This is a genomic window from Rhodococcus sp. NPDC080181 (assembly GCF_040702225.1).
Classification (GTDB): domain Bacteria; phylum Actinomycetota; class Actinomycetes; order Mycobacteriales; family Mycobacteriaceae; genus Rhodococcoides; species Rhodococcoides fascians.
On record NZ_JBFBKN010000003.1, the window covers coordinates 1 to 57,671 of the forward strand.

Annotated in this window: 50 protein-coding genes, 3 tRNA genes and 1 riboswitch (1 of these 54 running past the window's edge); of the genes, 27 read left to right on the forward strand and 26 right to left on the reverse strand. The window is 64.6% G+C overall.

Going from position 1 to position 57,671, the window contains the following annotated elements; genetic code table 11:
- The first annotated feature begins 192 nt into the window (after positions 1-192).
- Entirely contained in the window at positions 193-687 is a 495-nt protein-coding gene (locus AB0O58_RS04020) for a hypothetical protein (protein WP_205913316.1), read from the forward strand.
- Between the two features lie 115 nt (positions 688-802).
- Here the strand turns inward: AB0O58_RS04020 and AB0O58_RS04025 are convergent, their stop codons facing one another.
- A complete protein-coding gene (locus AB0O58_RS04025; protein WP_032367591.1) occupies positions 803-1,246 on the reverse strand; it encodes a MarR family transcriptional regulator in 444 nt (147 codons plus the stop codon).
- 60 nt (positions 1,247-1,306) lie between these two features.
- Between AB0O58_RS04025 and AB0O58_RS04030 the strand changes: the two genes are divergently transcribed.
- Entirely contained in the window at positions 1,307-1,825 is a 519-nt protein-coding gene (locus AB0O58_RS04030; RefSeq protein WP_197077467.1) for a phenolic acid decarboxylase, read from the forward strand.
- A gap of 1 nt (position 1,826) precedes the next feature.
- Positions 1,827-2,282 (forward strand): DUF3237 domain-containing protein, encoded by a 456-nt coding sequence (locus AB0O58_RS04035; RefSeq protein ID WP_032373378.1) that lies wholly within the window; start codon positions 1,827-1,829, stop codon positions 2,280-2,282.
- Between the two features lie 94 nt (positions 2,283-2,376).
- On the opposite strand, the gene AB0O58_RS04040 is transcribed toward AB0O58_RS04035, so the two are convergent.
- Positions 2,377-2,808, reverse strand: coding sequence for a PPOX class F420-dependent oxidoreductase (locus AB0O58_RS04040; protein ID WP_206498826.1), 432 nt, complete (start codon positions 2,806-2,808; stop codon positions 2,377-2,379).
- Complete coding sequence (locus AB0O58_RS04045) at positions 2,805-3,284, reverse strand: tetratricopeptide repeat protein (protein WP_155289502.1); 480 nt, start codon at positions 3,282-3,284, stop codon at positions 2,805-2,807. Before AB0O58_RS04045 ends, AB0O58_RS04040 begins: the two co-directional genes overlap by 4 nt.
- 356 nt (positions 3,285-3,640) lie before the next feature.
- Between AB0O58_RS04045 and AB0O58_RS04050 the strand changes: the two genes are divergently transcribed.
- The gene (locus AB0O58_RS04050) at positions 3,641-4,111 is read left to right on the forward strand and encodes a nuclear transport factor 2 family protein (RefSeq protein ID WP_027494954.1); all 471 of its coding nucleotides are present in this window, start codon (positions 3,641-3,643) and stop codon (positions 4,109-4,111) included.
- Between the two features lie 80 nt (positions 4,112-4,191).
- On the opposite strand, the gene AB0O58_RS04055 is transcribed toward AB0O58_RS04050, so the two are convergent.
- The 4 genes from AB0O58_RS04055 to AB0O58_RS04070 form a co-directional block, all read right to left on the reverse strand.
- Positions 4,192-4,980 carry an ABC transporter ATP-binding protein gene (locus AB0O58_RS04055; protein WP_032371428.1) on the reverse strand — a complete coding sequence of 263 codons (789 nt, stop codon included), beginning with the start codon at positions 4,978-4,980 and terminating at the stop codon, positions 4,192-4,194.
- Positions 4,977-6,002: an iron chelate uptake ABC transporter family permease subunit gene (locus AB0O58_RS04060; protein ID WP_032385423.1), complete on the reverse strand. Its 1,026-nt coding sequence runs from the start codon at positions 6,000-6,002 to the stop codon at positions 4,977-4,979. Before AB0O58_RS04060 ends, AB0O58_RS04055 begins: the two co-directional genes overlap by 4 nt.
- Positions 5,999-7,027 (reverse strand): ABC transporter substrate-binding protein, encoded by a 1,029-nt coding sequence (locus AB0O58_RS04065; RefSeq protein ID WP_206498975.1) that lies wholly within the window; start codon positions 7,025-7,027, stop codon positions 5,999-6,001. Before AB0O58_RS04065 ends, AB0O58_RS04060 begins: the two co-directional genes overlap by 4 nt.
- 65 nt (positions 7,028-7,092) lie before the next feature.
- Positions 7,093-7,157: riboswitch (cobalamin riboswitch) on the reverse strand.
- A gap of 45 nt (positions 7,158-7,202) precedes the next feature.
- Entirely contained in the window at positions 7,203-8,402 is a 1,200-nt protein-coding gene (locus tag AB0O58_RS04070) for an MFS transporter (protein ID WP_219519337.1), read from the reverse strand.
- A gap of 46 nt (positions 8,403-8,448) precedes the next feature.
- On the opposite strand from AB0O58_RS04070, the gene AB0O58_RS04075 reads away from it, so the two are divergent.
- From AB0O58_RS04075 to AB0O58_RS04090, 4 genes are all read left to right on the forward strand, one after another.
- Positions 8,449-9,495 (forward strand): LacI family DNA-binding transcriptional regulator, encoded by a 1,047-nt coding sequence (locus AB0O58_RS04075; protein ID WP_032373383.1) that lies wholly within the window; start codon positions 8,449-8,451, stop codon positions 9,493-9,495.
- 83 nt (positions 9,496-9,578) lie between these two features.
- On the forward strand, positions 9,579-10,934 hold the full coding sequence (locus tag AB0O58_RS04080; RefSeq protein WP_052062921.1) for a bifunctional diguanylate cyclase/phosphodiesterase: 1,356 nt from the start codon (positions 9,579-9,581) through the stop codon (positions 10,932-10,934).
- A 10-nt stretch (positions 10,935-10,944) separates the two neighbouring features.
- Positions 10,945-11,364, forward strand: coding sequence for a TIGR03668 family PPOX class F420-dependent oxidoreductase (locus tag AB0O58_RS04085; RefSeq protein ID WP_032373384.1), 420 nt, complete (start codon positions 10,945-10,947; stop codon positions 11,362-11,364).
- Positions 11,365-11,575: 211 nt separating this feature from the next.
- Positions 11,576-12,130, forward strand: coding sequence for a GNAT family protein (locus AB0O58_RS04090; protein ID WP_032381898.1), 555 nt, complete (start codon positions 11,576-11,578; stop codon positions 12,128-12,130).
- Here AB0O58_RS04090 and AB0O58_RS04095 read toward each other — a convergent pair.
- Positions 12,112-13,083, reverse strand: a complete 972-nt coding sequence (locus AB0O58_RS04095; RefSeq protein ID WP_032367600.1) for a hypothetical protein — start codon at positions 13,081-13,083, stop codon at positions 12,112-12,114. The genes AB0O58_RS04090 and AB0O58_RS04095 overlap by 19 nt on opposite strands.
- Positions 13,084-13,466: 383 nt before the next feature.
- On the opposite strand from AB0O58_RS04095, the gene lysX reads away from it, so the two are divergent.
- The 5 genes from lysX to AB0O58_RS04120 all read left to right on the forward strand — a co-directional run bounded on the left by lysX (position 13,467) and on the right by AB0O58_RS04120 (position 19,944).
- Positions 13,467-16,700 (forward strand): bifunctional lysylphosphatidylglycerol synthetase/lysine--tRNA ligase LysX, encoded by a 3,234-nt coding sequence (gene lysX / locus AB0O58_RS04100; protein WP_366237994.1) that lies wholly within the window; start codon positions 13,467-13,469, stop codon positions 16,698-16,700.
- Positions 16,701-16,809: 109 nt separating this feature from the next.
- Positions 16,810-17,706 (forward strand): alpha/beta hydrolase, encoded by an 897-nt coding sequence (locus AB0O58_RS04105; protein WP_174557189.1) that lies wholly within the window; start codon positions 16,810-16,812, stop codon positions 17,704-17,706.
- Between the two features lie 100 nt (positions 17,707-17,806).
- Positions 17,807-18,811 (forward strand): beta-ketoacyl-ACP synthase III, encoded by a 1,005-nt coding sequence (locus AB0O58_RS04110; protein WP_135045147.1) that lies wholly within the window; start codon positions 17,807-17,809, stop codon positions 18,809-18,811.
- Between the two features lie 210 nt (positions 18,812-19,021).
- Positions 19,022-19,423 (forward strand): PPOX class F420-dependent oxidoreductase, encoded by a 402-nt coding sequence (locus tag AB0O58_RS04115; RefSeq protein WP_032367602.1) that lies wholly within the window; start codon positions 19,022-19,024, stop codon positions 19,421-19,423.
- A 50-nt stretch (positions 19,424-19,473) separates the two neighbouring features.
- Complete coding sequence (locus tag AB0O58_RS04120; RefSeq protein ID WP_287453547.1) at positions 19,474-19,944, forward strand: DUF4190 domain-containing protein; 471 nt, start codon at positions 19,474-19,476, stop codon at positions 19,942-19,944.
- Here the strand turns inward: AB0O58_RS04120 and AB0O58_RS04125 are convergent.
- Entirely contained in the window at positions 19,930-21,162 is a 1,233-nt protein-coding gene (locus AB0O58_RS04125; RefSeq protein ID WP_283541667.1) for an MFS transporter, read from the reverse strand. The two genes, AB0O58_RS04120 and AB0O58_RS04125, sit on opposite strands and share 15 nt — an antisense overlap.
- An 82-nt stretch (positions 21,163-21,244) precedes the next feature.
- Between AB0O58_RS04125 and AB0O58_RS04130 the strand changes: the two genes are divergently transcribed.
- The 3 genes from AB0O58_RS04130 (at position 21,245) to AB0O58_RS04140 (ending at position 24,368) form a co-directional block, all read left to right on the forward strand.
- Entirely contained in the window at positions 21,245-22,156 is a 912-nt protein-coding gene (locus AB0O58_RS04130; RefSeq protein WP_283541666.1) for a LysR family transcriptional regulator, read from the forward strand.
- A gap of 4 nt (positions 22,157-22,160) precedes the next feature.
- Positions 22,161-22,775: a histidine phosphatase family protein gene (locus AB0O58_RS04135; protein ID WP_287453544.1), complete on the forward strand. Its 615-nt coding sequence runs from the start codon at positions 22,161-22,163 to the stop codon at positions 22,773-22,775.
- Positions 22,776-22,871: 96 nt separating this feature from the next.
- Entirely contained in the window at positions 22,872-24,368 is a 1,497-nt protein-coding gene (locus AB0O58_RS04140) for a phage infection protein (protein ID WP_363796919.1), read from the forward strand.
- On the opposite strand, the gene AB0O58_RS04145 is transcribed toward AB0O58_RS04140, so the two are convergent.
- A complete protein-coding gene (locus tag AB0O58_RS04145; RefSeq protein WP_032367959.1) occupies positions 24,303-24,596 on the reverse strand; it encodes a putative quinol monooxygenase in 294 nt (97 codons plus the stop codon). The genes AB0O58_RS04140 and AB0O58_RS04145 overlap by 66 nt on opposite strands.
- 102 nt (positions 24,597-24,698) lie before the next feature.
- Between AB0O58_RS04145 and AB0O58_RS04150 the strand changes: the two genes are divergently transcribed.
- On the forward strand, positions 24,699-26,225 hold the full coding sequence (locus AB0O58_RS04150; RefSeq protein WP_032400898.1) for an MFS transporter: 1,527 nt from the start codon (positions 24,699-24,701) through the stop codon (positions 26,223-26,225).
- Here AB0O58_RS04150 and AB0O58_RS04155 read toward each other — a convergent pair whose 3' ends face one another.
- The 4 genes from AB0O58_RS04155 to AB0O58_RS04170 form a co-directional block, all read right to left on the reverse strand.
- The gene (locus AB0O58_RS04155) at positions 26,226-27,128 is read right to left on the reverse strand and encodes a cutinase family protein (protein WP_032400897.1); all 903 of its coding nucleotides are present in this window, start codon (positions 27,126-27,128) and stop codon (positions 26,226-26,228) included. It abuts the gene before it with no gap.
- Positions 27,129-27,378: 250 nt separating this feature from the next.
- Positions 27,379-28,830, reverse strand: coding sequence for a glutamate synthase subunit beta (locus AB0O58_RS04160; protein WP_032367609.1), 1,452 nt, complete (start codon positions 28,828-28,830; stop codon positions 27,379-27,381).
- Positions 28,823-33,412: a glutamate synthase large subunit gene (gene gltB / locus AB0O58_RS04165; protein ID WP_283542630.1), complete on the reverse strand. Its 4,590-nt coding sequence runs from the start codon at positions 33,410-33,412 to the stop codon at positions 28,823-28,825. Before gltB ends, AB0O58_RS04160 begins: the two co-directional genes overlap by 8 nt.
- A gap of 424 nt (positions 33,413-33,836) precedes the next feature.
- A tRNA-Leu gene (locus AB0O58_RS04170) sits at positions 33,837-33,922 on the reverse strand.
- Between the two features lie 207 nt (positions 33,923-34,129).
- Here AB0O58_RS04170 and AB0O58_RS04175 point away from each other — a divergent pair.
- From AB0O58_RS04175 to pknB, 7 genes are all read left to right on the forward strand, one after another.
- Complete coding sequence (locus AB0O58_RS04175; protein ID WP_032400896.1) at positions 34,130-35,599, forward strand: DUF3662 and FHA domain-containing protein; 1,470 nt, start codon at positions 34,130-34,132, stop codon at positions 35,597-35,599.
- A 180-nt stretch (positions 35,600-35,779) separates the two neighbouring features.
- Positions 35,780-36,244: an FHA domain-containing protein gene (locus tag AB0O58_RS04180; RefSeq protein ID WP_027494977.1), complete on the forward strand. Its 465-nt coding sequence runs from the start codon at positions 35,780-35,782 to the stop codon at positions 36,242-36,244.
- Positions 36,241-37,683 (forward strand): PP2C family serine/threonine-protein phosphatase, encoded by a 1,443-nt coding sequence (locus tag AB0O58_RS04185; protein WP_045841527.1) that lies wholly within the window; start codon positions 36,241-36,243, stop codon positions 37,681-37,683. The genes AB0O58_RS04180 and AB0O58_RS04185 overlap by 4 nt, the downstream gene beginning before the upstream one ends.
- Positions 37,680-39,137 (forward strand): FtsW/RodA/SpoVE family cell cycle protein, encoded by a 1,458-nt coding sequence (locus tag AB0O58_RS04190; protein ID WP_027494979.1) that lies wholly within the window; start codon positions 37,680-37,682, stop codon positions 39,135-39,137. The genes AB0O58_RS04185 and AB0O58_RS04190 overlap by 4 nt, the downstream gene beginning before the upstream one ends.
- The gene (locus tag AB0O58_RS04195; RefSeq protein ID WP_366237933.1) at positions 39,134-40,618 is read left to right on the forward strand and encodes a penicillin-binding protein 2; all 1,485 of its coding nucleotides are present in this window, start codon (positions 39,134-39,136) and stop codon (positions 40,616-40,618) included. Before AB0O58_RS04190 ends, AB0O58_RS04195 begins: the two co-directional genes overlap by 4 nt.
- A 6-nt stretch (positions 40,619-40,624) precedes the next feature.
- Positions 40,625-42,001, forward strand: a complete 1,377-nt coding sequence (locus tag AB0O58_RS04200) for a serine/threonine-protein kinase (RefSeq protein ID WP_032373396.1) — start codon at positions 40,625-40,627, stop codon at positions 41,999-42,001.
- The gene (pknB, locus tag AB0O58_RS04205; protein WP_366237934.1) at positions 41,998-43,932 is read left to right on the forward strand and encodes a Stk1 family PASTA domain-containing Ser/Thr kinase; all 1,935 of its coding nucleotides are present in this window, start codon (positions 41,998-42,000) and stop codon (positions 43,930-43,932) included. Before AB0O58_RS04200 ends, pknB begins: the two co-directional genes overlap by 4 nt.
- Positions 43,933-43,942: 10 nt before the next feature.
- Here pknB and AB0O58_RS04210 read toward each other — a convergent pair whose 3' ends face one another.
- Complete coding sequence (locus tag AB0O58_RS04210; RefSeq protein ID WP_032389450.1) at positions 43,943-44,584, reverse strand: aminodeoxychorismate/anthranilate synthase component II; 642 nt, start codon at positions 44,582-44,584, stop codon at positions 43,943-43,945.
- 13 nt (positions 44,585-44,597) lie between these two features.
- On the reverse strand, positions 44,598-45,344 hold the full coding sequence (locus AB0O58_RS04215; RefSeq protein ID WP_032367617.1) for a DUF881 domain-containing protein: 747 nt from the start codon (positions 45,342-45,344) through the stop codon (positions 44,598-44,600).
- Between the two features lie 203 nt (positions 45,345-45,547).
- Here AB0O58_RS04215 and crgA point away from each other — a divergent pair, with 203 nt between their 5' ends.
- Positions 45,548-45,811 (forward strand): cell division protein CrgA, encoded by a 264-nt coding sequence (gene crgA, locus AB0O58_RS04220; protein WP_027494985.1) that lies wholly within the window; start codon positions 45,548-45,550, stop codon positions 45,809-45,811.
- A 36-nt stretch (positions 45,812-45,847) separates the two neighbouring features.
- Positions 45,848-46,333 carry a PH domain-containing protein gene (locus tag AB0O58_RS04225; RefSeq protein WP_045841529.1) on the forward strand — a complete coding sequence of 162 codons (486 nt, stop codon included), beginning with the start codon at positions 45,848-45,850 and terminating at the stop codon, positions 46,331-46,333.
- A gap of 216 nt (positions 46,334-46,549) precedes the next feature.
- Here the strand turns inward: AB0O58_RS04225 and AB0O58_RS04230 are convergent, their stop codons facing one another.
- Positions 46,550-47,467: a rhomboid family intramembrane serine protease gene (locus tag AB0O58_RS04230; RefSeq protein ID WP_366237935.1), complete on the reverse strand. Its 918-nt coding sequence runs from the start codon at positions 47,465-47,467 to the stop codon at positions 46,550-46,552.
- A 24-nt stretch (positions 47,468-47,491) separates the two neighbouring features.
- Positions 47,492-48,028 carry a peptidylprolyl isomerase gene (locus tag AB0O58_RS04235; protein WP_094621787.1) on the reverse strand — a complete coding sequence of 179 codons (537 nt, stop codon included), beginning with the start codon at positions 48,026-48,028 and terminating at the stop codon, positions 47,492-47,494.
- Between the two features lie 82 nt (positions 48,029-48,110).
- Between AB0O58_RS04235 and AB0O58_RS04240 the strand changes: the two genes are divergently transcribed.
- A complete protein-coding gene (locus AB0O58_RS04240; protein WP_366237936.1) occupies positions 48,111-48,500 on the forward strand; it encodes a hypothetical protein in 390 nt (129 codons plus the stop codon).
- Here AB0O58_RS04240 and AB0O58_RS04245 read toward each other — a convergent pair.
- The 8 genes from AB0O58_RS04245 to gyrB form a co-directional block, all read right to left on the reverse strand.
- Positions 48,489-50,120 (reverse strand): alpha/beta hydrolase, encoded by a 1,632-nt coding sequence (locus AB0O58_RS04245; protein ID WP_366237937.1) that lies wholly within the window; start codon positions 50,118-50,120, stop codon positions 48,489-48,491. The two genes, AB0O58_RS04240 and AB0O58_RS04245, sit on opposite strands and share 12 nt — an antisense overlap.
- Before the next feature lie 122 nt (positions 50,121-50,242).
- Complete coding sequence (locus AB0O58_RS04250; protein WP_228139313.1) at positions 50,243-51,238, reverse strand: GGDEF domain-containing protein; 996 nt, start codon at positions 51,236-51,238, stop codon at positions 50,243-50,245.
- A 196-nt stretch (positions 51,239-51,434) separates the two neighbouring features.
- Positions 51,435-52,385 carry an acyl-ACP desaturase gene (locus AB0O58_RS04255; RefSeq protein WP_032367964.1) on the reverse strand — a complete coding sequence of 317 codons (951 nt, stop codon included), beginning with the start codon at positions 52,383-52,385 and terminating at the stop codon, positions 51,435-51,437.
- Positions 52,386-52,777: 392 nt separating this feature from the next.
- Positions 52,778-52,850, reverse strand: a tRNA-Ala gene (locus tag AB0O58_RS04260).
- Between the two features lie 190 nt (positions 52,851-53,040).
- A tRNA-Ile gene (locus AB0O58_RS04265) sits at positions 53,041-53,114 on the reverse strand.
- A 109-nt stretch (positions 53,115-53,223) separates the two neighbouring features.
- Complete coding sequence (locus AB0O58_RS04270) at positions 53,224-54,684, reverse strand: DUF3566 domain-containing protein (RefSeq protein ID WP_366237938.1); 1,461 nt, start codon at positions 54,682-54,684, stop codon at positions 53,224-53,226.
- The gene (gyrA, locus tag AB0O58_RS04275; protein ID WP_027494992.1) at positions 54,685-57,228 is read right to left on the reverse strand and encodes a DNA gyrase subunit A; all 2,544 of its coding nucleotides are present in this window, start codon (positions 57,226-57,228) and stop codon (positions 54,685-54,687) included.
- Between the two features lie 65 nt (positions 57,229-57,293).
- On the reverse strand, positions 57,294-57,671 hold the 3' end of the coding sequence (gene gyrB / locus AB0O58_RS04280) for a DNA topoisomerase (ATP-hydrolyzing) subunit B (RefSeq protein ID WP_027494993.1). The gene runs 1,665 nt beyond the window's last position; only the last 378 of its 2,043 coding nucleotides appear in the window; its start codon lies off the right edge, out of view — the gene reads right to left on this strand; its stop codon occupies positions 57,294-57,296.

A 57,671-nucleotide genomic window follows, 5' to 3' on the forward strand; every position in this document is an offset into this window, starting at 1 on the left:
GCTCAACGCGTTCGCGATCACCTTCGAAGGACGCATCACCCCGAACGGAAACTAACCGACGCCAAGGTCGGATCCACCGTTAATCTGACACTCCCCTCAATGTGACATTCGGTGGCCTTTTCGGGGGTCAATGGCACATCCAGTGGACTGTGGGGGCGGGTGTCGGTGCCAACCCATGACTAATCTGGCGTGATGTCCAGTAGTCGCCGGAACGAGTTGCGGCGACGGTATCTGTCGCTCGGCCTGGGTGAGCTGTCCGCCGCAGCGGTGTTTGCTTCGATTGCGCTCACCATGGCAGAACCACGGCTCGACGGTCGAGAGGAGTCTCTCGCCATGTGGTCCGCTCTCATCCCGTTGCTCGCCGTCCTCGTGCAGGCGGGGATCTACTGGTTGATGGCGCGATCCTGGGTCGAACTCAACCCGATGCCACCGGTCATTCGCGCGTTCTATCGCGTATGTCGAGTCGCAAACGTCCCACTGTTGGCGGGTGGGCTCATCGGTGTCGTCGTATGGTTCCCGTCGAGCGCCGGAATTGGCGTCGCACTGCTCGTCGTGTGGCTGTTCGCCGTTGTCGAATTCGTCAACTACTTCGTGGTTCGACTGTCGTATCCCGCACACCGCTGGTGGTCGACAGTCGGTCAGATGCGCACTCCTCGGCTTGTCCTCGACATCAACACGCGTCGCTGATCGAAACAGGGAGCACTAGTACGACATCCCGGTACTCAATGTGACATTCGGTGGCCTTTTCGGGGGTCAATGGCACATCGAGTGGACTGCGTGGGTGCGGGCGCACCGCCGAGAATCAGGAGCTACGGCGGGAGAGGATGCTGGTGATTTCCGCCAAGGCCGGCAGAGCTGCGGCGATGGCCTCGCGGTTGTGTCGACTCAGTTCGTCCAGTGCGTCCGCGAGTACTCGGGAGCTCGCCGCGTCGTATTCGGCGAGGAGCTTCACAGCTTTCGGCGATGCGGTGAGTGTCGCCCCTCGAAGGTCACCGGCGGTTATCGATCTTTCCACCAGGCCGGCGTCGACCATCGCTCTGATCAGGTTGCTCACGGTGGATCGGGCCAGGTTGAGGCGGGCGGCAAGGCGTCCCGGACTCATGGACGGTTCTGCTGCGAGGGCTCGCATCACCTCGATGTGCGAGTCGGCGATGTCGGGCAACTGCGCGACATCCCGCGTCGCCCGGAGCAGTGATCGCCGCAGGGGCCCCAGCTGTCGGCCCAGTTCGGTTGCGGTGGAGTCCATGCGTCGATGATCGCACAGATAGTTTTGCCGCAAACATAGTTTTGTGACAAAATGAAGACCATGACCACAGTCGAGAACCCCATCCCCAGTCAAGATCTGAGCGGCATCGTCGGGCATCGCTTCATCTACACGTACGCCAACAGCTGGCAGTACGAGATGTATGTCAAGAACGCGACCACGATCGACTACCGAATTCACACCGGCATGGTCGGCGGACGCTGGGTCAAGGACCAGGAAGTCGATCTCGTCCAGCTCGACGACGACGTCTACAAGATCTCGTGGAACGAGCCCACCGGAACCTCGGTCGTCGTCAACGTCATCCCAGGCAAGCGTCGTCTGCACGGAACCATCTTCTTCCCGCAGTGGATCGAGTTGGACGGAACCAAAACGGTCCTCTACCAGAACGATCACCTCGACGAAATGCGTGCGTACCGCGACGCCGGACCGACCTACCCCATCTATGTCGTCCCCGAGTTCGCCACGATCACGCTCTTCGAGAACGTCGGAGCCGACGACGAGACCATCGTGTCCGTCGCACCGGGCGATCTTCCCGACGGCTTCGCGGACCGAACGAACTGACGTGCGCCCCGATCTGACGTTCGTCGCGCACCTGTCCGTCACGGTCGGGGAGCCCATCGATCTCGGCCAGGTCAGCGACGGACATCGACGCCTCGTGCCGATCCTCGGTGGCACCGTCGACGGGCCGGTGATACGAGGACGCGTCCTGGCCGGCGGCGCCGACCACCAGGTCCTCAGATCGGCCACTGTCACCGAACTCGACGCCCGATATGCACTCGAGACCGACGCAGGCGAACGAATCTCGGTCCACAACGTCGGGATGCGCACCGGCAGCGAACAGGACATCGACGCACTGACTCGCGGCGAGCAGGTTCCCGCCGACCGAATCTACTTCCGCACCTTTCCCCGACTGTCGACGTCCGCCGACTCCCTCAGCTGGATGAACGGGACACTCTTCGTGGCCACGGGTGAACGTTTACCGAATTCCGTCGAACTGGACGTCTACCAACTCACATGACGGAGGCAGATATGCACCGACCCCAGTGCACTCAATGGCACATTCAGTGGCCTTTTCGGGGGTCAATGGCACATCGAGTGGACTGCCTAGGCGATCAGGTGAGGCTTTCGCCATAGACGTGGTCGACGGCGATGGTCACCAACACTCGGCGATCCGCGGCCATTGCGGCGCGGTATTCGGTCCAGTCGGGGTGCTCTCCGGCGGCGGCGCGGTAGTAGTCGACCAGCGCATCGATTTCGGGGCTGTTCGGGTTCGCGCCCGGTCCGGTGAGGGTGACGGATCCTTCTGCTGTTGCCCAGGCCTTGCCGTCGGCGCTGGTCACTTCGAGTGCAGCGCGCGGGTCTCGGCGTAGGTTGGCCGTTTTCGCTCGTCCTTCGGTGACCGAAATCTTGATTGTTCGCTCGGTGCGATCGTAGAACGGCGTCACCGGCGACAGTTGCGGCAGGCCGCTCGCTTTTATCGTGGCGAGTACGCCGAGTCGGCTGCGCTCGAGGAGGTCGTGTGGATCGAATGCTCCGCTGGTCATGGCTTCACCTCGGGGTCGTCGAACGAACTGGCACGATCATGGTGGGCAACACGGTCGTCGGTGCCGCTGTTCCTCGGCCTGTCGGTAGGGAGGTCGTCGGCATAAGTTCCGATTGCGCGACGGTATGTGCCGAGCGCAGGCTTCGCTGCCTGCAGTGCCGCCTTCAGCGCGCCAGCACCATCGCCCAGATCCCACAGGATCAGGGCAATGAATGCATCTCGCGCAGAGGAGAATTCGTCGGAAAACTCGAAGTCTTCCAACACACGCGACGCGTCCTCGAGTCGCCCGACATTACGCAGCGAACTGGCGAGCTGAATTCTGGCCTTGCTCTCGTGCACGGAATCGAGCCCACTCGACAGCGCCGCCTCGTACAACGGAATCGCAGCCGATTCTTCGCCCAGAAAATCCTCGAGCGACGCACGTTCGAACAGGGCCCGTGCTCGGGAAAGCCTTGTCGCCGAAAGCAACTCATTCATCTCCGACCGCATCAAAGCAGGCTCGCCGTCATCTGCGTGGCACCAGAACGCAGCTATGGAGTCCATCTGGGCCCCCCGGGATTCGGCCGGACAGCTACCGACGAACGACATGCGCTCACGTTCGTCCCCTCACCAGTCCATCCTTGCAGAGCATGCCTACGCTTGGAACCTTCACTCTGTGATGTTCTCTGAACCGAAGCGAAGTACACGATCGGTGTGAGTCGTCATCGACGGTATCGGCCGGGCTGCGAACTCGAAAAGATGGTGAACAGCACCACCACCGACCTGGGTGAAGCCGGGTCTCGAAACGTCCCACTCGATTGACACGTCGGTGAACGGTAAGCAAACGTATAGCCATGCAACTGAGATTTCTGGCCGGCATCTCGACGGCTTTCGCATGCAAGCTTCTGCTGATGCGAGTGCTGACCCTCAAGTTGCAGCGAGACATCGAGGCGCTCAACAACGGAAACTATCGCCCTCTGCTCTCGTCGTTCCACCGAGACGCGGTGCTCAAATTCGCCGACGGTGACAGCCGATGGTCGGGCACCCACCGCGGACGACCGGCAATCGAAAAGTTCTTCCAGGACTTCGTCGCCGCCGGCATCCGCGGGCAGGTCACGGAAATCTACAGCGGCGGAGCCCCCTGGCGCATGACCCTCCTCGTCCGCTTCGACGACCAAGCACACGCAGCCGACGGCACCGAGTTGTACAGCAACCGAACGGTGCTCCTGGTCCGCACCAGCTGGGGCAAAATCGTCTCGCAAGAGGACTTCTTCGAGGACACCACACGCATCGACGCATTCGAGCGGAAATTGCGCCAACTCTAGATTCGGTCTCCCCTCCCCCGGTTTTGCCCCTTCCCCCGGGTACTCAATGTGACATCTAGTGGCCTTTTCGGGGGTCAATGTCACATCGAGTGGACTCCGGGGGCGGTCGGGCGGGGGCGGCGATAGGTCACCTGGGGGTAGTCGTCGGTATGCGAGACGCTGGCGTGCACGTTGTACACCTCGCGCACCAGGTGTTCGGTGATCACTTCGTGTGGGGTTCCCGATGCCACGATGCTGCCGTTGTTCAGGACGATGATGCGGTTGCAGAACATGGCGGCGAGGTTGAGGTCGTGGAGGGCGATGTAACTGCTCAGGGGTAGTCCTGCGACGAGGGTGAGGATGTCGAGTTGGTGTTGGATGTCGAGGTGGTTGGTCGGCTCGTCGAGCAGTAGTTCGGTGGGTTGTTGAGCGAGGGCCCGTGCGATCTGGGCGCGTTGGCGCTCTCCGCCGGAGAGGGTGTGCCAGCGTCGGGTGGCTTTCGACGCCATGGCGGTGTCGGTGAGTGCCTGTTCGATCGCGGCGTCGTCGGCGGCTGTGTCTCCGCCGAGGATGCCGTGGTGGGGGATGCGGCCCAGGCGTACGACGTCGCGGACGGTGATGTCGACGTCGGTGTCGGAGTGTTGGTCGACCATTGCTACGCGGCGGGCGATGCTGCGACGACGTTGGGTGCGCAGGTTCTTTCCGTCGAGCAGCACGTCGCCGCTGTCGGGTGCCACGATGCCGGCGAGGATTCGCAGTAGCGACGATTTGCCGGAACCGTTGGGGCCGATGAGCCCGATGGTCTCGCCCGGTTCCGGCGCGAAGCTGATGCCGTCGAGAATCGGGTTCCCGCCGCGGGTCCACCGGATATTGTTGACGTGCAACGTCATCGGGACCTCCTGAGTCGAAACAGAATGAGCGCGAATGCCGGCACGCCGATGAGTGCGGTCACCACTCCGACGGGTATTTCCTGCGGCGCGAACAGCGTTCGGGCGATCGTGTCGACCCACACCATGAAGATCGCGCCGATGACCACCGTCGTCGGCAGCAGTCGTCGATGTCGTGCGCCGACGAGAAAACGGGCGGCGTGCGGCAGAACGAGACCCACGAACCCGATGGCTCCGGCGGCGCTGACGAGCGAGGCCGTGATCAGTGCGGTGATGACCAACAACAGGATTCGCACCCACTTGACCGGAACACCGAGGGACGCGGCCGCGTCGTGCCCGAATGTGAAGGCGTCGAGGGCCGAGGTGTTGAACAGACACACCACCATTCCGAGCAGCGCAACCGATCCGCACAGCACCACGTCCGTCCAGTCGGCACCGCTCAGCGATCCGAGAAGCCAGAACAGCACACCGCGTGTCTGTTCGGCGTCGGCCGAGGAAATGACGATGAACGACGTCAAGGCCGAGAACAGCTGCGTCCCCGCGACCCCGGCCAGCACCACGCGGTCGTTTCCGCCGCCTGCGCCTGCGGCCAGCAGCATTACCAGGACGAACGAGAGCAGCGCACCGGCGAATGCCCCTGTGGACAAGGACAAAGCGCCACCGCCGACGCCGAGAACCGCGACGAGGACCGCTCCGGTGGATGCACCGGACGAAATGCCCAGGACGAAGGGATCGGCGAGGGGGTTACGCAGCAGTGATTGCATGATCGCTCCGCACAGCGCGAGACCCGCGCCGCACACGGCGGCCAGCAAGGTCCGGGGCAGGCGCAGCTCCCAGACGATTCCGTCCTGGATGCGACTGACTCCCGAACTCCCGATACCCATGTGCGTCGATATCACTCGATACACGTCGGGCACCGACACGTTCGCGGGTCCGATGGTGACGGCGACGCCGATCGAGAGCACCAACAACGCCGATCCTGCGAGCAGTAGTGGGACGAGCACCCCGCGATCGGTGCGGCTCATCGCGACGCCATTCCCCAATCCTGCAGGGCGGCCGCAACTTTCTCGACACCGTCGATCGTCCGAATGGACGGGTTCAGATCGGCACCGTTGACGACGATGTACCGCCTGTTCTCGACGGCGGGCATTCGGTTCGTGACCGAATTCGACTCCAGGAAGCCGATTTTGCTGTCCAGGGCGTCCCCGGCGATACTGCGTCGGCTCAGATCTGCGAGCACCAGTGCAGTCGGGTTGCGATCGAGCACACTCTCCCAATTGACCTGTGGCCATTCGTCGGTGGTGTCGGCATAGATGTTCTCGGCACCGACGGAGTCGGTGATGATGCCCGACGATCCGCAGCAACCGGCCATGTACGGCGTATCGGTGTCGGCGAACCAGTAGGCCAACGACACACCTGACGCGTCGACCGAACCGGAGGCCTTCTCGAACCGATCCTGCAGTTCGGCGACCAGGCGCTCGCCACGGTCTCGCACGTCGAAGACCGCCGCGAGATCACGAATCTCCCGATAGACGGTGTCGATCACCAGCGGCTCCGTGCGAGCACCGTCGGAATTGACGCTCTCGTCGGTCTTGCCCTGACAGTCGGTGGGCGAGAGATAGTTCGGGACGCCGAGTCGCTCGAACCTGCTCCGATCCGCGACTCCCCCGGGTCCGAGGGTGCCGCCGAAGGACGCGGTCACGAAGTCGGGCTCGGTATCCAACACGACCTCGAGCGATGGCTTGTTGTCTGCGAGCCTCGGCACCCTGGCGTTCTCGGATTCGAGGTTCGAGCGGACCGGGTCGGTCCAGGTGGCGGTGCCTACCATTCGGTCTGCGAGGCCGAGCGAGAGCAGTATTTCCGTCGAGCTCTGGTTCAACGACACCGCGCGTTGCGGTGGTGCGTCGACGACGACGTCGCGTCCGCAGTTCTCGATGGTCAGGGGATAGTTCCCGGAGGTGTCGGTGGACGCGTCGGGGGTCGACGCGGTCGAACAACCGGAGACCAGAAGGATGGAGACAGCGCCTAGTGCGGCGAGAGAGGTACGCATCGAAGAGCTTCCTGCTTGGGGCTCGTGTCGCGGAGCCGCGGGTGGGGTTCGATCACGACGTCCGAGCATTCGGACTTCGAGCTCTCACCCGTCACCGTTGCGCGCCAGCTCCGGAATTGCACCGGATTCCCTCGTTCGTCGCGTGCTGACCCTATCGCGCGAGTGGGCCGAGAGGTCAGTGCGCCGGCGTCGAGACCGGTCCCGACGAATACGAGCTCGGAAAGGCTCTGCGCGCGACCACTACGACGGTGAGTGCCACAGCCACCAGGATCGTCGCCGCAGCGGTCACCGCCCCGATCCCCCTGGCGTCGACGACGACGCCTCCCACCAGGGCCCCGGTGGCAATGGCCAGTTGGAAGGCGACGACGTAGATCGCCGACGCCTTGTCGGCGTCGGCAGGGGCGGCCCGAACCACGGCGGACTGGATGCAGACCGGCAGTGTGGTGAATGCCAGACCCCACAACGCGATCGCCCCGACAGCAAGGACGGCCAGGCTGCCCGGTGCTGCGCTGAGGGTGCCCCACAGGATCGCCGTCGCGGCCGCGACGGCACCCAGAGCTGCGATGGTGGAGGGCCGCGGCCAACGGTCGTACGTTCTGCCGATCACCCAGATACCGACGACCCCGAACAAACCGTAGAGCATCAACATCAGCGTCAGAGTGGTTCCGGCCGAACCGATTGCGCGATCGACGATGAGCGAGAAGTACGTGTACGCGGCGAAATGGCCGAGGACGGCCAGGAACGTCACTCCACACAGGATCGCCAGGGTGCCGTCGAGCACGCGCGGTGATTTCTTGTTGCCCGCAGCTGCTCGGGTGACCGGTAGTGCGGGGAGGACGAAGTAGAGCGCCACCGCGATAGCGGCGGCGACGACACCGAGAATCGTTGCAGCAGTGCGCCACCCGAACCACTGACCCATGGCCGCGGTGATCGGATTACCGGCGACCAACGCCAACGAGGTGCCGGCGTACACCGTGGCGATCGCTTTTCCTTGCTTACCGGGAAGTGCGAGTGACGCCGCGACGGGTGCGACCACGGCCCAGAAGACTCCGTGGGTGGCCGCGCACAGCATCCTCGACAGCACCAGCATCGGGTACCCGACGGACACCGCGGAGAGGAGTTGGGAAAAGGCCAGTGCTGCAACGGTGATGACGACGACCCGTCGCCGCGGCCAGTCGCGTACGAACCTGATCAACGGCATGGTCATGACGGCGACGCCGTATGCGTAGAAGGTCAGCAGCAGACCGACAGCGGATTCGCCGACGCCGAGATCGCCCGAGATCTCCGGAAGCAGACCCACGGGCAACGTTTCGGCCGTGACATAGATGAAGGCGGCTGCACCGAGGACCAGCAGCTTGGGGAGGGGCGACGACATGCTGTGTATCGTTACACAGATGGTCGACGCACGCTAAGGTGACCCCGTGAACAATCGGGTGACGATGGCCGACGTCGCGGCGTCTGCGGGAGTCTCCACCATGAGCGTCTCGTACACCTACAACCAGCCCGACCGCGTCTCGCCTGCCACCCGAGACCGCGTCCACGCAGCGGCGGCGGCCCTCGGATACGCAGGTCCCAACCGTGCGGCACGCTCGCTCCGCAGCGGAAAGCACAACAGCATCGGCGTCGTACTCGATGAAAAACTCACCTACGCCTTCGAGGATCCCCAGGCCCGACGGTTCCTCTCGGGCATCGCCGACGCGTGTCTCGACGCCGACACTGCACTGGTGATGCTGCCGAATTTGCACCGCGACAGCGATATTGCGAGGATTCGCGACGCGCAGGTCGACGGCTACGTCGTCTGGACCACCGGCGTCGACGACCCCGTCCTCGACGTCCTCGTCGGCACCGGTCGACCCACCTGCGTCCAGGGCGGACCCGAGCATCCGGGATTGAACTCCATCGGAATCGACGATCGCGCCGCCGCCGACGCGATCGGCACCATTGCTCTGCGCAATCGCCGTCGGCCCGCGATCGTCGCGCTGCGACCCGATTCGCGACGCGAATCGACGGTCGTGCACGGTGCCGACGCGTCGGACATCTCGATGCCGGTAACCCGCGCACGACTCGAGGGCTACCGCGATGCGTGCATGCGTCGAGGCATCGAGTGGTCGACGGTACCGACGCTGTTCACCACCCACAATTCGCGTGCAGAGGGCACACGGTCAGCGCGACTGTTGTTGCGCGACAACGCCGTCGACGTGATTTTCGCGATGAGCGACGAACTCGCCTTCGGCGCACTCGACGCGGCGACGGCTGCCGGTATCGACATTCCCGGCCACGTCGCACTGACCGGATGGGACGACTCCCCGGCAGCGGCAGCGGCCCACTTGACCACCGTCGCTCAATCGTTGTTCGACCAGGGCAGATCGGCGGCCCGGTGGGTGCTCGGCCTCAGCGACACCGTCGACGCAGCGGTGTGGAACATCGAGAAGCGAGGGTCGACGGGCGGGCTGCGTAACGCCCTCTAAAAAGGGCACGTTCCCCGTTTATAGGCGATAAGCAAACTCTTCGGCTAGTATCGCCGGTGGCCGTCCGGCTACGAGGGGGCACTGTGAGTCGAGAACACGACACGCCGCTCCGCCATGCCGACCCCAACCCGACGCTCGACGCCCTCACCGGGCTTCCGAACCGGGACAAGATTCTGGCCACCATCACCGCCGCGCTGGTCGACCTCGGCACCGAACAGCACTTCAGCGTCCTCCTCGTCGACATCGACGGCTTCCGTGAATACAACGACGCGCTCGGACCGGCCCAGGGCGACGAGCTGCTGTGCATGGTCGCCGACCGGCTCACCGCATCGACCCGACCCGGCGACACCATCGGTCGACTCACCGGAGACGAATTCGTCATCGTCGCCTACGGCAGCCATGCCCTGGCAGCCCGAGCCATGGCCGCGGGATTCGCCAGCATCTTCGAGCCCCCCTTCGAGCTCGGCGGCCGTCAACTCACTCTCACCGCCAGCGTCGGTGTCGCGTCCACCACCGGCAGCACCGATCGCGCCACCCAGCTTGTGCACAACGCCACCGCCGCGATGCACGCCGCCAAGGCCACCGGACGCAACCGCCATCACATCTTCACCGACGAGCTGCACCACACCAACCGCATGCGACTCGAACTCCTCGAACGATTGCGCGGTGTCGCCATGACCGAGCGCGAGCTCACCATGGTCTACCAACCCATCGTCGAACTCGCGACCGGAGCAGTCGTCGGAGCCGAAGCCCTCGTCCGCTGGAACCACCCCGAACTCGGACTCCTCATGCCCGACGCCTTCATCCCCCTCGCCGAAGACAACGACCTGATCGTCCCACTGAGCATGTGGATTCTCACCGACGTCGCGGCAACCATCGCCGACTGGCAATCCCGCGCGATCATGCTCCAAGTCGGAGTCAACGTCAGCCCCGCACACTTCGCCGCAGGAACCCTGGCCACCGACGTCATCGACATCGTCGACACCCACGGCATCGAACGCGGTCGACTCGCACTCGAACTCGCCGAATCGCAGACGCTGCACGACCTCGACGCCGTGCACTACCAACTCCGCGACGTCCAACGCCACGGCGTCCTCATCGCGATCGACGACTTCGGCTCCGGCTTCTCCTCCCTCGAACGACTCGCCACCCTCCCCGTCGACATCCTGAAGATCGACAGATCCCTCACCCAACACCTCGACAGCACCAACCTCCACCGACGCCGCGCCATGACCACCCTCTGCACCGCCCTCGTCGACGTCACCACCACCCTCGGCAAAGACACCGTCATCGAAGGCATCGAGACCACCGAACAACTCCGAATCTGCACCGACATGGGCGTAACCTTCGGCCAAGGACACCTACTCGGACGACCCATGCCCGTCGCCGACCTCGAGCAATACATCACCCGACACAGCAGCCACAGCGAATCCGCATGAGGAACCGAACGTGAAGATAGACAACGAAATTCAACGCTTCACCGACGCGCCCCGCGCCCAACTCTCCACCATCAACCCGAACGGCACCCCACACCTGGTCCCCATCGTCTACGCCGTCGCACCCACCGGCGACCGCATCTACACAGCCATCGACTGGAAACCCAAAACCACCCAGAAATTGCAGCGACTCGACAACATCCGCGCCGACCCCGCCGTCAGCCTCATCGTCGACCACTACTCCGACGACTGGTCCCAACTCTGGTGGATCCGCGCCGACGGCAACGCTCGCATCGTCGACGCGGGCAGCGCCGAAGGCACAGTCGGTACCGACACCCTCGTCGCGAAATACAGCCAATACAAGAACAACCGACCCGAGGGGCCGGTCATCGTCATCGACAAACTGTCCTGGAGATCGTGGTCAGCTTCCTGATCGTTTTCCTCCTCTCCACAGCATCGCCCACCCCCCGCCTGACCACTCCCGGCTGACACCACTACCGTCTGACACCACTACTGTCTGACCACTCAATGTGACATCCGGTGGCCCTTTCGACCGTCAATGGCACATCGAGTGGACTGCACATGGGTCGGAGGGCACCGAAAAACCATTGGAATCGGCAGTAGCAGGGAGTCAGACTGTCTCAATGGTCAGCAAACCTCCCGTTCGGATTGTCACCGACCGTCTCGTGGTTCGACGCGAGACGGCAGACGATGCTGTTGTCATTGCCGAGGCGATCGACCGAAATCGGGTCCGCCTGCTGCCGTGGCTCGGTTGGGCCACCGAGGACGCTGCCGACAGGTCGGCGCAGATCGTCCGCATCGCGGAAAGCCGGAAGTTGTGGGACGCCGACGAAATGTACGACTACGGCATTTTCGGTCGATCCACCAGCGCATTCCTGGGGAAGATTGCATTGCACCGACGAGTCGGACCGGGTGGGATCGAAATAGGCTACTGGCTCGACAGTGCAGCCGAGGGTGACGGCATCATCTCGGAAGCCACCGCGACCCTCACGCAAGAGGCATTGAAACTCGCCGACGTCGATCGCGTCGAAATTCATTGTGATGCAGCCAATTCGAGGAGTCGAGCCGTTCCGCGTCGGCTGGGTTTCGTCCTCGACAGGATCGAGCCGCGAGCCTTGGCCGCTGCGGCCGAAACCGGAGACCACATGATTTGGGTGTATCAGCCCGATCGGCGGTAGGACGGGTCGACGGTGACGTGGGGGCGCGGACGCGCGAGCGCCTGTCGGTACCGAGACCGCAGGTCGGAGAGAACACGTTCCGGATCGTCGCGAATATCGCTCGGCAGGTGAGTCACGACAATGATGCCCGCGTTCTGAGCGCGCTCCCGTCGTTCCACGGTGGCGCGGTGCGCCGCGGGTGACAGGTGATATTCGAGCGAGTCGATCTCCCAGTCGAGGGCCACATCGTCGAGCCAATTGTCGGCCACCAGCAGCAACCTGCCCGACTCGTCGCGTACCGCGACATTGTGAGTCATCGGGGGAAGACCGCTGCGCGCGTACAACTTCTGCGCGTGTGCTTCGGCAACGGAGTGCGCGCCGGCGGCCAGTTCGCGAAGTACTCGACGAGGCATCGCGGTTCCACGCGTGGTGCCGGCGTCCAGTTCCTTCATGATCGCCTCGATCGTTGCGGCACCCCGCTGAACGACACTGGCAACGAGCGCCATGCACTGCTCGGCGTTCTTCATGCGACGAATCGCGTCGCACAAACACCGAACAACCGGCGCGACGGGAAGACCCGACTTACTTTCCGCCGTTGGCATCCGCCACGTACGTTCCACCGCGGCGAAGCTCACGGACCTGCGGTGCTGCGCCTCGGGAATGAGCACGAACGTCTCCTCGAACGAGCCGGATGTACCGAGACCATGCAACGCCAGCCCGGCCCGACCACTGATGACGCCATCACGACCGCAGTAGATGGACGCGGCAACCGCCCGCTCCAAGGGCGTCAGCGAACGGTTCTTCAAGAACACCAGGCCAGGTAGCGCCCGTGACCAGATACCGTCCGGCAGCGTGCGCCGAACAATCGTCTTCGACGCGACGCCGAGTTCGAGAAGATGAGCAGTCCGCACCAGCCCGCGATCCGATGCGGCCGCAATTACCCTCGCATCGACCCGTGCGCCGCCCCTCTTCATACAGACGATCCTGCACGCTCGGCCGGACACCGGATCGCACCCGACGTCGCACTATCAACAGCCCTGTGGACAACCGAATGCCTGTGGACAAACGCATACAGGAGGGGTGGCCCACACTCTGACTCGAGCAAGGCCAGGCGCGCTCTCGTGACCGGACGCGAGTCCACTCGATGTGCCATTGACTGCCGGAAAGGCCACCAAATGTCACATTGAGTGGACGGCGGGGCGGCAACAGGCAACCCACCCACCTCAGCGGGGATACCGTCTATCTTGCAACTCGTGCGTTCTTATTTCGGGAGTGAGACATGACGGCGACAGCAGTTCCCTCGGATCGGTCGGGTACCACGGCACCACGGTCGTTTTCGCCGCCGCAGCGCGGTCGGTTGAGTGAGGTTCCGCATATCGCGGGGCTGGTGCTCGGTGTGTTCGCGGCGGCGTTGTTTCTGTGGAGTCTGTCGCCCACTTTGCGGTATCTGGTTCATGCGCCGCGGGAGTATGTCGACACGTATTACTTCGATGCTCCGGATACGAGTTTGTCGTGGGCGTTGGTTGTCGGGTTGTTGGCGGCGGCGTTGGCGAGTCGGAAGCGTATTGCGTGGTGGTTGCTGACGATCTATTTGGTGTTGTTGGCGATCACGAATGTCGCGGAGGGCATCGAGGACAAGAACGTCAGTTCGTGGATTGCGTTGGCGGTTCATGTCGTCGTGACGGGTCTGTTGATCGCGTCGCGCAAGGAGTTCTACACGCGGGTTCGGCGCGGTGCGGTGTGGAAGGCGCTCGGGGTGCTCGTGCTGGGAGCGGCCGTCGGCACGATTGTCGGGTGGGCGTTGGTGGCGTTGTTCCCGGGTTCGTTGCCGGAGGGTCAGACGTTCCTGTGGGCGTTCAACAGGGTGACGGCGTTGGCGACGGTGGACAACGAGCAGTTCGACGGTAGGCCGAACGGTTTCGTCAATACGGCGTTGGGACTGTTCGGAGCGCTGGCGTTGCTCGGTGCCGTGGTCACGTTGTTTCGGTCGCAACGGTCGAGCAATGCGTTGACCGGGCGCGACGAGTCGGCTCTGCGCGGCCTGCTCGACAAGTGGGGTGCCGACGATTCCCTCGGCTACTTCGCGACCCGCCGCGACAAGGGCGTCATCTTCGCCACCAGCGGCAAGGCGGCGGTGACGTATCGCGTCGAGGTCGGGGTGTGTCTGGCCAGTGGTGACCCGATCGGCAACCCCGAGGCGTGGCCACATGCGATATCCGAATGGCTCGACCTGGCCGAGAAGTACGGTTGGACCCCAGCTGTCATGGGGGCCAGCGAGATCGGGGCCACGGCCTACAAGCGGGCCGGCCTGAGTGTTCTCGAACTCGGCGACGAAGCAATCCTGAAAACCAAAGATTTCAACCTCAATGGACGCGAGATGCGTCCCGTGCGTCAGGCCGTCAACCGGTCTCGCAAAGCGGGTGTCGTGGTCACCGTGCGTCGTCATCGCGATATTTCGGCCGAGGAGATGGACGAGATCATTGCCTGCGCGGATGCGTGGCGCGATACCGAGACCGAGCGTGGTTTCTCGATGGCGCTGGGCCGGTTGGGCGATCCGCTCGACGGCGATTGTCTTCTGGTGCAGGCGGTTCAGGGCGAGAAGATCGTCGGTGTTCTGTCGCTGGTGCCGTGGGGTCGGACCGGCGCGTCGTTGGACCTGATGCGCCGCGATCCGGCGTCGCCGAACGGTGTCATCGAGTTGATGGTGACCGAACTTGCCACCGGCGCAGATCATTTCGGTGTCAGCAAGATTTCGCTGAACTTCGCGGTGTTCCGTGCTGCGTTCGAGGAGGGTAGTCGGATCGGGGCCGGTCCGGTCCTGCGAATCTGGCGCAGCGTATTGGTGTTCTTCTCGCGCTGGTGGCAGCTCGAGGCGCTGTATCGCTCGAATGTGAAGTACTTGCCGGAATGGGAGCCGCGCTACCTGTGCTTCGCCGACAATCGGGTGCTGCCGAAGGTCGGTGTCGCGTCGGCCATCGCCGAAGGCTTCTTGACTCTGCCGACCTTTCGGCGCGCCTCGAAGCACACCGGGTCCCACGTCGCGGTGCCGGCAGCGTTGGTCGACGCCGAGGACATTCATCCCGACGGCAGCGGACCCGAGACTCCCGCAGACGACACCGTGCCCGGCCGCAAACGTCCCGACCAGGTACGCGTGCGCATGGCCAAACTCGATCGTCTCGAAAGTGACGGCATCGAGGGCTATCCCGTCGCCTATCCCCCGACACACACCGTCGGTGAAGCGGCGGCTTCGCCCCAGGGCACGACGGTCCGAATTGCGGGTCGAATACTGCGCATTCGCGACTACGGCGGCGTGTCGTTCGCCGTCATCCGGGACTGGTCGGCCGATATTCAGGTGCTGTTCGACCGCGAACGCGTCGGCGACAGAATCGAGGAATTCGATGCCGACTTCGACCTGGGTGACCTCATCGAAGTCAGTGGCACCATCGGATACAGCAGGCGTGGTGAGCTGTCGCTGCTCGCCACCGAGTGGCGAATGAACGCCAAATGCCTGCACCCTCTACCCGACAAGTACCGCGGTCTGACCGATCCGGAAGCGCGAGTACGGCAGCGGTACGTGGACCTGGCGATCAACCGCGATGCGCGCGCGTTGATGATCGCACGCTCGAATGTGGTGAAGTCGCTTCGTGATTCACTGAGCGATCGCGGCTACATGGAGGTCGAGACACCGATCCTGCAGCAGGTACACGGCGGTGCGAACGCTGCCCCGTTCGTCACCCACATCAATGCCTACAACCTGGATCTGTACCTGCGCATCGCACCGGAGCTCTATCTCAAGCGGCTGTGCGTCGGCGGCATGGAGAAGGTCTTCGAGATCGGGCGAGTGTTCCGCAACGAGGGAGCGGACTTCAAGCACAATCCGGAGTTCACGATCCTCGAGGCGTACGAGGCACACAGTGACTACGAGCGCGCAATGGTGTTGTGCCGCGAACTGATTCAGCGTGCAGCCGTGGCAGCGCACGGCCGCGAAATCATCCTGCGGCCCGACGGCCCGGACGGCGAGATGATCGAGATCGACATCTCCGGGGAATGGCCCGTCAAGACACTGCACGGTGCCGTCGCCGAAAAATTGGGTGTTCCCGTCGAGCCGTCGACGCCCCTGGACGAGCTGCAGCGGCTGTGCGACGAGAACGCCATCCCCTACGAGAAGTCGTGGGACGCGGGTGCCGTCGCCCAGGGCATGTACGAGCACCTGGTGGAGGACTACACCGAATTTCCCACCTTCTACAAGGACTTCCCGACGTCGATGTCGCCGTTGACGAGACCGCATCGGAGCATCCCCGGTGTCGCGGAAAAGTGGGACCTGGTGGCGTGGGGGGTCGAATTGGGGACGGCCTACAGCGAGCTGACCGATCCCGTCGATCAACGTCGACGCCTCACCGAGCAGTCGTTGCTGGCTGCGGGTGGCGACGAAGAGGCGATGAGCTTGGACGAGGACTTCCTGCAGGCGCTCGAGCACGGGATGCCCCCGACCGGCGGCCTCGGAATGGGCGTCGACCGCGTCGTCATGCTCATCACCGGCGGCAGCATTCGCGAGACACTCGCATTTCCGCTGGCCAAACCGCGTCAATGACGGTCTTCCCGAGGCGATACTTCACGGTAAAGTTGCAAAACGGGGCGAATGGTGGAAACTGTAGGCTTAAACAAACTTCGAGTAGGCAATGCACGGTGGGGACGAAAACATGGATCACGGGAATCGAACCGAGCGCGAGGCATTGTTTCCCGTGAAACATCCTCCCGGGCGGTACGTCGAAGTGGACGGCCAACGTCTGCATCTGTTCGTCCGGGGAACCGGCCCCACGATCGTTCTCTGCGGCGGCCTGGGCAGTAACTGGTTCGACTGGAACGACACCGTCGATATCTTGAGCGCCCGACATCATGTCGTGGTTCTCGACCGCCCCGGCTTCGGACTCAGCGACCCTCTGCCCGATGGCGCCACTCCCACCGTCCGCGGCGAGGCCGACAGGATCGTCGGCGTCCTCGACGCGCTCGGTGTCACCGAGCCGGCCGTCGTCGCGGGTCACTCGATTGCCGGCTTCTACGCAGAAGCGGTGGCCCGGCTGTACCCGTCGCGCATACGTGGTGTTCTTCTCCTGGACTCGAGCGCCGAGTCCGACCCCCGCCGCATCCTTCCGGCGGCTCTGCGAGTGCGCGCAGCGCATTCCCTGTCGACGCTCCTGAGCCGCACGGGCCTTCAGCGTCTCGTCGGCCCGCGCGTCCGACCGATACTCAACCAGGCGACGCCACCCGACGGCACACCGAAGGACGTCGTCGACTGGGTCGACGACATCTACCGCAGGCCCACCTATCTCACGGCTGCACTCGTCGAAGATGTCGTCTACCCGGACCTCGCGGCCGAACTGAACCGACTTCGGAAGCGATTGCCACTCGTCGTTCCCGTTATCGTCGCGGCCGCCCACACCGGACGCCCGTCCCCGTGGGGACGCAGATGGATCAAGACCCAGCGCAAGCTGGCCACATACTTGCGAGCCGATTTCACCGTCGTCATTCCCGCCCATCACCACGCCATGATCGACAAACCCGCCGAGGTTGCGGCGCTCATCACCGAACTGGTGTGAACCTCTCCCGTCGACGCACGTAACGTGTGTCGACGAGCCCGTAGCCCAAGACCCGAGCCGAAGCTCGGCGATGGCGCGGTAGCACGAGAGGAAATTGAAGATGGGTGCGATCAGCACAACGCAAGGTCGACAGTCGAAGATGCTCGGTCTGGGCGTTCACCGCCCCGAACGGATAGTCACCAACGATGAGATCTGCGAGTTCATCGACTCCAGCGACGAGTGGATTCAGACGCGATCCGGCATCAAGAACCGCCGATTCGCCGATCCCGAAGAAAACGTCGTCCAGATGTCGATCTCGGCAGGCCGAAAAGCACTCGAAGCCAGCGGCATCTCCGCCGAGCAGGTCGACACCGTCATCGTCGCGACCTCCACACACCTCGAACTGACGCCCCAAGCAGCCGCCAAGGTTGCCCACGGACTCGGCACCAAAGGACCGGCCGCGTTCGACATCTGCGCCGGATGCGCAGGCTTCTGCTACGCACTCGCCGTCGCATCGGACCTCGTCAAGGCCGGGACCTCGCAGTACGTCCTCGTCATCGGAGCCGAGCAGCTCAGCGTCACCACCGACCCGTACGACCGCACCACCCGCTTCATCTTCGCCGACGGCGCCGGAGCCGTCGTCGTCGGACAGAGCGACGAAACCGAAATCGGACCCGCCGTGTGGGGATCCGACGGCTCCCAGTCCGACGCCATCGTGCAGACCATCGACTGGTACGACTACATCACCAAAGCCGACGTGGAACGCCCTTGGATCCGCATGAACGGCATCTCCGTCTTCCGCTGGGCTGCATTCGAAATGGGCAAAGCCGCGCAAAAAGTCCTCGAGGTCGCCGGCATCAAAGCCGACGAACTGCACGCCTTCATCCCCCACCAGGCCAACAGCCGCATCACCGAACTGCTGGCCAAAAGCCTCGACCTGTCCGACGGCACCCCGGTCGCCAACGACATCGCCGAAACCGGCAACACCTCGGCTGCGTCCATCCCCCTGGCAATGGAAGAACTGCTGCGCACCGGAAAAGCCAAAGCAGGCGACACAGCGCTGCTCCTCGCCTTCGGTGCGGGACTGTCCTACGCCGGACAAGTCGTCAAACTCCCGAAGTTGTAATCACTCCACCCGTCCGCAGCCCACACCCACCCGCAGTCCACCGACCCGCAGTCCACTCGATGTGACATTCAGTGGCCTTTTCGGCAGTCAATGTCACGTTGAGTGGACTCGGGCCGGGTGGGCTCAGGTTGAGTGCGGGTGGACTCGGGCGGGCTGGGTGCGTGGGCCGAGGGTCTGGCCGAGTCAGCTTTCGGGTCGTAGTGTTGGTTCATGCCCAAGCCTCCGTTGCCCGTTGATGCTGTCGAGTTGCTGAAGAAGGCGAATCCCGCTGTCATGGCGGTGGTTCGTGCCGATGGAACTCCGATCACCGCGCCCACGTGGTATTTGTGGGAGGACGGGAAGATCGTGCTCAATTTCGATGCCTCGCGTAAGCGGCTGGAGCACATTCGGGCGAATCCGAAGGTCTCGATTTCGGTGATGGACGAGGCCAGTTGGTATACGCATGTGACGGTGCACGGTTCGATCGAACTGCAGGACGACCCGGATCTGGTGGATATCGATCGCATCGCGACGCATTACACCGGCGAGCGGTATCCGGTTCGCGATCAGCCGCGCGTGACCGGTTACGTGACCGTCGACGCGTATGTGGGCTGGGGCAAGGTCGGTTCGTAGACGTCGCGTTGCCGCTTGCGACGGCCCAATTCAGGTGCAAGACTCCCGCAATGGTCAATCCGCAGGGTGAAGGTAGCGACGCGTTCGAGAAGGACGAGCCGTACGGGGGTCAGCAGTATCCGCCGTATCAGGACCCGAACACGAGCTACCAGAACCCGCAGCACGGACAACCTCAATACCAAAATCCTCAATACCCGAACCCTCAGTACGGACAACCCCAATACGGTCAGGCCCCGTATGTCGGAGCGGGTTTTCGGCCGGCACCCGCGACGAACACGTTGGCGATCGTGTCGCTCGTGTTGGCGGTGTTGGGTCTGACGTTCATCCCGCTGATCGCGTCGGTGTGTGCGGTGGTGTGTGGCCACGTTGCGAAGGGCCAGATCAAGCGCACCGGCGAGGGCGGGTCAGGATTCGCGACGGCAGGTCTGATCGTCGGCTACGTGTCGATCGCCCTGTTCGTCCTCGTCGTGGCTGCTATTTTCATCTTCGCGATAGCAGCCTCGAATTCATCCACGTATTGAGTTCGGTTGCTGCGCCAGTCGGCCGTTCATCGCTGCGGCCCACAGGCCGGCGATGACTGCCAACGCAATGACGAACAGCGCCAAGGCATTCCATCCGAGTGACTGAAAGACCACTCCGCCGAGCCAGCCCACGACGGACGATCCTCCGTAGTAGAACAGGTTGTACAGCGATGTCGCCTGCGCCCGTCCGTGGACGGCTCGCTGGCCGGTCCATCCCGACGCGATGGCGTGGGCGGCGAAGAATCCCATCGTGAAGATCACCAGCCCGGTGAGGATCACGGCCAGGTTCGACGCCATCGTCAGTGCGACTCCGACGATCATGGTGGCGGTCGATCCGGCGAGGACGATCGATCGGCCGTGCTTCGTCGCCAACTTACCCGCCACTCGCGAGGACACCGTGCCGCTGAGGTAGGCCACGAAGATCAAGCTGATCAGAGACTGTGGAAGACCGAAAGGCGCTGCCTCGAGCCGGAATCCGAGGAAGTTGTAGATCGCCACGAACCCTCCCATCAATAGGAACCCCTGGCCGTACAGCGCCAGCATCCCCGGCTCTCGGAGATTCACCCACAACCGACCGGGTAGTTCGCGAATTCGGCTGTGCACGAGGGTCGTTCGCGGCCGCGGTGCCAACCACACGAACAGTCCCGCTGCCAGCGCCGCGATGACCGACACGGTAAGGGTTCCGATTCGCCAATTGGTCTGTTCTGCAACGGGTCCCGAAACTATTCGCCCCAGCAGACCACCGAGCGTCGTACCGGACACGTAGGTTGCCGCTGCCAGCGCGGTGTGATTGCGGTGCACCTCCTCGCTGAGATAGGCGATCGCAATGGCCGGAAGTCCGCCCAGCGCACCACCTTCGAGGAATCGCAGGACCAGCAGCACCTCGAGCGAAGGCGACAGAGGCACCAGCAAACCCAGTGTCGTCGCGACGAGTATCGAGGCGGTCATCGCTCGAACGCGTCCGATTCGGTCGGCCGCGACCGACCACGGAATGACCGACACCGCGACGCCGACGGTCGCCAGGCCGACGGCGAGCGAGGACTGCGACGGGGTGATGTCGAGACTGGACGCGATCAGCGGCAGAATCCCCTGTACCGAGTAGAGCTGCGCGAACGTCGCCACTCCGGCGAACAGCAGCGCCAACACGAGACGCCGGTACTCGGTCGATCCCTTGGGATGCCCCTCCCACTCCAGGACCTCGGGCTGCGTCGTAGTCATGTCAAAGACGTTAGAAGCGCTCACGGTATACGTCCAATGCATGAGAGACCGACGATCGATACGTCAGCGATATGCTTCACCCATGCGCCGCGAGACCACCGAGCTGCTACCACTTCTGCCGACCCTGGTCGCGGTGGCGGACACCGAGCACATCACCGACGCCGCCCACGTCCTGGGAGTCCCACAACCCACCGTCAGTCGGCAGGTCGCCCGCGCGTCGGCGATCCTCGGCGTCGACATCGTGGAACGACGGGGCCGCGGCATCGTGCTGACCAGTACCGGCCGCGTCCTCATCCCGTATCTTCAACGAGCCCTGAGCGACATCGACGCCGGTATCGACGCCATGACCGAGCACGACGCCCGAGCGCGTGGCCGAATAGCCGTCGCGTTCCAGAACACACTCGGTGAGGACGTCGTGCCCGCACTGATCCGGCACTTTCGCGTCGACCATCCCGCGGTGACGTTCGATCTCGACCAAGGCGCACGTGCACGCTGCCTGGATCGCCTCGCAGATCGCGCGTCCGACCTGGCGTTCGTGTCTTTGAGCGCCGAACACACCGACACGAATTCCTTCCAGCTGTACGACGAGCGGCTGATGCTGGTGGTCCCCGAACATCACCGTCTCGCGTCGCGGAAGACGGTCGATCTCGTCGATACCGCCGACGAGAACTACATCGCCATGGGCCACGGATACGGAATGCGCTCGATCTGTAACGAGCTGTGGGCCGATGCCGGATTCAGCCCGCGCATCGCGTTCGAGGGACAGGACACCCATACCGTGCGCGGACTCGTCGGCGCCGGCCTCGGCATCGCCATCCTGCCGCGGATCCGTGCACACGGCGCCGAGGGTGGAACGGTCGACGTGGGACTCACCCAACCCGCTGCGCGCAGGCGAATCGGCATGGTGTGGGAGCCGGGGACGGACATGCCCCGCCAGGTGGCGGCCTTCCGCTCGATGGTGCAACGCAGTGGACGCACACTCGTGATTAGGTGAGTCGATGCAACTGGTTCTGGTACGGCACGCCCTTCCGCGACGATCGGAGTCCTCGGCCGATCCCGATCTCGACGAACTGGGCGTCGAACAATCCCGCAGAGTGCCCGATGCGCTGGCACGCTTCACGGTGTCTCGAGTCGTGTCGAGTTCGCAGCAACGCGCGATCCGGACCGCGCAGCCACTCGCCGAACGGCTCGGTCTCGAGATCACGACCGACGACCGTCTGACCGAGTACGACCGGGACTTCGGCGGCTACGTTCCGATCGAGGCCGCGAAGACCGAATTTCGCGACGCCTACGACCGCATCAAGGCCGGTCACCTACCCGAGCAGGTCGACGAACAGGCCTTTCGCACGCGAGTTCTCGCCGGAGTGGCCGATATCGTCTCGACCGCCGCGCACTCCGACACCGTTGTCCTCTTCGCTCACGGCGGCGTCGTCAACATGCTGTTGCAAGACATTCTGCAGACCCCGAAAGTGCTCGGATTTCCCATCGACTACTGCTCGGTGACGCGTGTGCTCTTCTCCCGCAGCGGTGCCCGATCGGTCTCGTCGGTCAACGAGACCGCCCATGTGTGGGACCTGTTGCCGCGCAACCGACAATCCACAGAGACCTCTTAAAGTCCCTGGTAGAGGTGCAGAACGGCCGCTGTGGATCGCTCCGAGTGGTCGGTGCGGCCGGCGGTGGCAGTTAGCCTCGAAGTCATCATGGGTGAAATGCGTATCTTCCGACGTCCTGCCGTTGCTCTCGTCGCACTGGCGTTCCCTCTGGTGGCTGTGGGTGCGTTCGCACTCGGCACCGGCTACGACCTGGGCGGAGAATCGACCACGACGACCGCCGTTGTCGCAGACACTCAGCAGGCCCCGGCCGAGGCACAGCAGACGGCCGATCCGCTGTCCAAGGCCAGGAGCAGCCTCAACAGCGCCTCGCTCCCGATCACCTTTCTCTCCAGCGGCATCGGTCAGCTGACCGAAGGCGGAACGCAGCTCAACGACGGCGTCGGCCAACTTGCCGACGGCATCACCCAGGCTCACGACGGAACCATCCAGCTCGCCGACGGGTTCGGCCAGTACCGCGACGGCATCGGCCAGCTCGGTGACGGCGCATCGCAGATCAGCGGGGGTGTCGACCAGGTCGTCGACCAGCTCGCCGGATTCGGAGCTCTGCAGGCCGACTTCACGGCAAAGCTCGCCGCCACGGCAGACACGGTCGATCGCTTCCCGCATCCGGGATCCGACGCGATTTCCGGCGAGATCCGCGGAGTGATCGACAACCTCAACACTCAGGCGTTCGGTCCCGATACGCTCGCTCAACTGCAGACCCTCAAGGGTGGTGCTCAGCAGCTGTCGACCGAACTGAACGACCCCAACAGTCAGTTCCTCGGTGCCACCGCGCAGCTCGGCGACGCAACCGTGCAGTTGCGTGACGGACTCGGCCAGCTCGACGACGGCGGGCAGCAACTCAAGGCCGGCACCGATCAGCTCGTGACGTCGGTGAAACCCGTCGAGGGGATCGTCAACGGCATCGCCACCAATGTGCGCGACGCCTCCGCCGCCCTCCCGACAAAGGCGGCCGCCACGACCGATGACGCCACCTCCGACCAGAACATTGCAGCGACGGCGACGAGCACCGGTACCGGTGCCACCCCGTATCTGATCGCCGCCCTCGTGGCACTCGGAGCTCTCGGCTGCGTCAGCCTCGTGCGGGTCCTGGGCAGGGACACCAAGCCGCGGTGGCTCGCCGTCGGAGCGGCCGTCGCCGCAGTGGGTGTCAGCGCGGCCGTCGCATTCGCCTTCGCCACCGACGCCGCCCTCGGACCGGTGATCGGAGCCGGCGCGTTCCTCATCGTGTCGGCCGCGGCTTATCTCGCCACCGCAGGTGCCATTCAACGAGTGCTCGGTGCTGTGGCGGGCCAGATCGTCAACGTCGTCGCCCTCGTGGTGCAGGTCGTCGTCTGCGGCTTCGCGTACGCATCGACGGCACCGATCTGGGGAGACGTCGCAGCCTTCATGCCGATGAGCTACACCGCCGCCGGTGCCCGCATCATCGCGTCGGGAGAGATGAGCGGGACCGGGTGGCTGGCGATCGGTGCCACGGTGGCGCTGCTTGCCGTCTCGGCACTCGTGTACGTCAGCGCGCGGGCAGGCTCAACCGACGGGCCGGAGCGGGTGGATGGCGGGCGGGGCCGCGAGATGGGCACCGAATTCGCTTAGCGCCTGCTGCAGGTGCGGGGTTTGCATGTGGCCGTCGAGGTCCTCCTGCGATTTCCATACCTCGATGGTGATGAAGGTGCCGGGCTCGACCGCCGACTCGAACAACTTGTAGGAGACGTTGCCGCTCTCCTTGCGTGACTCGGCGACCAGAGCCACGAGCCCGTCGCGCACGGTGTCGATTGCGTCCGGCTTGGCGGTGATCGTCGCGACTACCTCGAGATCGTTGATCATGCGGAATCGGTTCCTTCGTTCGGCGAGACACACTCTTCCTCACCGAACGTACTCCCGACCCACCTAAGGTGAGGTGTCCACGCGGGAAGGGAAGAAGCAGTGAATCAGACGGCAACCGAGGATCGCGCCACGAAGAAGGAATGGCTCGGCCTCGCGGTACTGGTGGTGCCGATCCTCGTGGTCTCCATGGACATGTCGGTGCTGTATCTCGCACTGCCCTTCATGACGGCCGATCTCGAACCCACCAGCAACCAGACCCTGTGGATCCTCGACATCTACGGATTTCTGCTGGCCGGTCTGCTGATCACCATGGGCTCGCTCGGCGACCGTATCGGACGGCGGACCCTGCTGATGGTCGGCGCGGTGGTCTTCGGCGCGGCATCGCTCGCCGCGACGTTCTCCACGTCCCCCGAGATGCTGCTCGTCGCACGTGCTCTGCTCGGAGTGGGCGGAGCCACCATCGCGCCGAGCACACTGTCGTTGATCCGCAACATGTTTCACGACCCTGCGCAGCGCAAGGAAGCGATCGGCCTGTGGACCGCCGGTTTCGCAGGCGGCGCAGCCGTGGGCCCGGTTGTCGGAGGCGTTTTGCTGGAACACTTCTGGTGGGGTTCGGTCTTCCTGATCAACATCCCCATCATGGTCGTGCTCTTCGTTGCGGCCCCGCTACTGGTCCCCGAGTTCAAGGACAGCGACCCCGGAAAGTTCGACCCGATCAGCGTGATCCTCGCGATCTCGTCGATGCTCTCGATCGTGTTCGCCATCAAGCACGGGGCCCAGGACGGTATCGACGCCACGACGATCACCACCGCGATCCTCGGCCTGGCACTCGGCTTCGTGTTCGTCATCCGGCAACGCAAGGCATCGAACCCGCTCATCGACGTGACGCTCTTCGCCGAACGTGCTTTCAGCGCTGCAGTCGTCGTGCAATTTCTGGTCATCTTCTCCATGACCGGCTTCAGCCTGTTCGCCTCCCAGTACCTGCAGCTGGTTCTCGGACTCGGACCACTCCGCGCCGGACTGTGGTTGCTGATTCCCGCTGCCGCAGCGGCGGCCGGTGCCGTCACCGCACCGACGATGAGCAAGGTGATCCCCACCGGCACCATCATTTCGGCGGGCCTGCTGTCCATCGTCTTCGGCTGCGTCGCACTGATATTCGTGCAATCCGACTCCGGCCTGCCGCTGCTGCTGACCGGAATGGCCCTGGTCACGTTCGGAATCGGAGCAGCATCGACTCTGAACTCCGACATCGTGCTGACCGCTGCGGCCCCCGAAAAGGCCGGGGCTGCATCGGCATTGTCGGAAACCGGGGCCGAGCTCGGCGGTGCCGTCGGCATCGCGATTCTCGGCACCATCGGCAGCACCGTCTATCGACACCGCATGGAGGACGCCATCCCGGCGGGCACACCGGCCGAGATCGCCGATCCGGCCCGCGAAACCATCGGCGGCGCAATAGCCGTGGCCGACTATCTGCCGGAGCCATTCGCATCGCAGTTGACCGACGTAGCGCACTCGTCCTTCATCGACGGCTTCAACCTCGCCGCCGGTACGAGCGCCGTGCTGATGTTCGTCAGTGCCGTCGTCGTGTTCCTGTCGCTCCGTCGGGTTCCTGCTAGTACGTCGTAGTCAGACCGCGTCGGCGAGGTAACGCGCCAACCACCGCGTCGCCGACACTCCGTCTCCGACGTCGTAAGTCTGATATTCCTGGTGGATGCCCGAGCGGTAGAAGGCCTCGATTTCCCGCTGACGCTGGGCATTGGCCTGATCCGACAGCTGCCCCTGAAGTACGGGAAGTCCACCGGACGCAGCGAGGTCGGCGATCAACGATTGTGCTTCCTGGGTGTACTGATCTGCGACGTCGGGCGCGGGGTTGGACGACACGGCGAGGAAGCCCGCGAGTCGCGCCACGTAGTCGTCCTTGGGCGTCGAGCAATACAGATCGCCGACGGCGCAGAACGTGCGCACCACCGGACTGACGTAGCCGAATCCACCGACCCTGGGTCCACCGACGCCGGTACCCACCACAGGGGGACCGACCAGGGCGTCGGTGTCCGACCGCTTCGGGTCGGAGACGAGCCCGACCGCCACCACCTTGTCGGCCGGAACCACCCCGAGACCGGTTCCGATGGACGCGGCGAGATCACCGGCCGCGTCCGCTCCCTGGCTGTAACCGATGATGCCCAGCTTCGTTGCGCCGCAGCGATCCGCCATCGCCTTCAGCATTCCGCCTGCGTTGGTGACGGCAGCAGCACGGGACTGCCCGTACACCTCGCCCTCCCACGGGAACGCGGTGGCGGGATACGAGACGTACTCGGTGAGGATGTCCCCGCCGAGACGATCGGTGACGTCGGTCAGCATCCCCGGCTTCGGCGCAGCACCGGAGCTGGTCTCCCACGTTCCCGGAATCGCGACGACGTACATCGAGGGACAACCGCCGGGATCGGCGACGGCGGGCGATGCCCCGACGACCAGACCGGACGCAACAGCTGCAGCGACGCCGACACCGGCGCAGAATTTCTTGACACTCATGGGGAGGGGGCCTCACTGGGTGATCGAACGCTTCTTGTGTTCGATCACCACAATGACAGCGGCCTGTGACCATCCGATGCCCACATGGTTAACGGACGTAACCGTGCGTCACACGGTTCGCCGCCACCCCGTCGGGATCGGTCGCGCCCCCGTCGGGATCGGTCGCGCCCCCGTCGGGATCAATGCGGCTTTCAGTCGCTCAGAGTGCAAGAAAGGGACATTGATCCCGACGGGACGGGCGAAAAACTACCTACCGCTGCGGCGCCTGGGTGGGCACGATCGGCGACGGCAGTGCCGTTGCTCCCTGCAGGAAGGTGTCGACGGCGGCCGCGCAGGAGCGGCCCTCGGCGATGGCCCACACGATGAGCGACTGACCACGACCCATGTCTCCGGCGACGAAGACGCCGGGGACGTTGGTGACCCACTCGTTGGTGCGCTCGACGTTTCCGCGCTGGTTGAAGTCGACGCCCAGGTCGGTCAGCAGACCGCCCTTGTCGGGTCCGACGAAGCCCATGGCGAGGAGCACCAGATCGGCTTCGAGGGTGAACTCGCTGCCCTCGATCTTCTCGAACTTGCCGGCCTTGAATTCGACCTCGCAGGCTTCGAGTGCGGTGACCTTGCCGTTCTCACCGACGAAACGCTCGGTGTTGACGGAGAAGACGCGCTCGCCGCCTTCCTCGTGTGCGGACGCGACGCGGTACATCAGCGGGTACGTCGGCCACGGGGTGGAGGTGGCACGCTCCTCGGGCGGACGGGCCATGATCTCGAACTGGTGGACGCTCGCCGCGCCCTGACGGTGCGAGGTGCCCAGGCAGTCTGCCCCGGTGTCACCGCCGCCGATGATGACGACCTTCTTGCCCTCGGCACTGACCGGCGGCTGCTCGAAGTCGCCCTGCTGGACGCGGTTGGCGTGCGGCAGGAACTCCATGGCCTGGTAGATGCCGTCGAGTTCGCGGCCCTCGATGGGCAGGTCGCGCCAGGCGGTGGCACCGCCGGAGAGGACGACGGCGTCGAACTGCTCACGCAGTTCGTCGGCCGAGATGTCCACGCCCACATCGACACCCGTGCGGAAGACGGTGCCCTCGGCCTCCATCTGCGCGAGCCGACGATCGATGTGGCGCTTCTCCATCTTGAACTCGGGAATGCCGTAGCGCAGCAATCCGCCGATGCGATCGGCACGCTCGAACACCGTGACGGTGTGGCCGGCGCGGGTGAGCTGCTGCGCTGCAGCAAGTCCCGCCGGTCCGGAGCCGACGACGGCGACGGTCTTGCCGGTCAGGTGCGTCGGGTAGACCGGCGTGACCCAGCCTTCCTCGAAGGCCTTGTCGATGATCTCGACCTCGACCTGCTTGATGGTCACCGGATCCTGGTTGATACCCAGGACACACGCCGCCTCGCACGGAGCGGGGCACAACCGTCCGGTGAATTCCGGAAAGTTGTTGGTGGCGTGCAGGCGATCGATGCTGTCGCGCCAGCGATCCTTGAACACCAGGTCGTTCCACTCGGGAATCAAGTTCCCGAGGGGACAACCGTTGTGGCAGAACGGAATGCCGCAGTCCATGCATCGGCTGGCCTGGGTGCGCAGAGTGTCCTTCGAGAAGTCCTCGTAGACCTCTTTCCAGTCCATCAGGCGCAGATCGACGGGCCGCCGCTTGGGTACCTCGCGAACCGTGTTCTTCAAAAATCCCTGTGGGTCACCCACGAGCTGCCTCCATGATCGCTTCGTCCACGTCCGCGCCGTTCTTCTCGGCTTCGGAAATGGCCAGCAGTACCTTCTTGTAGTCGCGAGGCATGACCTTCACGAAATGGTTCACCTGCTGTGACCAATCCGCGAGGATCCGCTCGGCCACCTCGGAGCCGGTCTGCTCCTGGTGACGAGTGACGATGTCCTTCAACCAGGTGAATTCGTCGCCCTCGAGCTCGTCGATGTCGACCAGCTCGGTGTTGAGGTTGGCCTCGAACGTCTTGTTCGGATCGAAGATGAACGCGACGCCGCCGGACATGCCGGCACCGAAGTTTCGTCCCGTCGTGCCGAGGATGACGACCTTGCCGCCGGTCATGTACTCGCAGCCGTGATCGCCGACGCCTTCGACGACAGCAACGGCACCGGAGTTACGAACCGCGAACCGTTCGCCGACGACGCCGCGGATCAGGGCTTCACCGCTGGTGGCACCGAACAGGAATACGTTGCCGCCGATGATGTTGTCCTCGGCCACGAATCCCTTCGGAGCGTTCAGCGACGGCCGCAGCACGAGATGTCCACCGGACAGGCCCTTGCCGACGAAGTCGTTGGCGTCTCCGTTGAGGCGCAACGTCATACCGGAGGGCACGAACGCACCGAAACTGTTGCCGGCCGAGCCGGTGAACGTGATCTCGATGGTGTCGTCCGGCAGGCCGACGCCGCCGTAGGCCTTGGTCACCTCGTGTCCGAGCATCGTGCCGACGGTGCGGTTGACGTTGGTGATCTTGGACTCGAACGCGACCTTCTCGCCCTTGTCCAACGCATTGCGGCTGGCCGAGATGAGCTGCTGATCGAGGGCCTTGTCGAGACCGTGATCCTGAACGCCTGTGTTGTACAGGTTCTGGTTCATGAACGCCGACTCGACCTCTTCGAGGATCGGCGACAGATCGAGCTTCGACGCCTTCCAGTGCTCCTTGGCCGCGGTCGTGTCGAGCAGACCGACCTGGCCGACGGCTTCGTCGAGCGTGCGGAAGCCGAGCTCGGCCATGAGCTCACGCACCTCTTCGGCGATGAACATGAAGAAGTTCTCGACGAACTCGGGCTTGCCCGCAAAACGCTTGCGCAGCAACGGGTTCTGTGTCGCAACACCGACGGGGCAGGTATCGAGGTGGCAGACGCGCATCATGATGCAGCCCGAGACGACGAGCGGAGCGGTGGCGAAACCGAACTCCTCGCCGCCGAGCAGAGCAGCGACCATGACGTCGCGGCCGGTCTTGAGCTGGCCGTCCACCTGCACGACGATGCGATCGCGAAGACCGTTGAGCAGCAACGTCTGCTGGGTTTCGGCCAAGCCGAGCTCCCACGGTCCACCTGCGTGCTTGACCGACGTCAACGGCGTCGCGCCGGTGCCGCCGTCATGGCCCGAGATGAGCACCACGTCGGCGTGTGCCTTGGACACACCCGCCGCAACGGTGCCGACTCCGACCTCGGAGACGAGCTTGACGTGGATACGAGCCGACGGGTTCGCGTTCTTCAGGTCGTGGATCAGCTGCGCGAGATCCTCGATCGAGTAGATGTCGTGGTGCGGCGGCGGCGAGATCAGACCGACACCCGGCGTGGAGTGCCGAACCTCGGCGACCCACGGGTACACCTTGTGAGCCGGAAGCTGGCCGCCCTCACCGGGCTTGGCTCCCTGCGCCATCTTGATCTGGATGTCGGTGCAGTTCGTCAGGTAGTGCGAGGTGACGCCGAAACGTCCCGACGCGACCTGCTTGATGGCACTGCGCCGCCAATCGCCGTTCTCGTCCGGCTCGAAGCGCGAGACGTCCTCGCCGCCCTCACCGGAGTTCGACCGCCCGCCGAGACGGTTCATGGCAATGGCGAGGGTCTCGTGCGCCTCGGCCGAGATGGAGCCGTAGCTCATCGCACCCGTGGAGAAACGCTTGACGATCTCGCTGGCCGGCTCGACCTCGTCGATCGAAATCGCCTGTCGCTCTTCGGTCTTGAAGCGGAACAGACCGCGCAGCGACGCGAGCCGCTCGGACTGGTCGTCGACCATCTTGGTGTATTCCTTGAAGATGTCGTACTGACCGGTGCGGGTGGAGTGCTGCAGCTTGAAGACGGTGTCAGGGTTGAAGAGGTGGTACTCCCCTTCCCGACGCCACTGGTACTCGCCGCCCGTCTCGAGCTCACGGTGTGCGCGTTCCTGACGGTTGTCGAGGTACGCCACGCCATGTCGCGCTGCGACGTCGTCGGCGACCTGATCGAGGTCGATGCCACCGAGATGGCTGTTGAGCCCGGTGAAGTACTCGTCGACCAGTTCCTGCGACAGGCCGATGACCTGGAACAGCTGGGCTCCGGTGTACGACGCGAGGGTCGAGATGCCCATCTTGGACATCACCTTCAGCACGCCCTTGCCTGCAGCCTTGATGTAGTTGCCGACGGCCTTGTCGAAGTCGATGCCGGTGAGGGCACCGCGCTCGATCATGTCCTCGATCGACTCGAAGGCCATGTACGGATTGACCGCTGCTGCACCGAATCCGATGAGCAGTGCCATGTGATGCACCTCGCGGGCGTCACCGGCCTCGATGATCAGACCGACCTTGGTGCGGGTCTTCTCCCGAACGAGGTGGTGGTGCACTGCGGAGGTGAGCAGCAGCGACGGGATCGGGGCGAGCTTCTCACTGGACTCTCGATCCGAGAGAACGATGATGCGCGCGCCGCCCGAGATCGCAGCCGAAACCTGAGCGCGGATGGCCTCCAACGACTTTCGCAGGCCCTCACCGCCCTCGGCAACGGGGTACAGGCCACGAACGACCACCGAGCGAAGCTCTTCCTGCGTGCCCTCGTCGTTGATGTGCACGAGCTTGGAGAGATCGTCGTTGTGCAGAATCGGCTGCGGCAACACGATCTGCTTGCAGCCGTCCGCACCCGGGTTGAGCAGGTCGCCCTCGGGTCCGATGGTGCCACCCAGGCTGGTGACGATCTCTTCGCGGATCGCGTCCAGCGGCGGGTTGGTGACCTGAGCGAACAGCTGCGAGAAGTAGTCGAACAGCATCCGCGGACGGGCCGACAGGATCGCGATCGGAGTGTCGGTTCCCATCGAACCGATTGCCTCGGCACCGGACTTCGCCATCGGCGAGACGAGCACGTTCAGTTCTTCGGTGGTGTATCCGAAGATCTGCTGGCGGATGAGCACGCGATCGTGCGGCATGTGCACGTGCGGCCGATCGGGAAGATCGTCGATGGACGTCAGACCCTCGTCCAGCCACTGCTGGTACGGATGCTCGGCGGCGAGCTCGTCCTTGATCTCGTCGTCGGAGACGATTCGGCCCTGCGCGGTGTCCACGAGGAACATGCGGCCCGGCTGCAGACGCACCTTGCGCACGACCTTCGACGGGTCGATGTCCAGTACGCCGACCTCGGAAGCCATGACGACCAAGCCGTCGTCGGTGACCCACAGGCGGCTCGGGCGAAGTCCGTTGCGGTCCAGCACGGCGCCGATGACGGTGCCGTCGGTGAAGCACACCGAGGCAGGTCCGTCCCAGGGCTCCATCAGCGAGGAGTGGTACTTGTAGAACGCCCGACGCGCGGGGTCCATGGATTCGTGCCGCTCCCAGGCCTCGGGAATCATCATCAGCACGGCATGCGGCAGGCTGCGGCCGCCGAGGTGCAGCAGTTCGAGCACCTCGTCGAAACGTGCTGTGTCACTGGCTCCGTGGGTGACGACGGGGAAGATCTTCTCGAGCGCTTCCGAGCCACCGAATACGTCGGAGGTGATGAGGGCCTCGCGGGCGCGCATCCAGTTCTCGTTGCCGGTCGCGGTGTTGATCTCACCGTTGTGTGCGACCCGGCGGAACGGGTGGGCCAACGGCCACGACGGGAACGTGTTGGTCGAGAAACGCGAATGCACAAGGCCAAGTGCACTTTCGACGCGCTCGTCCTGTAGGTCGAGGTAGAAGCCCTTGAGCTGGGGCGTGGTCAGCATGCCCTTGTAGACGAACGTCTGCGAGGACAGTGACGGGAAGTACACGGTCTCGCGACCGGGGCCGTCCTTGCCTGCGCCCTCTTCACCCAACTCGTGTTCGACGCGCTTGCGAATGACGAAGGCACGACGCTCGAGTTCGAGGTCGGTGATCGCCGCGTCGGGAGCGGAGAAGAACAATTGACGGAACGTCGGCATCGCGTCGCGCGCCAACGCGCCCAAGGAGGAGTCGTCGGTGGGGACCTCACGCCATCCGAGGACGGTCATGCCTTCGCTCTCGACGATGCGCTCGACACCCTCGCACGCGCGTGCTGCGTCGCTGCGGCCCTGCGGCAGGAATGCGACACCGGTTGCGTAGGCACCGGGTGCGGGGAGCTCGAAATCTACGACGGCGCGGAAGAACGCGTCCGGTACCTGGATCAGAATGCCCGCACCGTCGCCGGTGTTCGGTTCGGAGCCCGCGGCACCGCGGTGCTCGAGGTTGACCAGTGCGGTGATCGCCTTCTCGACGATGTCGCGACTGCGGCGACCGTGCATGTCCACCACGAATGCGACACCACAGGAGTCGTGTTCGTTGACGGGATCGTAGAGGCCTTGCGGGCCCGGAGTGTGCTTCATACCTAGCCTTCGGATAAGTCCAGCCTTGAAACTCGTCGGCGACGGTGTGGTGTAACCGGCTGCTCGAACGGCCTGCGGTGCGTCCTCGCCGTTGAAGCAGCACCTGTCGATCTTCCACGCTTTCCTCTGCACGGGCGGGTGGGCTCGTGGTAGAAAAGTGAAGGTCTCGACGGATCAGGCCGTGGTGAGGCCGATCCAATTACGAACGATAAGTCAGTACCAGGGTGCTCTCGCAAATAAGGTAAGCCTACTTCGGGCTCTCACCTGCGATTTACCACCGAATCGACGGGGTCCGGAATCCGGCTCTGCATCGACACGTCGACATCGTTGTCGAACTACACGAATGTAAGGCATCACCCGCGCTCACACGCCGGGGTTCGAAGAAACTACTGGCCGCAGCGATCGAGATCAGCTGCGGCCAGTGTGGTGGGCGGAGGGGGACTTGAACCCCCACGTCCCGAAGGACACTGGCACCTGAAGCCAGCGCGTCTGCCATTCCGCCACCCGCCCGGGTGACGGCGAGAACACTAACACGCACCCCGCCGTGCTCGAAAATCGCCGTCTCGAGCTGCCCCGAGCAACCGGCGGCACAGCGTTGCTGTCGGCCGCACCGTATATCATGCTTGCAGCGCGACTTCGTGATGACACGCGGCCGTCGCACCGTTGTAGGCAACAGGCACCACAGGGTGGAAGAACACAGTGAGAGGAGGGGTCACGATGGGCATCGTTCAGCGTTTCGAACGCAAGCTGCAGAGCGCTGTCGGCGACGTCTTCGCCCGCGTGTTCGGCGGCGGCGTCGTACCGGCCGAAGTCGAGGCGGCGTTGCAACAGGAGGCGTCCGATCTCGTTCGCCCCTTGGACGGCGGTCATTACCTGGCACCCAACAACTACGTGATCACGATCAACAGCTCGGATCACGAGGAACTTGCCGGTGATCGCGAGCTCACGGTCAAGGCTTTCTCGCGTCACCTGGACGATTACATCCGTGATCAGGGGTGGCAGACCTACGGTGACGTGGTGGTTCGCTTCGAACCGTCGCCCACCCTTCACACCGGACAGTTCCGGGCCAGTGGCTCGGTCGATCCCGATGTGGGACGATCGGCGATTGCTGCGCAGAACAGCTCTGTTCAGCAGAACGCGTCGGCACAGCCAGCCCGTCCCGTCCCTTCAGCCACGCAGCGACCGACTGCCCCACCGATGTCGATACCAGGAGCCGGCCACATGACGCAGAACCCAGGCTACGACCCGCAGCGCGACCCCGCGGACGGACATCGTCCGGATCCGCGCGCGCGCAACGGATACGCCGGTGGCCAGGATCCCCGCTACGCGGCGCGTGAGCAGAACGGATACGACGCGCAGGGTTACGCGCCCGCCGATCGAGATCAGCGCTACGACCAGCAGCCGTACAACGCCCAGGGCTACGAGAACCAGGGCTACGACGAGCAGCCGTACGCCCAGCACGGCCAGGCCTACAGCGCCGCCGGCGGCCAGGATCAGGGATACGACCAGGCCTACGGAGCACCCAACGGCCAGGAGCAGGGATACGACGCCCAGGGCTACGACCGAGCGGGCTACAACGCCCAGGGTTACGACGCGCAGGGCTACAACGCGCAGGGTTACGACGCGCAGGGCTACAACGGTGCCGGCTACGACTACAACGGTGGCGAGCAGGGCGGTGCTTACAGCGAGGCTCCCTACCAGGAGCAGGCGTACGGCGAGCCCGCCGGCCGCTACGCCGAGCCGCAGGGTGCCGGTTACCCACAGCAGGGCTACCAGCAGCCCGCCTACGACTACCCGCCCGCCCAAGCGCCCTACGGCCGCGGCTACCCCCAGGGTGCCGGTGATCGCGGGGACGGCTACGGCTACGACCAGCCGGCGTCCTACGCAGGTCAGTCCCAGGCGCTCGCCGCGACCCTTCAGCTAGAGGACGGCAGCGGCCGCTACTTCCAGCTCCGGGACGGACAGAACATCATCGGGCGCGGCCAGGACGCCCAGTTCCGCCTCCCCGACACCGGGGTGTCACGCCGACACATCGAGATTCGCTGGGACGGCCGAGTGGCCATGCTGTCCGATCTGGGATCCACCAACGGAACCACCGTCAACGGTGCACCCGTCCAGGATTGGCAACTGGCCGACGGCGACGTGATCCGCGCCGGTCACTCCGAGATTCTGGTCCGGATCGTCTGATCACCGGAGTGGCCCGGCCGACCGAGATGTTCGTCTCCTCGACTCGCAGGTTCGCCCACCCGTATGTCGTCCACACGAGCGACTGCACCCTATGATGCTGCGAGACAACCATGTCTGTCGCGCCGCCGCGTCGGATTGTGGGGGATGCAGGTCCGATCGCGAAGGAGGAGGTGAATCGTCGTGCAGGGATTGATTCTGCAACTGACCAGGGCAGGTTTTCTGCTCCTGTTGTGGTTCTTCGTCTGGGCCGTTCTTCGGACGCTGCGCAGTGACATCTATGCCGCAGCCGGTATGCGTGTGCCCGCCCGCTACTCCGGTGGCTCGAAGGTGCTCCCGTCGTTCAACAAGCAGAAGGTGGCGAAGTACCTCGTGGTGACCCAGGGCGGCCTCGCCGGCACGCGCATCTCGCTCGGCACTCAGCCGGTTCTGATCGGACGCGCAGACGATTCGACTCTCGTTCTGACAGACGACTATTCGTCCACCAGGCACGCTCGCCTCTCGCCTCGCGGCGGAGATTGGTACGTCGAAGACCTGGGCTCGACCAACGGCACCTACCTCGATCGAGCCAAGGTCACCACCGCTGTACGCGTTCCACTGGGAACTCCGGTTCGCGTCGGCAAGACCGTGATCGAGTTGCGCCCGTGACCCTTGTTCTCCGCTACGCCGCCCGCAGCGATCGCGGTCTCGTTCGCTCCAACAACGAGGACTCCGTCTACGCAGGTGCGCGACTGTTGGCTCTGGCCGACGGCATGGGCGGTCACGCCGCAGGCGAAGTGGCCTCGCAGTTGATGATCGCCGCGCTGGCGCACCTCGACGACGACGAACCGGGCGAGGATCTGCTCGGCAAACTCGAAGCCGCCACCCGAGAGGGCAACGCCTCCATCGCCGACCAGGTGGAAGACGAGCCCGAACTCGACGGCATGGGAACCACGCTGACCGCAATCCTGTTCGCGGGCAAGCGAATGGGTCTGGTGCACATCGGTGACTCGCGTGCCTACATGCTGCGCGACGGCTCGCTCACTCAGATCACCCGCGACGATACGTTCGTCCAGTCACTGGTCGACGAAGGCCGCATCACCGCCGAACAGGCGCACACGCACCCGCAACGCTCACTGATCATGAGGGCGCTGACCGGTAACGAGATCGAGCCGACGCTCACCGTCCGCGAGGTCCGTGCCGGCGACCGCTACCTGTTGTGCTCCGACGGTTTGTCGGACGTCGTGAGCGACGAAACCATCGAGAACACTCTCGCCGAGGGCGAGACCGGGCCGTGCGCCGACCGCCTCATCGAACTAGCCCTGCGCAGCGGTGGCCCCGACAACGTCACCGTCGTCGTCGCCGACGTCATCGACCTCGACTACGGCCAGAGCCACCCGATTCTCGGCGGCGCAGCCAGCACCGAGGACGAGGAGGACGCTCCGCCGCCGAACACTGCAGCGGGCCGCGCCGCCGCCATGCGTCCCCCGCGCACGACGCCCAAGCGCGTGACCGCTCCGGTGGTGACACCGGAGAAGAAGTCGCACAAACTGCGGTGGTCACTGATCGCGCTGACCCTGGTCGTGTTGGCCGGAATCGGTGTAGTGGTTGCCAATTCGGTGATCAAGGGCAATTACTACGTCGGTGCGGACAACAGCAAGGTCACCGTGCTGCGCGGTCTCCCCGGTTCCGTTCTCGGGTACTCGTTGCAGAGCGTGGAATTGATCGGCTGCCTCGACGACAACGGTGGCGTCACATTGACTGCACCCGACGCCGCGCCGGCCGATTGCGTCCCGTTCGAGATCGACGACCTGTTGCCGGCCGCGCGCGAGCAGGTGACCGCAGGACTCCCGTCGGGCTCTCTCGACGACGCCCGCGGTCAGGTGCAACGGTTGGCCTCGGGAGACCTATTGGAGGTCTGCGAGACCGAGCCGGCAGTGACCACCACAGCCGCACCGGCCCCGACGACGATCATCCCTCCCCCCGGAGTTCCGTTGCCTCCGCCCGCGCCGGAGCCCGTTCCGGAAGCTGCCCCGACCACTACCGCCGTGCCGACACCGACCGTCGCGCAGATCCCAGGCCAGAACTGCAGGACCGGTACTCGATGAGTTCCAATCCGTCCGCAGGAGGCTCCTTTCCGAGTCCTCCCGGTGGGTTCGCTCCCGCACCGATCCAGTCGAATCGTCGCAATGTCGAATTGCTGCTGCTCGGTGCCGCGGTCCTGATCACCACCATCTCGTTGATCCTCGTCGAAGCCAGCCAGGAACAGACGATCACCTGGGACCTGGCCAAGTACGCGCTGGCCTACCTCGCACTGGTGACGGTGGCGCACTTGGCCGTACGACGGTTCGCCCCCTATGCGGATCCGCTGCTGCTGCCGATCGTCGCGCTGCTCAACGGTCTCGGCCTGGTGCTGATCCATCGACTGGACCTGGCCGATCAGCAACAGGCGCAGTATCTCGGCAATCCCATTCCGTCGCCCGACGCCAACCAGCAGGTGCTGTGGACGACGCTGGCCATCGCCGGCTTCGTCGCGCTGCTGGTGTTGCTGCGCGACTACCGCACCCTGGCACGCTACGGGTACACCCTCGGGCTGGCCGGCTTGATCCTTCTCGCCATTCCTGCGCTGCTGCCGTCGGCGTTCTCCGAGGTCAACGGATCCAAGATCTGGATTCGGTTGCCCGGCTTCAGTTTGCAGCCCGGTGAGTTCGCCAAGATTCTGTTGCTGATCTTCTTCGCGTCGCTGCTGGTGTCCAAGCGTGAACTGTTCACCACTGCAGGCAAACACTGGCTCGGCATGGACTTTCCGCGCGCTCGCGATCTCGGGCCCATCATCGTCGTGTGGATCGTCTCGGTCGCGGTGCTCGTGTTCGAGAAGGACCTGGGCACGTCGCTGCTGATCTTCAGCACCGTTCTGGTGATGATCTACATCGCCACCGAACGTGTCGGCTGGATCATCATCGGCAGCGGTCTGCTGATGGTCGGATTCTTCTTCGCCTACCAGGCGTTCAGCCACGTGCGCGTGCGGACACTGACCTGGTTGGACCCGTTCGCGGACTACAACGACACCGGCTACCAGATTTCCCAGTCGCTGTTCGGTCTGGCCACCGGTGGGCTCGCCGGCACCGGCCTCGGCAGCGGTCGCCCGTCGCAGGTTCCGTTCCCCAAGACCGACTTCATCATCGCCACCGTCGGCGAGGAACTCGGCCTCATCGGTTTGGCCGCAGTGCTGATCCTGTATCTGCTGTTCGTCATTCGCGGAATGCGTACTGCGCTCGCCGTCCGAGACAGCTTCGGCAAGTTGCTCGCCGCCGGGCTCTCGTTCACTGTCGCCGTCCAGCTGTTCGTCGTCGTCGGCGGCGTCACCAAACTCATCCCGCTGACCGGTCTGACCACCCCGTACATGTCGTACGGAGGATCCTCGTTGCTGGCGAACTACCTGTTGGTGGCCTTGCTGATCAAGATCTCCGACGCAGCGCGTGAGCCTGCGACCCCCAAGAAGAAGCCCGCTGTGGCCGCCCCGATCGCCGAGGCGCCGACCGAAATGGTGAAGCGCGCATGAACACTCCCCTACGCCGCGTCTCCATCGCCATCATGGTGATGGTGGTCGCCCTGCTCGCCAACGCGACCTACGTTCAGGTCATCAAGGCCGACGACCTGCGCACCGACCCGCGGAACTCCCGCGTTCTGCTCGACGAGTACTCACGTCAGCGCGGTCAGATCTCGGCCGGTGGCCAGGTTCTCGCATCGTCGGTTGCCACCGACGATCGCTACAAATACCTGCGCACGTACCCGCAGAACTCGATCTCCCCCGCGAGCCCGCAGGCCAACGCCCCGATCACCGGCTTCTATTCGATGCTGTACTCGAGCACCGGTCTCGAACGCGCCGAGGACCCGGTACTCAACGGATCCGACGACCGGTTGTTCGGCGGACGCCTGTTCGACCTCATCTCCGGCCGGGATCCCCGCGGCGGCAACGTCGTCACCACCATCGACCCGGTCGTCCAACAGGTGGCGTACGACCAGCTGACCGCCAAGGGATACACCGGCTCCGTCGTGGCCCTCGACCCCGCCACCGGCAACATTCTCGCCATGGCCAGCACGCCGAGCTACGACCCCAACCTGCTGGCCAGCCACGACGGCAGCACCACGTCGACCGCGTGGGAGAACCTGAGCGACGATCCGGGCAAGCCGCTGGTGAACCGCGCGATCTCGCAGACCTACCCACCGGGATCGACGTTCAAGGTGATCACGACCGCTGCTGCGCTCCAAGCGGGTGCCACTCCGGACGATCAACTCACGGCCGCGTCGAACATCACCCTTCCGGGAACGTCGACGACGCTCGAGAACTACAACGGTTCGACGTGCGGAGGCGGTCAGACCGCCTCGCTACGTGAGGCATTCGCACTGTCGTGCAACACCGCCTTCGTCGAACTGGGCATCGACACCGGTGCCGACAAGATGCGCGAGACCGCCGCCAAGTTCGGTATCGGAGAGGACACCAGCATCCCGCTCACCGTCGCCGACAGCACCATCGGATCGATCGACGACGACGCTGCTCTCGGCCAGTCCAGCATCGGTCAGCGCGACGTGGCGCTGACCCCGCTGCAGGACGCCGTCATTGCCGCGACCGTCGCCAACGGCGGTGTACGGATGGCGCCGAACCTGGTGCAGCAGTTGCAGTCTCCCGACCTGTCGGACCTGTCCAGTTACCAACCCCAATCGATGGGTGAGGCGATCAGCCCCGATACGGCCTCGACCCTGACCGATCTGATGATCGGTTCCGAGAACAACACCAGCGGGGAAGGCAAGATCCCCGGGGTGCAGATCGCGTCGAAAACCGGTACCGCAGAACATGGTTCGGATCCTCGCAACACCCCGCCCCACGCGTGGTACATCGGATTCGCACCGGCGAAGGACCCCAAGGTCGCCATCGCCGTCATCGTCGAGGACGGCGGAGATCGAGCCCTCGCCGCCACCGGCGGTTCGGTGGCAGCACCCATCGGCCGCGCCGTCATCGCCGCCGCATTGCAGGGGAGGTGAGCATCGGTGCCACTGAGTAACGGAGCCGTCATCGCACAGCGCTACAGACTGCTGCGCCTCATCGCCACCGGCGGCATGGGACAGGTCTGGGAGGCGATGGACAATCGCCTCGACCGCCGTGTCGCCGTGAAGGTACTCAAAGCCGAGTTCTCCGAGGACCCGGAGTTCTTGCAGCGCTTCAGGTTCGAGGCCCGTACCACCGCTCAGCTGAACTACCCCGGAATCGCCGGGGTGTACGACTACGGCGAGACCCGCGACGGTGCAGGCGAATCGCTCGCCTACCTGGTGATGGAACTGGTCAACGGCGAACCCCTCAACGCAGTGCTGGGTCGCATGTCGCGGCTGCCACTCGGCCACGCCCTCGACATGCTCGAGCAGACCGGGCGCGCGCTGCAGATCGCGCACACCGCAGGGGTCGTCCACCGCGACGTCAAGCCCGGCAACATCCTGATCACCCCCACCGGGCAGGTCAAGATCACCGACTTCGGCATCGCCAAGGCCGTCGACGCCTCCCCGGTCACCAAGACCGGAATGGTCATGGGCACCGCCCAGTACATCGCTCCCGAGCAAGCCCTCGGCGAAGAGGCAACCTCGGCATCCGACGTCTACTCACTCGGCGTCGTCGGATACGAAGTACTGGCGGGCACACGGCCTTTCGTGGGCGACGGCGCCTTGACCGTCGCCATGAAGCACGTCCGCGAAGCACCGGCACCCATGCCGGTCGACCTACCCCCTGCCGTCCGTGAGCTCATCGAGATCACGATGGTCAAGGATCCGGCCGCCCGGTACGCCAACGGCGGTGAATTCGCCGACGCCGTCGCCGCAGTTCGGGCCGGCCGCCGCCCGCCTGCACCCGGCAACTCGCGCGGTACCGGAACCGGGAGAGTCATGATGCCCGGCGTCGTGCCCAGCCCGCAGCCGCCTCCGCCGTCGAGCACCCAGATGATGCCGACCTCGCAACGGGATTACCGGGGCCCGGCTACCGGCACTGCAGCTGCAGCGGTTCCCGAGCAGACCGGCATGTCCTCGGCACAGAAGGCGTTGGCCTGGGGCGGCGGCGCGCTCCTGCTGTTGGCCATCCTGATCGGCGGTTACGTACTGCTGACCGGTGGCAGGGACGACTCGCCGACACCGTTCGTGCAGCCCACGACCACCACGCAGCCGACGACCACGACCACAACGACCACCGAGCCGACGACCACCACCGAAGAAACCACGACCACCGAAGAAACGACGACCACCACCACGACGACCACGACCACCTCGGAGGAGCCGACGACCACCGAAGAGAGCACGACGACCTCGGCGCAGCCCACCCAGACGACGACTCGCAGGCCGCTGATCGAGATTCCGTTCCCGCAAGCACCACAAGGACAACGATGACGACTCCCCGTACGCTCTCCTCTCGCTACGAGCTGGGCGAGATACTCGGTTTCGGCGGTATGTCCGAGGTTCACCTCGCTCGGGACACCCGACTCGATCGTGACGTCGCCATCAAGGTTCTGCGCGCCGACCTCGCTCGCGACCCCACGTTCTACCTGAGGTTCCGACGTGAGGCACAGAACGCTGCTGCGCTCAATCACCCCGCCATCGTCGCCGTCTACGACACCGGTGAAGCGGAGACCGAAGCCGGTCCGCTCCCGTTCATCGTCATGGAATACGTCGACGGCGACACGCTGCGCGACATCGTGCGCGCCGAAGGACCCATGGAGCCGCGTCGGGCCATGGAGGTCATCGCCGACGTCTGTGCTGCGCTCGATTTCAGCCACCGCAACGGCATCGTGCACCGCGACGTCAAACCCGCCAACATCATGATCAACAACGCCGGCGCGGTGAAGGTGATGGACTTCGGCATCGCCCGCGCCATCGCCGACTCGTCCTCGCCGATGACTCAGACCGCCGCCGTGATCGGAACCGCGCAGTACCTCTCGCCCGAGCAGGCCCGTGGAGAACAGGTCGATGCGCGTTCGGACGTCTACTCGCTCGGCTGCGTGCTGTTCGAGATCCTCACCGGCGAGCCGCCGTTCAAGGGGGATTCGCCGGTCGCCGTCGCCTACCAGCACGTCCGTGAAGACCCCCAGCTGCCATCGCTCGTCAACGACACCGTCCCACGCGAACTCGACTCGATCATCCTCGAGGCAATGGCCAAGAACCCGGCCAATCGCTACCAGAGCGCCGCCGAGATGCGTACCGACCTGGTCCGCGTTCTGGGTGGACAGCGCCCGAGTGCGCCCATGGTGATGAACGACGAGGATCGAACCACCATCCTCGGCTCCGTCGATTCCCGTCAGGCCGATTTCTCCGGCAAGGACAAGCCCGCCGCTACCGCGGCACCTCGGTCGTCACGCCACACGGAGGACTACGACGAACCGAAGAACCGCCGCGGCCTCAAGATCGCGTTGATCTCGGCGGCCGCGATCATCGTCGTCGCTATCGTCGGTGCCTTCCTGTGGTCGCTCGGTCCCGGTGCCGACCCCAAGACCGTCGCCGTGCCTTCCGTCGTAGGACTGTCCGCAGACGAGGCACAGCGTCAACTCGAAGAAGCCGGCCTGCGAGTGAGCATCCAGGAGAAGCCCGACGCGGCGATTCCGGAAGGCTCGGCCATCGGCACCAATCCGGCGGCCGGATCACAGACCGAATCGCCGGGGAACATCCAGCTCGACGTGTCCTCGGGACCGCAGCAGGTGCAGGTTCCTCGACTGACCGGCCTCACCCAGCAGCAGGCGTCGGATGCACTGAACGAGGTGGGCCTCCAGCTCGATGCCACCGTCGCCCGTGCTCCGTCGTCACCCGAGAACCTCGACAAGGTCGTCGAGCAGAATCCGTCCTCGGGCGTGAGCATGAACGCCAACTCGCAGGTCCGCATCACGCTGGGCACCGGGCCCGCGCAGGTTCGGATGCCCGATGTCGTGGGGCAACTCGTGAACGTGGCGCAGCCGAACGTCGAGGGAGCCGGACTGCGCGTCCAGGTTCAGAACATCGACTCGGGACAGCCGACGGGTCAGGTCGTCTCCACAGACCCCGTGGGCGGCACCAATGTCACCGAGAACACCGTCGTCACGCTGCGCGTGTCGAACGGCGACAAGATCCCCATGCCCGACCTCGCCGGTCTGACCGAGGCACAGGCGTTGGCCGCGCTGCAGTCGGCCGGCTGGACGGGCACGGCAGCGGAACTGACGGCGACAAGGGAAGCGACGCTGGATCCGTTGATGGTCGGGCGAGTGGTGAATCAGACGCAGCCGGCAGGGTCCGAGATCAGCAAGTCCGACACCGTCACGATCAGCATCGGTGCCCTGGGTATCCCCGGGCGTTAGCGATCGACGATCAGGCGAAGGCCTCGGCGACCTGCGCCTCCAGGGTTCCCACCAAACCGGAATCGGTGGGCATACCGCACACTGCGAGCCAGTTGGCCAGCATCCGGTGCCCGCCCTCGGTGAGGATGGACTCCGGATGGAACTGCACGCCGTGAATGGGTAGCTCGGTGTGCCTCATGGCCATCACCAGACCGGATTCGGTACGGCCGATGATCTCGAGCTCCGCGGGGATGGTGTCCTCGCGGACGGTCAGCGAGTGATAGCGGGTGGCCGTGAACGGCTCGGCCATCCCTTCCAGGACGCCGACACCGGTGTGATGGACGAGGCTGGTCTTGCCGTGCAGCAGCTCCGGAGCCTTCTCGACCGTGGCACCGAACGCGGCTCCGATGGCCTGATGGCCCAGACACACACCGAGCAGCGGGGTTCCGGCCCGCGCGCTCGCCGAAACCAGGTCCATCGTGGCCCCGGCGCGCTGCGGGGTTCCCGGGCCCGGGCTGAGCAGAATGCCGTCGAACTCCGCGGCGACAGCGTCGCGATCGGCGAGTCGCTCGTCGTCGTTGCGCCACACCTCGACCTCGGCGTTCAACTGGCCCAGGTACTGGACGAGGTTGAAGACGAAGCTGTCGTAGTTGTCGACGACGAGAATGCGCATGTCGACAGCGTACTCAGCGCGGCTCCGCGAAACGCATGCGCACCGATTCGGTGTACGCCGGAACCGAGAGGTTCTGATAGGCCGCGACCTCGTAGCGGAGGCCATAGCGCAGCGCATACTGCTCGTACAGCCGCACCCCGGGCTCGTTGTCCAGCGCCGCCCGCAGTCGATCCGGGTCGCCGAGAGCCGTCATCACGTACGGCGGACTGTACGTCCGGCCGCCCAGTAGCAGCGTGTTCCCGATACACCGCGGTGCCGACGACGCCACCAGACGCTGATCCTGCATCGCCATCGCCGACGCACCACCGGCCCACAGGGCGTTGAGGACACTCTGCACGTCGACCTGATGAACCACCAGGTCGTCCGGAGACGCGTCGGACGCATACGACCCGTCGGGACCGCGTGGAGCGTCGGCCATCGTCACCGTCAACCCCGTGCCGGACGCCTCCTCCCGGCCCGCCGCGTCCGAGAGGGCGTCGACCCGGGCCAACGCGTCGGCCACCTCGGAGTCGCCCGCCGCCGTACGCTGCTGCAGGAGATCGACCTGCTGCTCCAGCGCATCTCTACTGCGCAGCGCATCGTCGCTGCTTCTCTGGGCCGAATCGACCAGATCGGCGAGCCGTGTCGTGTCACCGCCCCGCAACTCGTTGCCGTCCGAGGCATGTCGCGTGGTTCCGAGCAGCAGACCGACCACAGCGCACACCGCCACAGCGAGCACCCACCATCGGGTCTCGGAGGAATCGGTCGATCGTCGTCTCACAGAGTGCTCGCCACTGTTCGGTAGGTCGGTGCTGCGCTGATCTGAGTTAGCGTGTACTACAAACCGGGTGGATGACCGCCACGGCTCTCCGGGAGACAATAACCTGGGGATGCACGCAACTCGATCGATCCACAGGTTGTCACCGTCAGTTGTCCACAGGCACGGCGCACGCCGATGACCGTCAAGAACACGAAGAGGACGCAATGCCGAAGTCGAAGGTACGGAAGAAGAACGACTACACGATCAACCCGGCCAACCGCACGCCGGTGAAGGTCAACGCCGGCCCGTCGCCGGTCTGGTACGTGGTCCTGATGCTCGGATTCATGCTGGTAGGGCTGCTGTGGCTGATCGTGTACTACCTGGCCCAGGAAGACATCTCGTTCATCGGCAACCTCGGTGCGTACAACTTCCTCATCGGATTCGGCTTCATGGTCGTCGGCCTCGTCATGACCATGCGATGGCGCTGAGAGCCGGCCGAGTTACACCCATGTCATTCATCCCCAATGTGGATAAACCCTGTGGATAACTTTCCCAACCATCCACAGGGTGTGTACGAACACCGATGGGCGACGCCGGCCGTAGCCGTCGGCGCGCTGGTGGCAGGCGGTATCGCACTCGCCATCGGTGCCGTCCTCGCCTCCTCGGACGCCGCCGGAACCTTCCTCGTCGGACTCGCCGCCGTCGGAACCTGGGTGATGGCAGCCCTCGCGGCCGCACAACGCCCCCGACTCGCCATCACACCCGACGGCTCCCTGGTGATGAAACGACTCACCGGCACGCGCACGTACTCGCGCGCCGACATCGTCCAAATCAAAGTGGTCCGCTACCCGAGACTGGGACGACGAGTCCCGATGCTCGAACTGGACGTCCGCCCACCCGACGAGGACGACGATCGACTCATCATCTTCGGTCGATGGGACCTGGGAGCCGACCCACGCGACGTGTTCGAGGTACTCGACACCTACGGTCTGGTGCCGCCGAACAACTGACCGCCCACCGTCCCCGCCCCCTCCGGGGTACTCAATGTGACGTTCAGTGGACTTTCCGGGGGTCAATGGCACATCTAGTGGACCAGTGAGCCGTCGCAAAGCCGCCGGGCACCAGCCAGCAGCACGTGGGGATTGCCGAGCTCGCGATCGGCGTCGTCGGGAGTCAATGTGACGTCCAGTGGCCTTTTCGGGGGTCAATGGCACATCTAGTGGACTTCAGAGGCCCATCTGCGCGCGCAGGTCGAGGACTCGGACCGCGATGGTGCCCAGGGCTATCAGGGCTACTGCGGCCACGGAGAGCCAGGCGAGGGATATCCCGGCACGAGGCTGCGCGCTGTTGCGGTTGGGTAGGAACACCAATCCGGCGGTGGCTGCCGCTCCGGCGACCAGTCCGCCCATGTGGCCCCACAGCGAGATGCTGGGGATCGAGATGCTGATGAAGATGTTCAGAGCGATCACGATCAGGACCGGGGTCGGGGAGCGCTTGAGTCGCAGCAGAATGACGGCCTGCGCACCGAGCAATCCGAATACGGCACCCGACGCGCCGGCGGTGGCGGCGAGGGGGTTCTCGAACAGCATGACCGATGCGCTGCCGCCGAGCAGCGACAGGAAGTAGACGGCGAGATAGCGGCTGCGGCCCAGCACCAGTTCGACGTCTCGGCCGATGATGTAGAGGGCGAACATGTTGACCAGCAGGTGGATGGGTCCTATGTGGATGAACCCACTGCTGAGGAGGCGCCACACATCGCCGTCCGCGACCAGCAGGCTGTTCAGTGCCCAGGCGTCGGCCAGCGAGGATCCGCGGAAATTGCTCATGAGGTCGCCGGATTGAGCGGCGGTGATCCCTAAGATCACGACGTTGATCGCGATCAGCGCGAAGGTCAGGGGTGTCTTGGCGGAGCGTGTCATCGGCGCGCCGGCGACCGTACGTGCGGTCCGGACGTTCTTGTTACCGTCGCGAACACAGTCGACACAGTGTTGCCCGACGGCCGCGGGCTGCAGGCACTGTGGGCACGCGGGCCGGCCGCATCGAGAGCAGGCCAGGCCGGTCGGGCGATCGGGATGTCTGACGCACACCGACTGGGGTGGGTTGGGCTGGTCGCCGTACGCGCCACCCCAGCCGGGGTTTGTCATCGTGTAATTCCTTCTACAACCGAATCAGGCGATGGTGATGCTGTTGATGACGACCTCTTCCACCGGGCGATCGCCGCGGCCGACCTGCGTGCTCGAGATGGCGTCGACGACCTTCTTGGACGCCTCGTCGGTGACCTCACCGAAGATGCTGTGCTTGCGGTTGAGGTGCGGGGTCTTGCCGGTGGTGATGAAGAACTGCGAGCCGTTGGTGCCGGGGCCTGCGTTGGCCATGGCCAGCAGGTACGGGCGGTCGAAGGAGAGCTCCGGGTGGAACTCGTCCTCGAACTTGTAGCCCGGTCCGCCGGTGCCGGTTCCGGTCGGGTCGCCGCCCTGGATCATGAAACCGTCGATGACGCGGTGGAAGACTGCGCCGTCGTAGAACGGTCCGGTCTTGGCACCCGACGCGTTCTGCGTCGTGTATTCCTTCGACCCGTCCGCGAGACCGACGAAGTTCGCGACGGTCTTGGGGGCGTGATTGCCGAACAGTTCGATGACGATGTCGCCGCGGTTGGTGTGCAGCGTTGCCGTTTGGGTCTTGTTTGGTGAAGTCACGCTCACCATCGTGCCATCTCGACCGACCGGGTAGTTCACAGGTGGTGTATCGGGAGGGTCGATCGGGGCGCTGTTGTGGAACAGTGAGGGCATGACGAGCACAACGAAAACCGAGCGGGTTCACTCCTCCACCGGTACGGCGGCGTCGACGCTGCTCGGTGCCGCTTCCGTCGTGAGCAAGGGCCCTGCCGGAGTGGGCCTGTTGCTCGCCAAGCGCGGCTACGGTCTGGCGCGTAAGCAGGCTGCGCAGCGTCGCGCGGCAACTGCCGAGCGCATTGCCCGGGCCGATCTGACCAAGGCAGCTCTCACGACTGATCGGATACCGGGAAACAAGCGTCGCGTCCTGGCGCTCGGAGCTGCCGCTGTCGTCGTCGGAGGTGTCGTGTTCTACCTCAGCCGTCGCCGCCACGAGGTGCCGCCGCCCGCAGATACGCCGCCCAGCCTGGTCGATTACGAAGACGAGTCGACGTCACAGGTATAGAAGCTTCTGTAGTAGATCGAACAGGCCCGGCCGGGGCCTGGTTTCTGCATCGTCACCCCGGCCGGCGACGACCAGCGCGACGTTGTGTTCGACGCTCGAACCGTCCGTGAGGTAGTCGCCGTGACCTGTCGTGCCCGGACGCCCGTCGCCCTCGTCGGTCGCCAGTTGGGTCACTCCATCGAGTGTGCCGGGATCGCGACCGAAGGCACCGATGTCGGCAACGATGTCCCCGCGCGCCTCCGCCGCGAAAACGTGACCGTCGGGAACCTGTAGGTCGGTCACACTGTCGGTGCCGAGGCCAGGTGATCCGAGGGCCACGAACTCGTCGACGCCGGTGCTTTCGTGCAGGGCAGCGGCTGCGGTCAATGATCCGTACGAGTGCGCGAGCACCGACAGATGTGGATTGTTCGACCGGGCCACGTCGAGGCCCTCCAGAAAGGGCACCAATCGCGTCGCCCCCGCGTGCGCTGCTGCATCGGATACGACGGTCCGATCGGGATCGAGCAGGCCCCATCCCAGCTGTGGTGCCTGGTAGTTCATCCACGTCACGGCTGCGACGGTGGGCGGCGGATCCTCCGAAAATATCTGTTCCACAGTAGTTTTGAGATCTTCCAGGTCGCCGTCGTAACGTACCGCGTCTCCGTGGACCGTCGAGCCGAGGCCGGGTACGAACACCGCCACGTGCGTTGCCGTGTCGACGTCACCTATTGCAATCGCGGCAGTGGTCTCCGCATACGTGGAATTGTCGAGCGCCAACAGTTGCCTGTCACCCTGCGCCAGAGTGCTCTCGATCGCGTCGAGCGAACTCAACCGCGTTCGCGTCTGTTCCAAGCCGGCGTCAGCATCACTGAATAGTCCTCCGAAAATATTGTCCTGCAATTGGTTTCGGAGTTCACCCGCCACAGCCTGCAGTCGGAGGCGCTCACTGGCAAGTACCCGACGGTTCGCTGAATCCCGAATTCGGCCCGGCACGCCGTCCAGATTACCGATGAGAGCCGGGTGCTCGACGAGCAGCCGAGTGCGCTCGGCGGGCGAGAGAGCGCTCCAGAACGCCGCATTCGTGGCCGGGCTCCCAGCGACCGGCACTACCGATACCCCTGCCGTGGCCAGTTTTCCCGGTGAGATGTCGCCGGCGAGGCGTCGGGCAAGGTCGTCGTCGAACGCGGTCGCGGCTCGCATCAGTTGGGTGATGCGTTCGGCCAACTCGGTGCAACGGCGACGCCGATCGCGAATGGTCGACGACAGGTCCTGCTGCGCAACCGAATACGACGTCAGCACGTCGGTCACCGAACCGTCGCGTCGGATATCGAAGTGCTCGCACGCGGCGTTCGATTCCAGAGCGGTCAGCGCCGAGACGAGTCCCGCCATGTCGATGGCCGCCGGAGCGGTGCACAGCGCTACCCGCAGTAGCTCCGTCGCACAGTCCCCCACCTGCGCACTTAGAGCTCCGATGGCATCCCGGTATGCCGTTGCCGCGGGGCCCTGCCATCCGTCGTCGACGACGGTCTCCAGCAGTGAGCTGTGCACGGCGGTCAATTCACGCCAACTGTGCATGAACCGATTCGAGACGGCGGTCAGCGCCTGACTGTCCCATGATCTGACGTCATCGAGCGTGACCATCGCAATCCCCCCGCAGCGTTGTCGTCGTACTCGACGAGTCAACGTCAGCGAGACGGTGCAGCGAGAAATCTATCCCCAGGCTGTGGATGAAATCTGGGGATGACGGCCACATCGGTGTATCGCTACACGATTCTGCGTACCGGCCCGCGATGTCCGTCGCCGGGCTCGGTATGGCGAGACGCCTTCGGGGGACGACTCCGCTTGGCGCGGTACAGGTCTGCGTCTGCAGCGCGGTATATTTCACCCCACCGGCGGCCGGCAGGCATACACGCCAGACCGACGCTCCACTCGGCTCGATGGGATCGACGCAAGCCGTCGATGACCTGCCAGGCTTCGGCCTCGAGAACCCCTGGCATGAACAGGACGAATTCGTCTCCGCCGAGCCGGCCCAGAACGTCCCGTTTCGTCAGTTGCCCCTTCCACGCCTTCGAGACGCGAGTGAGCAACACGTCGCCGGCAATATGGCCGTACTCGTCGTTGATCTCCTTGAAGTTGTCGAGATCGAGCACCGCCAGACTGACCGTCAGACCACGAGCGGCGCACGCGGGCAACATCTTCTCGATCTTCGACTCGAAACCGAATCGATTGAGCAGGCCCGTCAACGCGTCATGAGTGGCCGAATACCGCATTCGACGCGCGAACACCCCGAAGACTTCCGTTGCGCCGACGATGCCCAGGGCGACCAGAATGTAGCTGATGAAGGGCGTGCCGTAGGGGGCGACAGCGGCGCCCACGACCGCAGACACGGCCAGTACTGCAACCCATATTCCAGCGTCGCGCTCGGACCAGAACGCACCGATGTGCATGCCGAGGAACATCGCCGCTTGCACACAGATCAAGAACGCGGGCATCGTGTTGCTACTGCCCAATGCACAGGCAAGCGCGCCCACCGACAGGGCGGTGGCGGTGCCGACCGCATGCTTGGGACTCGGCGCTCCTGCCCGGGCGAGAACAACGATCGCCGCCGGCCCCAGAACCACTGCGAGCGCGGCGAAGAGCTGCTGCGGGCCGGACAGGTCCGACCACGATGCGATGCCGTTCGCGATGTAGAGAACCGTGGTCACCGCGGCGAATACCGCCAGCATCCGGCCGGACTCGTCGAACCTGAATCTGCTCACCAGCAGACACCGTCGATTACGCGTGACGCCTCACCGAGGCACGCAACGAACCGGACACCACCGCTCACGCGATTCCCCCCAGGCACCATCGGCCCTCCCCACGCACTACGACCATCGCCTCATCGGGCCCACCCGTGACCGGACTCTAACACCTCCGAGCTTCGATCACGACCCGCAGCAGCGATTCCGTAGCAGGTCAGGACGCTTTCTCGGCCCGCGCTGCCTCCCGCGCCAACAGGCGATCGCGCGATTCCTCGAACTTCGTCGCCTTCGCCTCGAGATCCTGGACGAATGCAGCCAGACGATCGCGATCGCGTTCGCCCTCACCACTGAAGTCGTTGCGCTCGAAGATGTTCCATTTCCGCAGCACCGGCATCAGCACCTCGTCCAGATGCTGGCGGAGATCGTAGATCCCGTGTTTCGCCAGGATCATGGCGTTCTTGCGGAAGTTCGGCATGTTCAGTCCCGGCATCTGAAAGTCCGTCGCGACATCGGCGATGGCCCGGACCATCTGGTCCGGGACCAGGTCGAGCGACGCCTCGCCCAGGTTCCGGTAGAAAATCATGTGCAAATTCTCGTCGGCGGCCACCCGGGCCAGCATTCGATCGGCGATCGGGTCACCACAGGCCAGACCCGTGTTGCGGTGGGACACGCGCGTCGCGAGCTCCTGGAACGTCACGTACGCCACCGAATGCAAGAAGTTGGAGCCGTCCATGGGGGCATCGACTCCGACCGTCATGTGGTGCATCCGAGCCCGCTCCAGCTCGACCGGGTCGACGGCGCGTGTGACGACCAGATAGTCGCGCATCACGATCCCGTGACGGTTCTCCTCCGCGGTCCAACGGCCCACCCAGGTGCCCCAGGCTCCGTCCAACGAGAAGTTGTCGGCCAGACCGCGGTGGTACGACGGCAGATTGTCTTCGGTCAACAGATTGGTGATCATCGCTGTACGAGCCAACTCCGACAAAGACGACTGCTCCAGCGACCAGTCCTCTCCGCCCATTGCTGCAAAATTGCGACCCAGATCCCACGGCACGTAATCATGCGGATGCCACTCCTTCGCCATCGACAGATGGCGATTCAGGTTGGCTTCCAACGTGCCGTCGAGTTCGGTCAACAGCTCTTCATGATCGAGAACACGCGTCATCTGTGGGGCTCCTCCGAGAAATATGAGACGCCCGAACCGAAGACCGATCCGAGACGCCGAGATCGAACGACGGCACACCCCCCTGCGGTGCGCCGTCGCGACCTGTCCCGTCGATCCGAGAACCGACGCTGCTGTACCCGAAGAACGCTAGGGACCGCGGACGTGATGCGAAACGAATCCAACAATGATCTGGATATCTGGGCACCGATCTCGACAGCGGTTGGTCCGAGTCACAACAGTGGTCGACGCATCCCTGCCACTCGGCCGGGACTCAATGTCACGTTCGGTGGACTTTTCGGGGGTCAATGTCACATTTAGTGGACTTGGGGTGAGCGGCAGTCGGGTGCAGACACGAAAAAGGACGCCCATCGGAATGGACGTCCTTTTGATTGTGGAGCCTAGGAGATTCGAACTCCTGACATCTGCCTTGCAAAGGCAGCGCTCTACCAACTGAGCTAAGGCCCCGGGTGTTGCTGTCGAACGTGCACGAACTTTACACGTTCTCTCCGAGCGATTGTCACCCGGTGGAGATGCTGTGCCAGACGCCTTCCGAGCTGCGCGTGGAGCGCACCTTCGATACTGTCAGCACTGCGATCACCACCGATGCAACAAGAAGAAGGATTTTCACGTCCTGCCTCTTTTCGTTCGTTCGGTGTGGGCCTAGGAGGACTTGAACCTCCGACCTCTTCCTTATCAGGGAAGCGCTCTAACCGCCTGAGCTATAGGCCCTCGATACTGCTTCGGGCCGAAGAATTGCTCTCCTCGAACCGAGGGATGAGATTACCGTATCGGGCCGCTGTCTTCCAAAACGGCCCGATACGGCAGTCGTTCGTGCTGGTCAGTCGCGATCTGCCAGCGTCACTTCGACGCCGCCGACCAGGTCCGACGACAGGTTGTAGATGAAGGCGCCGATCGTGGTGAGTGCGGTGAAAAGTACGACATTGATCACACCGATCACTGCCGCGTAGCCGAACACCTGGCCGGCGCTGACGAGTCCGCCGTCGCCGGATTCGTTGACGATCTCGGTGAAGGCACTGTTGAGTCGGTCCCACACACCCATGCCGTCGAGCACGGCGTACAGCAGGCCGACGGCCACCATCCACACGAAGAACAACGACACAGCGATGACCAGAGCGATCTTGAGCGTCGACCAGGGATCGATCTTGCGAATCTGGATCGTCGCCCGCAGAGGATCGCCGTCCGCGCTGGGTACCGCCGTGATGGCGGTGGGGGCTGCGCGATCGGCTGCCGTCGGCTCGGGATGCCGGGTGGCGGACAGATCCGGCATGTCCTTCGCCAGATCCTTGCGCTCGATGTGCCGAGTCGGTCCGTCGATCACGGCCGCCTTCGACCGCGCTGCCTCGCGTCGTTCGGTCTTGTCCTCGCCCGATTCACGCTCGCCCGATTCACGCTCACCCGATTCACGCTCACCCGATTCGCGCTGGCCCGGCGCTGCCGAGGCGGCTGCAGCTGCCGCTGTCGAACGATCGAACTCACCTGTTGCCGGCAGTGCGGAGCCGCGCCCGGACAGGTTCGTCTGAGGTTGGTTCTGGGGCTGCTGACGGTCGTCGGGCCCCTGCTGTGCCGGACGCTGGCCGGGGCCGCGCTGCCAGGGCGGAGTGCCGGAACCGCCCTGCGGGCCGTCTCCGCGTTGAGTCGGTATCGCCTGGGTCGGTGCCGGAGCTTTCGACTCGGCTGACCCCTCGGCGACCGGCGCAGCGTCATTGGCGGGACGCGGCGGCGATGCGGGACCGGACGGTCCCTGACCCTGCGGCGGCTGGCCGTTGGCGGGGCGACCGCCGTCGGCGTTTGCGGTACCCGGCTCACCGGGCCGACCGTTGGCCGCCTGTGGCGGGCGAGACTGAGCCGGTCCCTGCGGTGCCGGTCCCTGCTGAGGTGCTCGCGGCGGCGGTCCCTGAGGTGCCGGCTGACCCTGAGAACCCGGCTGACCCTGCGGTGCCGGTGGGCGCTGCGGCGGCGGTCCCTGAGGTGCCGGCTGACCCTGAGAACCCGGCTGACCCTGCGGTGCCGGTGGGCGCTGCGGCGGCGGTCCCTGCGTCGGACGAGGCGGGCCGGCCGGACCACCTTGAGTCGGGCGTGCCGGTGGCCGAGCACCCTGCTGCGGTGCCGGTCCTCGCCCGGCCGCGGGTGCCGGACGCGTCGCCGGCTCGGGGCGACTTCCCGGTCGGGCACCTTCGGGAGGTGCCGGACGCGATGGCTGCTCGGTCTGCGCAGCGTCCCTGCTGTCCGGTCCACCCGTGGGGCCGGGCCTGCTGCCAGGCCGGTTGGGAGTGCTCACTTACGACTCCTTCGGTGCATCGTCTTCGGGACCTGCTGCGTCCGGTTCGATCTCGTCGGCGTTGCGCGCTATCGCGAGCAGTGTGTCGCCTTCACCGAGATTCATCAACCGCACGCCCTTGGTCTGTCGGCCGGCTTTCCGAACCTGCTTGGCAGCGGTCCGGATGACCCCACCACTGGACGTGATGGCGTACAGCTCGTCCTCGTCGTCGACGATGAGAGCTCCCACCAGCGTGCCACGCTTGGGGTCGTACTGGATTGTCAGTACTCCCTTTCCGCCGCGGCCCTGCTGCGGGTAGTCCTCCATCGCGGTGCGCTTGGAATAACCGCCCGACGTCGCGACCAGCAGGAACTTGTTCTCGCTGACCACGTTGAGCGAGAGCAGCTCGTCTTCGCCGTTGAAGCGCATGCCCTGGACACCGGAGGTGGCGCGGCCCATGGGGCGCAGTACCTCGTCGGTGGCCGAGAATCGGATCGATTGGCCTTGAGCCGAGACGAGCAGCAGGTCGTCGTCGGACGACGCCAGAACTGCCCCGACCAACTCGTCCTCACCGCGGAGGTTGACGGCCACGATGCCGCCGCTGCGGTTGGAGTCGAAGTCGGTCAGACGCGACTTCTTGACCAGACCGCCCTTGGTGGCGAGCACCAGGTAGGGAGCATCTTCGTAGGTCTTGATCTGGATGACCTGCGCGATGCGTTCGTCGGGCTGGAACGCCAGCAGGTTCGCGACGTGCTGTCCGCGCGCCGTGCGGTTGGCCTCGGGCAGCTCGTACGCCTTGGCCCGGTAGACGCGTCCCTTGGTGGTGAAGAACAGGATCCAGTCGTGCGTCGAGCAGACGAAGAACTTGCTGACGATGTCGTCCTGCTTGAGGCCCGCTCCCTGCACGCCCTTGCCGCCGCGCTTCTGAGACCGGTACAGATCGGTTCTGGTGCGCTTGGCGTATCCGGTCTCGGTGATCGTGACAACCACGTTCTCCCGGGCGATCAGATCTTCGTCGTTGACGTCGCCGTCGGCAGCGATGATGCGCGTGCGACGGTCGTCGCCGAACTTCTCGACGATCTCGGCCAGCTCGTCTCGCACGATCTGACGCTGACGCTCCGGCTTGGCCAGAATGTCCTGCAGGTCGGCGATGGTGCGTTCGAGTTCGGCCAACTCGTCGATGATCTTCTGGCGCTCGAGGGCTGCGAGGCGCCGCAGCTGCATGTCGAGAATTGCCTGCGCCTGGATCTCGTCGATGTCGAGCAGATCGATCAAGCCCTGCTTGGCGAGATCGACCGTCTGCGACGCACGGATTAGGGCGATGACCTCGTCCAACGCGTCGAGCGCCTTCACGAGGCCGCGCAGGATGTGGGCCCGCTCCTCGGCTCTGCGCAGGCGGTACCGAGTACGACGAACGATCACGTCGAGTTGGTGAGTGACGTAGTACCGGATCATCTGATCGAGTCGCAGGGTGCGCGGCACGCCGTCGACGATCGAGAGCATGTTGGCACCGAAGCTGGTCTGCAGCTGCGAGTGCTTGTAGAGGTTGTTGAGCACGACCTTGGCGACGGCGTCGCGCTTGATCGTCACGACGATGCGCATACCGACGCGGTCCGAGGACTCGTCGTCGATCTTCGAGATACCGGACAACTTGCCGTCGCGAACCTGCTCGGCGATCGAGGTGATCAGGTTGTCGGGGTTGACCTGGAAGGGCAGTTCGGTGATGACGATCGTCGTGCGACCGTTGGAGTCCTCCTCGATCTCGACGACGCCGCGCATGCGGATCGAACCGCGGCCGGTCGAGTACGCATCCTGAATTCCCTGGCCGCCGACGATGAGTCCGTGGGTGGGGAAGTCGGGACCCTTGACGCGTTCCATGCAGGCCGCGAGAGTCGCTTCCTCGTCGGCCTCGAAGTTGTCGAGAGCCCAGAACACCGCGTCGCCGAGTTCACGCAGGTTGTGCGGCGGAATGTTGGTGGCCATACCGACGGCGATACCGTTGGAGCCGTTCATCAACAGGTTCGGCACACGCGACGGAAGTACCGTCGGCTCTTGGGTTTTGCCGTCGTAGTTGGGGATGAAGTCGACGGTTTCCTCGTCGATGTCGCGCAGCATCTCCATGGCGAGCGGGGTCAGACGCGCTTCGGTGTATCGCATGGCGGCGGCACCGTCGTTGCCGCGGGAGCCGAAGTTGCCCTGGCCGTCGACCAGTGGGTACCGCATCGACCACGGCTGAGCCAGACGCACGAGCGCGTCGTAGATCGAGGTGTCGCCGTGGGGATGGTAGTTACCCATCGTTTCGGCAACGGGCCGTGCGGATTTCACGTAACTACGGTCGGGACGGAAGCCCGAGTCGTACATCGCGTACAGCACACGTCGGTGCACCGGCTTGAGACCGTCGCGGACCTCGGGAAGCGCGCGGCCGACGATGACGCTCATCGCGTAATCGATGTAGCTGCGCTGCATTTCCTGCTGGATGTCGACCGGATCGATCCGGTCGCCGCCCTCGGCGTTGGTGGTCGAGCCCGGCGGGGGCCCGACCGGCGGTTCGGTGATGTCAGACATAGAAGATCTCCTCGAAAACGGTCGTCGGACGCACCGACACTGAGTGCGGTGCGTCCGAGAAACGACTAAACGTCAAGAAAGCGAACATCTTTCGCGTTACGCGCGATGAAGCTTCGGCGGGCGGACACGTCCTCGCCCATCAGGACGCTGAACAGTTCGTCCGCGGCCGCGGCATCGTCGAGAGTGACCAGACGAAGAACTCGCACTGCCGGGTCCATCGTGGTTTCCCACAGCTCCTTGGCGTTCATCTCGCCGAGGCCTTTGTAGCGCTGGACGCCGTCCTCGACGTTGATCTTGCGCTTGTTGGCGATACCGGCCTCGAGCAGACCGTCGCGCTCGCGGTCGGAGTACGCGAAATCCGGTTCGCCGCGGCTCCACTTGAGCTTGTACAGCGGCGGCATGGCCAGGTAGACGTGACCGTTCTCGATCAGCGGCCGCATGAA

Excerpts from the sequence above, each read along its gene's own strand:
- AB0O58_RS04020 (WP_205913316.1), top strand. The coding sequence starts at position 193 with ATGTCCAGTAGTCGCCGGAACGAGTTGCGGCGACGGTATCTGTCGCTC.
- AB0O58_RS04025 (WP_032367591.1), bottom strand. The coding sequence starts at position 1,246 with ATGGACTCCACCGCAACCGAACTGGGCCGACAGCTGGGGCCCCTGCGG.
- AB0O58_RS04030 (WP_197077467.1), top strand. The coding sequence starts at position 1,307 with ATGACCACAGTCGAGAACCCCATCCCCAGTCAAGATCTGAGCGGCATC.
- AB0O58_RS04040 (WP_206498826.1), bottom strand. The coding sequence starts at position 2,808 with ATGACCAGCGGAGCATTCGATCCACACGACCTCCTCGAGCGCAGCCGA.
- AB0O58_RS04045 (WP_155289502.1), bottom strand. The coding sequence starts at position 3,284 with ATGAATGAGTTGCTTTCGGCGACAAGGCTTTCCCGAGCACGGGCCCTG.
- AB0O58_RS04050 (WP_027494954.1), top strand. The coding sequence starts at position 3,641 with ATGCAACTGAGATTTCTGGCCGGCATCTCGACGGCTTTCGCATGCAAG.
- AB0O58_RS04055 (WP_032371428.1), bottom strand. The coding sequence starts at position 4,980 with ATGACGTTGCACGTCAACAATATCCGGTGGACCCGCGGCGGGAACCCG.
- AB0O58_RS04060 (WP_032385423.1), bottom strand. The coding sequence starts at position 6,002 with ATGAGCCGCACCGATCGCGGGGTGCTCGTCCCACTACTGCTCGCAGGA.
- AB0O58_RS04065 (WP_206498975.1), bottom strand. The coding sequence starts at position 7,027 with ATGCGTACCTCTCTCGCCGCACTAGGCGCTGTCTCCATCCTTCTGGTC.
- AB0O58_RS04070 (WP_219519337.1), bottom strand. The coding sequence starts at position 8,402 with ATGTCGTCGCCCCTCCCCAAGCTGCTGGTCCTCGGTGCAGCCGCCTTC.
- AB0O58_RS04090 (WP_032381898.1), top strand. The coding sequence starts at position 11,576 with ATGGTCAGCAAACCTCCCGTTCGGATTGTCACCGACCGTCTCGTGGTT.
- AB0O58_RS04095 (WP_032367600.1), bottom strand. The coding sequence starts at position 13,083 with ATGAAGAGGGGCGGCGCACGGGTCGATGCGAGGGTAATTGCGGCCGCA.
- AB0O58_RS04105 (WP_174557189.1), top strand. The coding sequence starts at position 16,810 with ATGGATCACGGGAATCGAACCGAGCGCGAGGCATTGTTTCCCGTGAAA.
- AB0O58_RS04110 (WP_135045147.1), top strand. The coding sequence starts at position 17,807 with ATGGGTGCGATCAGCACAACGCAAGGTCGACAGTCGAAGATGCTCGGT.
- AB0O58_RS04115 (WP_032367602.1), top strand. The coding sequence starts at position 19,022 with ATGCCCAAGCCTCCGTTGCCCGTTGATGCTGTCGAGTTGCTGAAGAAG.
- AB0O58_RS04120 (WP_287453547.1), top strand. The coding sequence starts at position 19,474 with ATGGTCAATCCGCAGGGTGAAGGTAGCGACGCGTTCGAGAAGGACGAG.
- AB0O58_RS04125 (WP_283541667.1), bottom strand. The coding sequence starts at position 21,162 with ATGACTACGACGCAGCCCGAGGTCCTGGAGTGGGAGGGGCATCCCAAG.
- AB0O58_RS04130 (WP_283541666.1), top strand. The coding sequence starts at position 21,245 with ATGCGCCGCGAGACCACCGAGCTGCTACCACTTCTGCCGACCCTGGTC.
- AB0O58_RS04135 (WP_287453544.1), top strand. The coding sequence starts at position 22,161 with ATGCAACTGGTTCTGGTACGGCACGCCCTTCCGCGACGATCGGAGTCC.
- AB0O58_RS04140 (WP_363796919.1), top strand. The coding sequence starts at position 22,872 with ATGCGTATCTTCCGACGTCCTGCCGTTGCTCTCGTCGCACTGGCGTTC.
- AB0O58_RS04155 (WP_032400897.1), bottom strand. The coding sequence starts at position 27,128 with ATGAGTGTCAAGAAATTCTGCGCCGGTGTCGGCGTCGCTGCAGCTGTT.
- gltB (WP_283542630.1), bottom strand. The coding sequence starts at position 33,412 with ATGAAGCACACTCCGGGCCCGCAAGGCCTCTACGATCCCGTCAACGAA.
- AB0O58_RS04175 (WP_032400896.1), top strand. The coding sequence starts at position 34,130 with ATGGGCATCGTTCAGCGTTTCGAACGCAAGCTGCAGAGCGCTGTCGGC.
- AB0O58_RS04190 (WP_027494979.1), top strand. The coding sequence starts at position 37,680 with ATGAGTTCCAATCCGTCCGCAGGAGGCTCCTTTCCGAGTCCTCCCGGT.
- AB0O58_RS04195 (WP_366237933.1), top strand. The coding sequence starts at position 39,134 with ATGAACACTCCCCTACGCCGCGTCTCCATCGCCATCATGGTGATGGTG.
- pknB (WP_366237934.1), top strand. The coding sequence starts at position 41,998 with ATGACGACTCCCCGTACGCTCTCCTCTCGCTACGAGCTGGGCGAGATA.
- AB0O58_RS04210 (WP_032389450.1), bottom strand. The coding sequence starts at position 44,584 with ATGCGCATTCTCGTCGTCGACAACTACGACAGCTTCGTCTTCAACCTC.
- crgA (WP_027494985.1), top strand. The coding sequence starts at position 45,548 with ATGCCGAAGTCGAAGGTACGGAAGAAGAACGACTACACGATCAACCCG.
- AB0O58_RS04225 (WP_045841529.1), top strand. The coding sequence starts at position 45,848 with ATGTGGATAAACCCTGTGGATAACTTTCCCAACCATCCACAGGGTGTG.
- AB0O58_RS04230 (WP_366237935.1), bottom strand. The coding sequence starts at position 47,467 with ATGACAAACCCCGGCTGGGGTGGCGCGTACGGCGACCAGCCCAACCCA.
- AB0O58_RS04235 (WP_094621787.1), bottom strand. The coding sequence starts at position 48,028 with ATGGTGAGCGTGACTTCACCAAACAAGACCCAAACGGCAACGCTGCAC.
- AB0O58_RS04240 (WP_366237936.1), top strand. The coding sequence starts at position 48,111 with ATGACGAGCACAACGAAAACCGAGCGGGTTCACTCCTCCACCGGTACG.
- AB0O58_RS04245 (WP_366237937.1), bottom strand. The coding sequence starts at position 50,120 with ATGGTCACGCTCGATGACGTCAGATCATGGGACAGTCAGGCGCTGACC.
- AB0O58_RS04255 (WP_032367964.1), bottom strand. The coding sequence starts at position 52,385 with ATGACGCGTGTTCTCGATCATGAAGAGCTGTTGACCGAACTCGACGGC.
- gyrA (WP_027494992.1), bottom strand. The coding sequence starts at position 57,228 with ATGTCTGACATCACCGAACCGCCGGTCGGGCCCCCGCCGGGCTCGACC.